General features: G+C 61.8%; 50 protein-coding genes and 2 tRNA genes (1 of these 52 only partly in view). 14 read left to right on the top strand and 38 right to left on the bottom strand.

Going from position 1 to position 57671, the window contains the following annotated elements; genetic code table 11:
- Positions 1–57: 57 nt before the first annotated feature.
- The 5 genes from ACWPW0_RS08420 to ACWPW0_RS08400 are packed head-to-tail and all read left to right on the top strand — an operon-like array spanning position 58 to position 6211.
- Positions 58–1965: a DUF1302 domain-containing protein gene (locus ACWPW0_RS08420; protein ID WP_454256712.1), complete on the top strand. Its 1908-nt coding sequence runs from the start codon at positions 58–60 to the stop codon at positions 1963–1965.
- A gap of 12 nt (positions 1966–1977) precedes the next feature.
- Complete coding sequence (locus tag ACWPW0_RS08415; protein ID WP_454255026.1) at positions 1978–3342, top strand: DUF1329 domain-containing protein; 1365 nt, start codon at positions 1978–1980, stop codon at positions 3340–3342.
- 51 nt (positions 3343–3393) lie between these two features.
- Positions 3394–4653, top strand: a complete 1260-nt coding sequence (locus ACWPW0_RS08410) for an MFS transporter (protein WP_454255025.1) — start codon at positions 3394–3396, stop codon at positions 4651–4653.
- The gene (locus tag ACWPW0_RS08405; protein WP_447595596.1) at positions 4653–5855 is read left to right on the top strand and encodes a M24 family metallopeptidase; all 1203 of its coding nucleotides are present in this window, start codon (positions 4653–4655) and stop codon (positions 5853–5855) included. Before ACWPW0_RS08410 ends, ACWPW0_RS08405 begins: the two co-directional genes overlap by 1 nt.
- Before the next feature lie 2 nt (positions 5856–5857).
- Positions 5858–6211, top strand: a complete 354-nt coding sequence (locus ACWPW0_RS08400; protein WP_454255024.1) for a hypothetical protein — start codon at positions 5858–5860, stop codon at positions 6209–6211.
- 29 nt (positions 6212–6240) lie between these two features.
- Here ACWPW0_RS08400 and ACWPW0_RS08395 read toward each other — a convergent pair whose 3' ends face one another.
- A complete protein-coding gene (locus ACWPW0_RS08395) occupies positions 6241–7458 on the bottom strand; it encodes a GGDEF domain-containing protein (RefSeq protein ID WP_454255023.1) in 1218 nt (405 codons plus the stop codon).
- Positions 7459–7709: 251 nt separating this feature from the next.
- Here ACWPW0_RS08395 and ACWPW0_RS08390 point away from each other — a divergent pair, with 251 nt between their 5' ends.
- The 3 genes from ACWPW0_RS08390 (at position 7710) to ACWPW0_RS08380 (ending at position 11410) form a co-directional block, all read left to right on the top strand.
- Complete coding sequence (locus ACWPW0_RS08390; protein ID WP_447590846.1) at positions 7710–9233, top strand: CoA-acylating methylmalonate-semialdehyde dehydrogenase; 1524 nt, start codon at positions 7710–7712, stop codon at positions 9231–9233.
- 61 nt (positions 9234–9294) lie between these two features.
- Positions 9295–10197: a 3-hydroxyisobutyrate dehydrogenase gene (gene mmsB, locus ACWPW0_RS08385; protein WP_454255022.1), complete on the top strand. Its 903-nt coding sequence runs from the start codon at positions 9295–9297 to the stop codon at positions 10195–10197.
- A 61-nt stretch (positions 10198–10258) separates the two neighbouring features.
- Complete coding sequence (locus ACWPW0_RS08380; protein WP_454255021.1) at positions 10259–11410, top strand: acyl-CoA dehydrogenase family protein; 1152 nt, start codon at positions 10259–10261, stop codon at positions 11408–11410.
- 198 nt (positions 11411–11608) lie between these two features.
- Here the strand turns inward: ACWPW0_RS08380 and ACWPW0_RS08375 are convergent, their stop codons facing one another.
- The 17 genes from ACWPW0_RS08375 to gspE form a co-directional block, all read right to left on the bottom strand.
- Complete coding sequence (locus tag ACWPW0_RS08375) at positions 11609–12511, bottom strand: hydroxymethylglutaryl-CoA lyase (RefSeq protein ID WP_447590843.1); 903 nt, start codon at positions 12509–12511, stop codon at positions 11609–11611.
- A 332-nt stretch (positions 12512–12843) separates the two neighbouring features.
- Positions 12844–14784, bottom strand: coding sequence for an acetyl/propionyl/methylcrotonyl-CoA carboxylase subunit alpha (locus tag ACWPW0_RS08370; RefSeq protein ID WP_454255020.1), 1941 nt, complete (start codon positions 14782–14784; stop codon positions 12844–12846).
- 70 nt (positions 14785–14854) lie between these two features.
- Complete coding sequence (locus ACWPW0_RS08365; protein ID WP_454255019.1) at positions 14855–15643, bottom strand: gamma-carboxygeranoyl-CoA hydratase; 789 nt, start codon at positions 15641–15643, stop codon at positions 14855–14857.
- Positions 15644–15764: 121 nt separating this feature from the next.
- Positions 15765–17372 (bottom strand): carboxyl transferase domain-containing protein, encoded by a 1608-nt coding sequence (locus tag ACWPW0_RS08360; protein WP_454255018.1) that lies wholly within the window; start codon positions 17370–17372, stop codon positions 15765–15767.
- A 146-nt stretch (positions 17373–17518) separates the two neighbouring features.
- The gene (locus tag ACWPW0_RS08355) at positions 17519–18706 is read right to left on the bottom strand and encodes an isovaleryl-CoA dehydrogenase (RefSeq protein WP_454255017.1); all 1188 of its coding nucleotides are present in this window, start codon (positions 18704–18706) and stop codon (positions 17519–17521) included.
- A 32-nt stretch (positions 18707–18738) separates the two neighbouring features.
- Complete coding sequence (locus ACWPW0_RS08350; RefSeq protein ID WP_447590838.1) at positions 18739–19146, bottom strand: MerR family transcriptional regulator; 408 nt, start codon at positions 19144–19146, stop codon at positions 18739–18741.
- A gap of 207 nt (positions 19147–19353) precedes the next feature.
- A tRNA-Asp gene (locus ACWPW0_RS08345) sits at positions 19354–19430 on the bottom strand.
- Between the two features lie 21 nt (positions 19431–19451).
- Positions 19452–19527, bottom strand: a tRNA-Val gene (locus tag ACWPW0_RS08340).
- Between the two features lie 126 nt (positions 19528–19653).
- The gene (locus tag ACWPW0_RS08335) at positions 19654–20169 is read right to left on the bottom strand and encodes a type II secretion system protein M (protein WP_454255016.1); all 516 of its coding nucleotides are present in this window, start codon (positions 20167–20169) and stop codon (positions 19654–19656) included.
- Positions 20166–21308, bottom strand: coding sequence for a type II secretion system protein GspL (gene gspL, locus ACWPW0_RS08330; protein WP_454255015.1), 1143 nt, complete (start codon positions 21306–21308; stop codon positions 20166–20168). Before gspL ends, ACWPW0_RS08335 begins: the two co-directional genes overlap by 4 nt.
- A complete protein-coding gene (gspK, locus tag ACWPW0_RS08325; protein WP_454255014.1) occupies positions 21305–22273 on the bottom strand; it encodes a type II secretion system minor pseudopilin GspK in 969 nt (322 codons plus the stop codon). Before gspK ends, gspL begins: the two co-directional genes overlap by 4 nt.
- A complete protein-coding gene (gene gspJ, locus ACWPW0_RS08320) occupies positions 22270–22947 on the bottom strand; it encodes a type II secretion system minor pseudopilin GspJ (protein ID WP_454255013.1) in 678 nt (225 codons plus the stop codon). Before gspJ ends, gspK begins: the two co-directional genes overlap by 4 nt.
- Positions 22944–23333, bottom strand: a complete 390-nt coding sequence (gspI, locus tag ACWPW0_RS08315; RefSeq protein ID WP_454255012.1) for a type II secretion system minor pseudopilin GspI — start codon at positions 23331–23333, stop codon at positions 22944–22946. Before gspI ends, gspJ begins: the two co-directional genes overlap by 4 nt.
- The gene (gspH, locus tag ACWPW0_RS08310) at positions 23330–23869 is read right to left on the bottom strand and encodes a type II secretion system minor pseudopilin GspH (RefSeq protein ID WP_454255011.1); all 540 of its coding nucleotides are present in this window, start codon (positions 23867–23869) and stop codon (positions 23330–23332) included. The genes gspI and gspH overlap by 4 nt, the downstream gene beginning before the upstream one ends.
- 6 nt (positions 23870–23875) lie before the next feature.
- On the bottom strand, positions 23876–24298 hold the full coding sequence (gspG, locus tag ACWPW0_RS08305) for a type II secretion system major pseudopilin GspG (RefSeq protein WP_454255010.1): 423 nt from the start codon (positions 24296–24298) through the stop codon (positions 23876–23878).
- 4 nt (positions 24299–24302) lie between these two features.
- The gene (xcpS, locus tag ACWPW0_RS08300) at positions 24303–25517 is read right to left on the bottom strand and encodes a GspF family T2SS innner membrane protein variant XcpS (protein ID WP_454255009.1); all 1215 of its coding nucleotides are present in this window, start codon (positions 25515–25517) and stop codon (positions 24303–24305) included.
- Entirely contained in the window at positions 25517–27028 is a 1512-nt protein-coding gene (gene gspE, locus ACWPW0_RS08295; RefSeq protein WP_454255008.1) for a type II secretion system ATPase GspE, read from the bottom strand. The genes xcpS and gspE overlap by 1 nt, the downstream gene beginning before the upstream one ends.
- A 277-nt stretch (positions 27029–27305) precedes the next feature.
- Here gspE and ACWPW0_RS08290 point away from each other — a divergent pair, with 277 nt between their 5' ends.
- Positions 27306–28058: a type II secretion system protein N gene (locus tag ACWPW0_RS08290; RefSeq protein ID WP_454255007.1), complete on the top strand. Its 753-nt coding sequence runs from the start codon at positions 27306–27308 to the stop codon at positions 28056–28058.
- The gene (gspD, locus tag ACWPW0_RS08285) at positions 28055–30007 is read left to right on the top strand and encodes a type II secretion system secretin GspD (protein WP_454255006.1); all 1953 of its coding nucleotides are present in this window, start codon (positions 28055–28057) and stop codon (positions 30005–30007) included. The genes ACWPW0_RS08290 and gspD overlap by 4 nt, the downstream gene beginning before the upstream one ends.
- Positions 30008–30061: 54 nt before the next feature.
- Here the strand turns inward: gspD and ACWPW0_RS08280 are convergent, their stop codons facing one another.
- The 15 genes from ACWPW0_RS08280 to leuC form a co-directional block, all read right to left on the bottom strand.
- Positions 30062–31273 carry an O-succinylhomoserine sulfhydrylase gene (locus tag ACWPW0_RS08280; protein ID WP_454255005.1) on the bottom strand — a complete coding sequence of 404 codons (1212 nt, stop codon included), beginning with the start codon at positions 31271–31273 and terminating at the stop codon, positions 30062–30064.
- Between the two features lie 22 nt (positions 31274–31295).
- Positions 31296–32801, bottom strand: a complete 1506-nt coding sequence (gene purF / locus ACWPW0_RS08275) for an amidophosphoribosyltransferase (protein ID WP_447590824.1) — start codon at positions 32799–32801, stop codon at positions 31296–31298.
- Between the two features lie 30 nt (positions 32802–32831).
- Positions 32832–33401: a CvpA family protein gene (locus tag ACWPW0_RS08270; protein WP_447590823.1), complete on the bottom strand. Its 570-nt coding sequence runs from the start codon at positions 33399–33401 to the stop codon at positions 32832–32834.
- Positions 33402–33479: 78 nt separating this feature from the next.
- Positions 33480–34100 (bottom strand): SPOR domain-containing protein, encoded by a 621-nt coding sequence (locus ACWPW0_RS08265; protein WP_447590822.1) that lies wholly within the window; start codon positions 34098–34100, stop codon positions 33480–33482.
- Complete coding sequence (folC, locus tag ACWPW0_RS08260; RefSeq protein WP_454255004.1) at positions 34084–35385, bottom strand: bifunctional tetrahydrofolate synthase/dihydrofolate synthase; 1302 nt, start codon at positions 35383–35385, stop codon at positions 34084–34086. The genes ACWPW0_RS08265 and folC overlap by 17 nt, the downstream gene beginning before the upstream one ends.
- Positions 35382–36266 carry an acetyl-CoA carboxylase, carboxyltransferase subunit beta gene (accD, locus tag ACWPW0_RS08255; protein WP_447590820.1) on the bottom strand — a complete coding sequence of 295 codons (885 nt, stop codon included), beginning with the start codon at positions 36264–36266 and terminating at the stop codon, positions 35382–35384. Before accD ends, folC begins: the two co-directional genes overlap by 4 nt.
- Positions 36267–36403: 137 nt before the next feature.
- Positions 36404–37024: a phosphoribosylanthranilate isomerase gene (locus ACWPW0_RS08250; RefSeq protein WP_454255003.1), complete on the bottom strand. Its 621-nt coding sequence runs from the start codon at positions 37022–37024 to the stop codon at positions 36404–36406.
- A 90-nt stretch (positions 37025–37114) separates the two neighbouring features.
- Entirely contained in the window at positions 37115–37981 is an 867-nt protein-coding gene (gene truA / locus ACWPW0_RS08245; RefSeq protein ID WP_447590818.1) for a tRNA pseudouridine(38-40) synthase TruA, read from the bottom strand.
- A 3-nt stretch (positions 37982–37984) separates the two neighbouring features.
- Positions 37985–40837 (bottom strand): FimV/HubP family polar landmark protein, encoded by a 2853-nt coding sequence (locus ACWPW0_RS08240; protein WP_454255002.1) that lies wholly within the window; start codon positions 40835–40837, stop codon positions 37985–37987.
- Positions 40838–40990: 153 nt separating this feature from the next.
- The gene (locus tag ACWPW0_RS08235; protein ID WP_454255001.1) at positions 40991–42001 is read right to left on the bottom strand and encodes an aspartate-semialdehyde dehydrogenase; all 1011 of its coding nucleotides are present in this window, start codon (positions 41999–42001) and stop codon (positions 40991–40993) included.
- Positions 42002–42099: 98 nt separating this feature from the next.
- Positions 42100–43212, bottom strand: a complete 1113-nt coding sequence (gene asd, locus ACWPW0_RS08230; RefSeq protein ID WP_454255000.1) for an aspartate-semialdehyde dehydrogenase — start codon at positions 43210–43212, stop codon at positions 42100–42102.
- A 54-nt stretch (positions 43213–43266) separates the two neighbouring features.
- Complete coding sequence (leuB, locus tag ACWPW0_RS08225; RefSeq protein WP_454254999.1) at positions 43267–44349, bottom strand: 3-isopropylmalate dehydrogenase; 1083 nt, start codon at positions 44347–44349, stop codon at positions 43267–43269.
- A gap of 75 nt (positions 44350–44424) precedes the next feature.
- Positions 44425–45189 (bottom strand): class I SAM-dependent methyltransferase, encoded by a 765-nt coding sequence (locus tag ACWPW0_RS08220; RefSeq protein ID WP_454254998.1) that lies wholly within the window; start codon positions 45187–45189, stop codon positions 44425–44427.
- 33 nt (positions 45190–45222) lie between these two features.
- Positions 45223–45870 carry a 3-isopropylmalate dehydratase small subunit gene (leuD, locus tag ACWPW0_RS08215; protein WP_447590812.1) on the bottom strand — a complete coding sequence of 216 codons (648 nt, stop codon included), beginning with the start codon at positions 45868–45870 and terminating at the stop codon, positions 45223–45225.
- Positions 45871–45881: 11 nt separating this feature from the next.
- Positions 45882–47309, bottom strand: a complete 1428-nt coding sequence (gene leuC, locus ACWPW0_RS08210) for a 3-isopropylmalate dehydratase large subunit (protein ID WP_447590811.1) — start codon at positions 47307–47309, stop codon at positions 45882–45884.
- A 135-nt stretch (positions 47310–47444) separates the two neighbouring features.
- Here leuC and ACWPW0_RS08205 point away from each other — a divergent pair, with 135 nt between their 5' ends.
- Both ACWPW0_RS08205 and ACWPW0_RS08200 read left to right on the top strand, forming a co-directional pair.
- Positions 47445–48350: a LysR family transcriptional regulator gene (locus tag ACWPW0_RS08205; RefSeq protein WP_447590810.1), complete on the top strand. Its 906-nt coding sequence runs from the start codon at positions 47445–47447 to the stop codon at positions 48348–48350.
- A gap of 95 nt (positions 48351–48445) precedes the next feature.
- On the top strand, positions 48446–52126 hold the full coding sequence (locus ACWPW0_RS08200; protein WP_454254997.1) for a PAS domain S-box protein: 3681 nt from the start codon (positions 48446–48448) through the stop codon (positions 52124–52126).
- Between the two features lie 3 nt (positions 52127–52129).
- Here the strand turns inward: ACWPW0_RS08200 and ACWPW0_RS08195 are convergent, their stop codons facing one another.
- Positions 52130–52936 carry a sulfite exporter TauE/SafE family protein gene (locus ACWPW0_RS08195; protein WP_454254996.1) on the bottom strand — a complete coding sequence of 269 codons (807 nt, stop codon included), beginning with the start codon at positions 52934–52936 and terminating at the stop codon, positions 52130–52132.
- A gap of 107 nt (positions 52937–53043) precedes the next feature.
- Here ACWPW0_RS08195 and ACWPW0_RS08190 point away from each other — a divergent pair, with 107 nt between their 5' ends.
- Positions 53044–53823, top strand: a complete 780-nt coding sequence (locus ACWPW0_RS08190) for an AraC family transcriptional regulator (RefSeq protein ID WP_454254995.1) — start codon at positions 53044–53046, stop codon at positions 53821–53823.
- Positions 53824–53884: 61 nt separating this feature from the next.
- Complete coding sequence (locus ACWPW0_RS08185; RefSeq protein ID WP_454254994.1) at positions 53885–54958, top strand: NAD(P)/FAD-dependent oxidoreductase; 1074 nt, start codon at positions 53885–53887, stop codon at positions 54956–54958.
- A gap of 86 nt (positions 54959–55044) precedes the next feature.
- Here ACWPW0_RS08185 and map read toward each other — a convergent pair whose 3' ends face one another.
- The 4 genes from map to ACWPW0_RS08165 form a co-directional block, all read right to left on the bottom strand.
- Entirely contained in the window at positions 55045–55809 is a 765-nt protein-coding gene (gene map / locus ACWPW0_RS08180; protein ID WP_454254993.1) for a type I methionyl aminopeptidase, read from the bottom strand.
- A complete protein-coding gene (locus tag ACWPW0_RS08175; protein ID WP_447590804.1) occupies positions 55806–56015 on the bottom strand; it encodes a ParD-like family protein in 210 nt (69 codons plus the stop codon). The genes map and ACWPW0_RS08175 overlap by 4 nt, the downstream gene beginning before the upstream one ends.
- Before the next feature lie 161 nt (positions 56016–56176).
- Positions 56177–56623, bottom strand: a complete 447-nt coding sequence (locus ACWPW0_RS08170) for an Hsp20 family protein (protein ID WP_447590803.1) — start codon at positions 56621–56623, stop codon at positions 56177–56179.
- Positions 56624–56772: 149 nt separating this feature from the next.
- Positions 56773–57671 carry the 3' portion of a tRNA dihydrouridine synthase gene (locus ACWPW0_RS08165; protein ID WP_454254992.1) on the bottom strand. It continues 79 nt past the right edge of the window, so only the last 899 of its 978 coding nucleotides appear in the window; its start codon lies beyond the right edge, outside the window — the gene reads right to left on this strand; the stop codon is at positions 56773–56775.

Here is a 57671-nt window from a genome sequence, read left to right as displayed (position 1 = left end):
AAAGTCTTTGAAACAGGATCCTGCCCCAAGAATCCTGATTACGCCTGGCCTTTAGCAATGGCCATGGCGGGCTCACTGCTCAGCAGTGCAAGTGCATGGGCCCTAGACCTGTCGCCTCCAAATAGCGAAATAACTGCCAGCCTCGATACAACTCTTTCGTATGGGCGCCTCTGGCGGGTACAGGCACAAGATCCAAACAATGACAACACCAACCAAAACGACGGAAATCGTAACTTTGAAACCGGCCTTGTCTCTGAAGTTTTCAAAATAACTTCAGACGCCTCCATCAGTTATAAAAACTATGGCGCCTTTCTTCGCGCCACCGCGTTCTATGACACGCAGATCATGGATAAGCGAAACGACTTTAATAAAAGCAACCTGCCAGAGCAGCCCAGCGGCAATTACCCTAAAAACGATCACTTCTCCAAGAGAACCCGCCAGGAAGCGGGCAGTAGTGTGGACTTGCTGGATGCTTACATATACGGGAGTTGGGATGTCGGTGATCGCATGCTCTCAGCCCGCGTAGGACGTCAGGTATTCAACTGGGGAGAGGGGCTGTTTTATCGGGGTGGCGTCAACACCACCAACCCGGTCAATGTCGCAAAATTCCGGCTACCTGGCTCTGAGGTTAAAGAAGTCCTGATTCCAGTCGAAGCGTTTTCCGTTGCCTTCGATTTGACTGAGAGCCTCAGCACCGAGTGGTTCTACCAGTGGAAATGGCAGGAGTCCTCCTTCGATCCACTGGGCACTTTTTTCTCCGAGTCCGACCTTTTCGTACCGGGTAGTCGAACCGCCTATACCAAGGTTGCCAGCTTTGCCAACCCGGCATTCCAAAACACCTATAACACCTTGACCAGCATGGGCATTGGCGGGCTTCAGGGCACCGATTACCTAGACAAGGCCGGTAACTTCAAGGTCGCCAGTGTAGGGCGCGATATCAACGCCAGGAATGATGGTCAGTATGGGATTTCCTTCCGCTATCTGGCCCAGGAACTAAACGCCACAGAGTTCGGCTTCTACTTCGTCAACTACCACGCCAAAGAACCGGTGATCGCCTCATCCACAGGTGATACGAACCTCGACCTGAACACCCTCACAAGCGCTGTTACCGGTGGTGCGTTCACCTCCTACCAAGCACTTGCGGCTGCGGCCTCGGCAGACCCTGCACTGGCTCAGCCGCTGGGGCTTGTTAACGGCGCCTCGATCATCGAACTGGGCAATCTAACCACTGCTCGCCGAGAGTTTCCGGAAGACATCCGCATGTACGGCGTGAGTTTCAATACCTCCATCGCTGACGCTTCAGTCTTTGGTGAGCTGTCCTATCGCCCCAACCTGCCAATCGGTAAGGCAGCACTCAATGACTCGGTTGCCGATAGTTTCGCCCAGGCCAGTCAGTTCTTTGCCGGTAGGAACGTGAATATTGGCGGCACGCAAACCAACATGAACTCGACGCTGCACAACTACGAACGGGTAGAGGCGTTCAACCTCTCTCTGGGCTCGATCTATAACTTCGGTCCGAGGCTATCTTTCGACAGCGTTATCGGCACTGCCGAGATTACCTCCGAGATGATCCGCGGAAGTTCTCTGAAGTACACCGCCTATGACGGTACAACCCGCTACTACGCCGGGCGTGCGAACAAGGAGTACGCCGCTGGATTCGGCCGCGACGAACAGATCAACCGTAATGCATACGGCGCCACGGTTCTGTTCATGGGGACATGGAACGACGCCTTTGCCGGTGTAAACCTGTCGCCCTATGCCATCTACAAGGACGACTTCAAAGGCAACTCCCACTCGGGCGGTAACTTCATCGAAGGGCGTAAGGCTTACACCTTGGGCATAAAAGCCAGCTACCTCTCTTCGTTTGAGCTAGAGCTCCAGTACACAAACTTCTACGGCGCTGGCCAGAGCAATGTGTCTCGTGACCGGGACAACATTGGCATGAACGCCAAATACTCTTTCTAATCGAGGTACGTTATGAAGACCTTTAAAAAGGCTTTTGTTGCCTTGGCAATGATGGCACTGACGAACGTTAGTAATGCCGCCGTGTCCGAAGCTGAAGCGGCAAAACTAGGCAACTCGCTCACCCCCCTGGGCGGTGAGGCCATCGGTAATGCGGCCGGTACAATCCCGAGCTGGACTGGTGGCCTGACTCAAGGCCCCGCAGGCTACACACCCGGCCAGCCGTACCTGAATCCTTTCGAAGGCGAACAGCCGCTGTTTGTCATCGACAAGTCCAACCTGGAAACCTACCGGGCCAACCTCACCGAAGGCCAGATCGCGCTGATTAATAGCTATCCGGAAACCTTCCGTATTCCGGTATACAAAACCCACCGCAGCGCAGCATCCCCGAACTGGATCTACCGCAATGTTCGGCAAAACGCCGTAACCGCCAAGCTGCTCGAGGGTGGTGTCGGTCTTGAGGGTGCCTATGGTGGCGTGCCATTCCCGATTCCGCAGTCGGGTCTCGAAGCCATCTGGAACCACATGCTCCGCTACATTGGCACCCATATCACCCGAACCACCGCCGATATCGCAGCGCAAAAGAACGGCAACTACATGCCAACCATCATCGATACCAATGTCTTCTCGGCCTACAACGTGGAAGGCAAGGACGCTAGTAGCATGGGAAGCATCCTCTACTACTACATTGGTATTGCGAAGAGCCCGGCGCGTATGGCCGGTGAAGCCTATCTGATCCATGAGCCGATCAACCAGATTGCAGAGCCCCGGCTGGCCTGGATCTACAACCCTGGCCAGCGTCGTGTACGCCGCGCTCCGACCGTCGCTTACGACACCCCCATCGGCAGCTCGGATGGCCTGCGCACCTCTGACGATACGGATATGTTCAACGGTTCACCGGATCGCTACGAATGGAAGTTGATAGGTAAAAGGGAAGTCTACATACCGTACAACAGCTATCAGCTTCTGGATAAAAACCTGAAGTACAAGGACATCATCAAGCCGGGTCATATCAACCCAGAGTTCACCCGCTATGAGCTGCACAGGGTCTGGGAGGTGGAGGCGACCCTAAAACCAACGGCACGTCACCTCTACTCCAAACGCAAGTTCTACCTGGACGAGGACAGCTGGAGCATTGCCAGCGCAGACCTGTACGACAGCCGCGGGGACCTGTGGCGCACCTCAGTGGCCCACTTGGTGAACTACTACAACGTGCCCGCCACCCTGAGCAGTGTGGATGTATTCCATGACCTCCAGTCGCGCCGTTACCAAGCACAGGGACTGGCCAATGAGCAGCAGGATGTCATCCGCTTCTCAACCGTTGCACCTGATATTGGAATTTACAAACCTTCCAACCTGAAGCGTGCCAGCGGCCGTTGATCACCCTATCCCTGCCATACGCTCGCTTGGCGGGGTTTCCCCGAGGTACCTATGAAACGCAGCAATGCTTCTACGTTGCTCGGCACTGCCGTGGGCAATTTTTTCGAATGGTTGGATTTCACCATCTATGGTTTTTTTACAACGGCCATTTCCCTGACCTTCTTCCCTAAAGGTGATGAAGTTCTGGCCTTGGTGGCCACCATCAGTGCGTTTGCCATCGGCTTTGTCACTCGTCCGCTGGGCGCTTATGTGATGGGGCGATACGCCGACAATGTTGGCCGTAAAAACGCCCTGTTGCTGACGTTCGCATTAATGGGGATTGGCACGGTACTGATAGTGATCGCCCCAAGCCATGCAACTGCTGGCATGGTCGGCGCGGGCTGCGTGCTACTCGGCAGGCTGCTCCAGGGTTTTGCCGCATCAGGCGAGTATGGTGCGGCGGCGGCCATGTTCCTCGAGGTCGCTCCAGAGGGCAAGAAAGGACAGTACGGTAGCCTTCTGGCTGTCTCGACCTACCTCGCTCTGGCCAGTGGCGCCCTGCTTGCCGTGGCAATCTACTACGGCTTCGGTACGCAAGCCGCCGAAACCTATGCCTGGAGATACGCCTTCATCGTAGGCCTATGCATCATCCCGGCCGGGATCTGGATCCGCATGAAAATGTCCGAATCCGATGAGTTCAAGCACGAGAAATCCAGCCAGTCGACAAGCCGAGAGAAGATTGACTGGAAATCAGTGTTCATCGTTATCGGTCTCACATCGCTGGGGACTTCATCGCTCTATCTATCGATGATCTTCATGCCCAGCTTCGCCAAGGCTGCCTTCGATATTCCCGTCATCGAAACATCGATCGCCACCGGTCTGTCGTGCCTGATTGTCGCCCTGAGCGCATTTGCAGGAGGCTGCCTAAGTGATCGCGTGGGCGGTGCCGTACCTATGTTCACCGGCCTGGCCATTACCATCTTGGGCGGTTTGCCAAGCTACTTCTTCCTGCTTTCCACACCCAGCATTTTGAGCATCCTGCTCTTCCAGTCCATGAGTGGCATCGGTCTTGGGCTATTCGTCGGCGGTAGCTTCAGTACCGTTTGCGCCCTTTTCCTTACCTCGGGGCGAGCCCTTGGCCTTGGCCTTGGCTACAACCTCGGCGTCGCATTCTTCGGGGCATTTGCGCCCATCGTATCGACGGCCGCACTCAAGTACGGAGTCAATTACGCACCGGTGATCTACCTCGCCGTGACAGCGGTCACCAGCATCGTTGCCACAACTGCCCTCCTGACCCAGTCGGTACGCAACAACACCAAGAGAGTCGCGTGATGATTCAAGACAAGGAATACATTTCCCGCCGGGAAAAGATAAAAACAAAGCTCGCCGAACTGGGTGCAGATCAGTTCGTTGCCACCAGCTCAGAAAGTATCTACTACCTCTGTGGTGCCAGTTACGAGGCCCTGGAACGCCCCTTTTTTCTGATAATTCCACGCGAAGGCGCAGAGCGCCTGGTCGTTCCCTATCTGGAAAAAGACCACCTCAAAAAAGCGCGGGCGTTGAGCAGCGAGAGCATCCACACGTACTGGGATTTTCCGGCCCCACCCGGAAAATGCTGGAAGTCCGTCATGCAAGAGCACGGCAAACTGGATAAGGGTTTCATCTACGAGTCCTCCTGCCCCATGACCATAGCCGAGCAACTCATCAAGCTTGGCGGTCAGCACATGGACCTTATCGAGCAGTTGCGGATGGTGAAGTCCCCAGCCGAGATCGAAATGATCCGAGTAGCAGCGCACTATGCCGACATGGGTGTCCAGCAGCTGTTCGACTGGTCCTACTATGGATCGACAGTGGCTGAGGGTTTCGCCAGGAGCAACAAGGTCACACAGTCGATCATTCGCAACACACCGGACTGGGACGCGCTATCCACCAAAGTAATCATGGCGACGTTCCCGGCGCCCATAAGCTCCCAGCCGCATTCCATCCCGGCAGTCGACGACCTTCTACTTGAAGGCCCGCACGTCACACTAGTACTGACCCGAGTCAATGGTTACTCGGCGGAAAGCGAACGGACCTACTTCACTGCACCGCCCTCGAAGCAGGAGTTGGAGTACTTCAAACTTATGGTCGAGGCCAGAAACTGCGGCCTCACTATGCTTCGCCCCGGCACGCCCTGCTCGGACATAGATGCGCAAGTGAATCATTTCCTCAACAGGGAAGGCATCGATAAACCAGAACAGCGGCTGCATCGGATTGGTCACGGTTTCGGCCTTGGAAACCACGAAGGACCATGGCTTTCCGAAGGGTCCACAGACATTCTTCAGGCTGGCATGGTGATATCGATAGAGCCAGGCATCTACATACCCGGCACGGGCGGTTATCGCCACTCGGACACCATTCTCATCACTGACACAGGCTACGAACTGCTGACCAAAGCACCCGGTATCGAGGAGCCATTGGTGTTGCAGAACAAGAAGCTCAAGCACCGAGTCTTCCGCCACTTCGTCAGTAAAGCGTTGAGCCTGAAGGTGTAGCCATGTCGCTGATGTTGCTACAGCTCTCCTACGCAGTGCTCGGAGGGATCATGAACATCATGAGCCTTCTGCACTACCGTAATACTGCTCGTTACTACACACCGACTGGCCCCGTTTCCGGTCTGATGATGATGGCCATGTATGCGTTGTGCGTACCACTGCAACGTCTGGAATGGCAGCTACCTTTCCAGGTGATGATGGTTACATTCGTGGTGCTGCTTGGCGCTGGTGGCGTGCTGAAACACCTCGTGCATCGCCCCACCACCGACTACGCCTCTGCCACCGCGCGCTGGGCCGCAATCATGATCAACGGCTATGGCGTGGCTCTGTCTGTCTACGCGCTGGCAGGTAACTAGTATCAGAGGCGACTGCGCCAGCAGGTCTTTCAGTCCTTGGCACAGGCAGATACAACTCGGGTTGCAACAGGTGGATCTTCAGCCATCTGCACGCGATTGCGCCCCGCCCCTTTCGCCGCGTACAACGCCCGGTCGGCCTGGTCGATCGCGGCCGCGACGTGGCCCGGGGCGAAGCGTGGGGACACGGTTGCCACACCGACGCTGCAGGTCAGCGGCACGGGTTTCCCCTCCGCCTCCAGCTTCAGATCGGCCACCGCAGTACGCAGGCGCTCGGCGACCAGCAGGGCGTCCGCAGGTCCGATACCGGGAAGCGCCACGACAAACTCCTCTCCGCCATAACGAGCCAGGATATCGACGTCGCGGTACAGGTTGCTGCGCAACACAGCTGCTACCGACACCAGGCATTGGTCACCAAACGGATGCCCGTAGGTGTCGTTGATCGACTTGAAATGATCGATATCGATCAGCATGAACGCGATGCTTTCACTCTCCCGAAAAGACCGTGACCACTCGTCCGCCAGGCGCTGCTCGAAATACAGGCGGTTGGGAATCTGGGTCAGCGGGTCCGTCAGGCTCAAGCGCTCGAACTCCGCAGCCTGTTCCTGCAACAGGCTCTTGGCCTGGATCGCGTCCCAGTAGTCCTGGTGCAGGTTGGTCGACGAGACATACAGGTAGATCATGAATACGCCGAGCAACACCACCAGCAGAAGGTTGCCCGAACCGGGTTCCAGCAGCAGAGCCAGCGTAAACGGCAGGAACATGACCGCAGGCATGCCCACCCTGACAATCGGGTCGATGGACATGGCCAATGTGGCTGAGGCACATAGCACACTGGTCACCAGCATCAGCGGAATAAGCGCAGGCTCCAGCGGAGGCCAATACAGGGAAAAGGTCGTGATCAACCCCAGATATGCCCCGCCGCAGAACAATAGCGAGAGGAACAACGCCCGCGCGAGGCGTTCGTTGAAGCCCACCAGTGCGGGGAAATGACGGTGCAGGAAGAAGCGTGCAGTCGCCAGCACCAGCCACCCCAATGACAAGCCCAGCACCAATCGGCTTTGCGTCAGGATCAGTCCGGTCGATACCGTTATTCCGAGCCAACAGGCGAGATAGATGTAAATACCGCTGGTAGCGCGTCGACCGATCTCGATCAGTGCCTGCTTGCGCAGCGCCGCAGAAGGGGCAGGAAAAACGCCTACACGGCGCGCTCCGGAGAGGACTCGCCTTAACAATCCCAGATACTGCATTCGCTTCCCGGCATCCTGAAATGGCACCGTGGAGTGTAGCGTCCCGCTCCTCCGATACCACCCCCTCTCTGTGCCTTCATTGTGCAATCAACCGCCTTCATGCCTTCAAACAGCACGGCACGGTGCATAGCCAACATCACTTACTTTGATCGTGGTTTTACGAGTTGATACCCACCATGGCTCGCCCTACGATGGGAGCAGGCGCGCGAATGCTGCGCCTGGGCACACCTCCCCTTCACCAGGCCGGAGTCATGACAACAATGAACAGCCCTACCCCCACTGTCGCCACGGTCAAACTGCTGATCAATGGCGAATTCGTCGAGTCGCGCACCAGCCAGTGGCGCGATGTGGTCAACCCCGCGACGCAGGAAGTACTGGCGCGCGTCCCCTTCGCCACGCCGGAGGAAATGGAAGCTGCCGTCGCCAGCGCCCGGGAAGCCTTCAAGGCCTGGCGCAAGACGCCCATCGGCACCCGTGCACGCATCTTCCTCAAGTACCAGCAACTGATCCGCGAGCACCTCAAGGAGCTGGCTGCAATCCTCACCGCCGAACAGGGCAAGACCCTGCCCGATGCCGAGGGTGATGTGTTCCGTGGCCTGGAAGTGGTCGAGCACGCGGCGAACATCGGCAACCTGCAACTGGGCGAGTTGGCCAACAACGTGGCGGCAGGCGTGGACACCTACACGCTGATGCAACCACTGGGCGTCTGCGCCGGCATCACCCCGTTCAACTTTCCGGCGATGATCCCGCTGTGGATGTTTCCGATGGCCATTGCCTGCGGCAATACCTTCGTCCTCAAGCCTTCGGAACAGGACCCGATGGTCACCATGCGCCTGGCGGAACTGGCGCTGGAGGCCGGTGTGCCACCCGGTGTATTGAATGTCATCCATGGCGGCGCCGATGCGGTGAACCTGCTGTGTGATCACCCCGACATCAAGGCTGTGTCGTTCGTCGGCTCGACCCGCGTCGGCACCCACGTCTACAACCGCGCCACCGCCAACGGCAAGCGCGCGCAATGCATGATGGGTGCGAAAAACCACGCCATCGTGCTGCCCGATGCGCATCGTCAGCAGACCCTCAACAACCTGATCGGCGCTGCCTTCGGTGCGGCCGGCCAGCGCTGCATGGCGCTGTCGGTGGTGATCCTGGTCGGTGAAGCCCAGAACTGGCTGGATGAACTGGTCGACAAGGCCAAGGGCCTGACCCTCAATGCCGGCAACGAAGCCGGTACCGATATCGGCCCGGTGGTGTCCTGCACCGCGCTGGCACGCATCAACGAGCTGATCGCCAGCGGCATCGACGAAGGCGCTACCCTGGTCCTTGACGGCCGCAACGTGAACGTCGCCGGCTACCCCAAGGGCAACTTCATCGGGCCGAGTATTTTCAGCGACGTGAGCCCGACCATGGCCATTTACCGCGAGGAGATTTTCGGGCCGGTGCTCTGCGTGCTGCACGCCGACACCCTGGATGAGGCCATCGCGCTGATCAACGCCAACCCCAACGGCAACGGCACGGCGCTGTTCACCCGTTCCGGTGCGGCAGCGCGGCACTTCCAGGAAGAGATCGACGTGGGCCAGGTCGGGATCAACGTGCCGATTCCGGTCCCGGTACCGCTGTTCTCCTTCTCCGGCTCGCGCGGCTCCAAGCTCGGCGACCTCGGTCCCTACGGCAAGCAGGTGGTGCTGTTCTACACCCAGACCAAGACAGTGACCCAACGCTGGTTCGACGAGGATGAAGTCGGTACAGGCGTGAATACCACCATCACCCTCAAGTGAACCGGTTGGCAGCCCTGACGGGCTGCATCCGCTCAGCCAACGACAAGAAGAGGTATTCGTCATGCACATCGGCTTCCTCGGACTCGGCAACATGGGCGCGCCGATGGCGCACAACCTGCTCAAGGCCGGGCATCACCTGAGTGTCTTCGATCTCCATACCGCCGCCGTCGACGATCTGGTCCAGGCCGGTGCCACCGCTGCCACTTCGCCAGCCACGCTGGCCGGCAGCGGTGCGGCCATCATCATCACCATGCTGCCGGCATCGGCCCATGTGAAGGCCGTCTACCTGGGCGACGACGGCCTGCTCGCCCATGTCCAGCCCGGCGTCCTGCTGATCGACTCCTCGACCATCGACCCACTGTGCGCACGGGAAGTCGCCGCCCTCGCCCAGAGCCAGGGCAACCCGATGCTCGACGCCCCGGTTTCCGGCGGCACCAGCGGCGCGGCAGCCGGCACGTTGACCTTCATGGTCGGTGGCGAACGGGCAGACTTCGAGCGCGCCCGTCCGTTGCTGGACGTCATGGGCAAGAACGTCGTGCACTGTGGCGGTAGCGGCAATGGCCAGGTGGCCAAGGTCGCCAACAACATGCTGCTGGGCATCTCCATGATCGGTGTCGCCGAGGCCATGAGCCTGGGCGTCGCGCTGGGCATGGACCCGCAGGTACTGGCTGGTGTGATCAACACCTCGAGTGGCCGTTGCTGGAGTTCGGACACCTACAACCCCTTCCCCGGCGTGATGGACAACGTACCCGCCGCACGTGGCTACAGTGGCGGCTTCGGCAGCGACCTGATGCTCAAGGACCTGGGCCTGGCCACCGAGGCAGCCCGCCAGACGCGCCAGCCCGTGCTCCTTGGCGCCGCCGCACAGCAGCTCTACCAGCAGTTCAGCCAACAAGGCCATGGCGGCCTGGATTTCTCCGCCATCATCAACCTCTATCGTCAGCCCCCTGCGGCCGACGAATGATTCGCCAGGCGGCGTGCAGAGCATGCAGCCGCGTCCGCACTACCCTGGAAGAGAGGCAACAATGCACGACCTCGAACTGAGCGAAGAACAACGCATGATCCGCGACATGGCCCGCGAGTTCGCCCGCCGTGAAATCGCCCCGCGCTCGCGTGACATGGAAAAGGCCGGCTGGCTCGACGATGCCCTGGTGGCGCAGATGGGCGAGCTCGGCCTGCTCGGCATGGTGGTGCCGGAAGAATGGAATGGCAGCTATATCGACTATGTCGCCTACGCCCTGGCTGTAGAGGAGATCGCCGCCGCAGATGCCGCCACCGCCACCCTGATGAGTGTGCACAACTCGGTAGGCTGCGGCCCCATCCTCCAGTACGGCAGCCAGACGCAGAAACAAACCTGGCTGCCGGCCCTGGCCAGCGGCGAGGCCATCGGCTGCTTCTGCCTGACCGAGCCGCATGCCGGCTCCGAGGCCCATAACCTGCGCACCCGTGCCGAGTTGCGCGAAGGCCAGTGGGTGCTAAATGGCGCCAAGCAGTTCGTCAGCAACGGCAAGCGCGCCAAACTGGCCATCGTCTTCGCCGTCACCGATCCAGAGCTGGGCAAGAAAGGCCTCTCCGCCTTCCTGGTGCCTACCTCGACCCCTGGTTTCGTGGTCGATCGCAGCGAGCACAAGATGGGGATCAAGGCCTCCGACACCTGCGCGATCACCCTGAGCGACTGCCGCATTCCCCAGGCCAACCTGCTCGGCGAACGCGGCAAGGGCCTGGCCATCGCACTGTCCAACCTGGAAGGCGGCCGCATCGGCATCGCCGCCCAGGCGCTGGGTATCGCCCGCGCTGCCTTCGAAGCGGCGCTGGCCTATTCGCGTGAACGCATCCAGTTCGGCAAGCCCATCGGCGAACACCAGAGCATCGCCAACCTGCTCGCCGACATGCACACGCGGATCAATGCCACGCGCCTGCTGATCCTGCATGCGGCGCGCCTGCGCAGCGCCGGCCAGCCATGCCTGTCGGAGGCGTCACAGGCCAAGCTGTTCGCCTCGGAGATGGCCGAGCAGGTGTGCTCCAGCGCCGTGCAGATCCACGGCGGCTACGGCTACCTGGAAGACTACCCGGTGGAGAAGTACTACAGGGATGCGCGCATCACCCAGATCTACGAAGGCTCCAGCGAGATCCAGCGCCTGCTGATCGCCCGTGAGCTGGGCCGCTATCCGCTCTAAGAGCCTGTTTACGATCTTCTGGATTAGAGCCAGACAAGGCAAAAACGCCCGAGGAAGCGGACTGGGCTCGCACTCGAGTTTACAAGTGGTAAATGAGCATTCCGAGGGCGTTTTTAACACCGTATGGCCGCGAGCCAGGAGATCGTAAACAGGCTCTAAGTAGCCCGAGGTGCAAAGCCGCAATCTGCAGATGCGGCTTCAGGCTCCAGCCAGCAAGGCCCGCGCCACCCGCGAACCGTTGGCCCGTCCCAGCACGTCACTGATGCGTTGCCCTGCGGCAGACAGGGCCGCCAGGTCGATACCCGTTTCGATTCCCAGGCCATTGAGCAGGTAGAGCACGTCCTCGGTGGCGATGTTGCCGGTCGCGCCCTTGGCATACGGGCATCCGCCCAGGCCCGCGACCGAGGCATCGAACACGCTGATGCCTTCCAGCAGGCTGGCGTAGATATTGGCCAGTGCCTGGCCGTAGGTGTCGTGGAAGTGCCCGGCCAGTTTCTCGCGCGGGACCTCGCGCCCCACCACCTCGAACAGCGTGCGAGTCTTGCCCGCGGTACCGACGCCGATGGTGTCGCCCAGCGACACCTCATAACAGCCCATTGCTGCCAGCTCGCGGGCCACGCCGGCCACTTGCTGCGGGGCGATCTCGCCGTCATACGGGCAGCCCAGCACGCAGGACACATAGCCGCGCACGCTGATGCCCTGCTCGCGCGCCAACTGCATCACCGGCACGAAACGCTCCAGGCTCTCGCTGATCGAGCAATTGATATTGCGCTGGGAAAACGCCTCGGAGGCCGCCGCAAATACGGCGACCTCGCGCACGCCGGCGTCGATGGCCGCTTCCAGGCCCTTGAGGTTGGGTGCCAGCGCCGCATAGACCACCCCCGGCCGCTGCTCGATACCGGCGAACACCTCGGCGCTACCGGCCATCTGCGGCACCCACTTGGGCGAAACGAAGCTGCCGACCTCAATATAGCCAAGGCCGGCACTGGACAGGTCATCGACCAGGCGGACCTTGTCGGCCACGCTGATCGGCTGTTTCTCGTTCTGCAAACCGTCACGCGGGCCGACTTCGACCAGGCGGACGTGTTGGGGCAGGTTCATCGCGTTCCCCTTGGCTGGCCCCGGCTGCAAGCCGGGGAATGTATTACGGGTTCGTCCCGGATGTTATCCAGGTGAAATGATCATGTGTATGAGCGAGCCGCGCACAAGGTCAGCGTCGTGTCACACATCAAATGCCGGTTTCCACGAGCGCTGGGAATGCACATCACTCGTCGCGGGAGCGGGCGGGAACGCCTCGCTCGTGTTCGCGAAAATCAAGAGTACAAAGGCTTCGCAGACGTGGCCCACTCCCACTAAGACCCGGAGCTGGGCCGGTATTGGACTCGTGTCGTGACACCAGGGGCTGTTGCCGTTTTGCCACAACCCCGGGTGCGTCATGCCGAACTTTCCTCCAGCTCCACCAGCGCAGTGCCTTCGCTGATCAGCTCGCCTTCGCCACAGTATATCGCCTTGACCGTGCCGGCCTGGGGCGCGCGGATGCTGTGCTCCATCTTCATCGCCTCGAGCACCACCAGCGCGGTGCCTGCCTCGACCTGCTGGCCAACCTCGACCAGCACGCGAACGATGCTGCCATTCATGGGCGCGGTCAGGCCGCCGGCATGCCCTGCCAGCCCGGCCTCGGCTTCGGCGATCGGATCGACGCGCGTCACCTCGTACAACGTGCCCTGCCATTCGATGAACAGCGTGTCGCCCTGGCGAATGCTGCGCACATGCAGCTTTGTGCCATTGGCGATCAGCGTGCCCGCCGACACGGAGCCACCCAGGTTGACCACTTGCGTCGCCTCGCCACAGCGCAGGGTCAGCACCGTTTCCGGGGCCAGGCCAGAGCGCCAGCCAGCACGTGCGGACCAGGGCGAATGGCGGTCATCCTCACGGCGCCGTTCGACCTCACTGGCGACGAACGCTTCGCCGGCCAGTTGCCAGAAGTCCTCGGTCAAAGGCTGAGGCGCTGGCAGCAGTTGCGCTTCGTAACGGGAAATGAAGCCGGTATCCAGTTGCGCCTCGGCAAACGCCGGATGGGCAAGAATCCGCGTGAGGAAGGCCAGGTTGGTCTTGAAGCCACCGACCAGGGTTTCCTTGAGCATGGCCAGCAAACGCTGGCGGGCTTCCTCGCGGCTCTCACCCCAGGCAATCAGCTTGGCCACCATGGGGTCGTAGAACGGCGACACCTCGTCGCCCTCTTCCACTCCGCTGTCGACACGCCGTCCCGGCCCTGCCGCCGGCTCTCGGTACAGCTTGAGCGGACCACTGGCCGGCAGGAAGCCACCGTCCGGGTCCTCGGCATACAGGCGCACCTCGATGGCGTGCCCATTCAACGGCACCTGCGCCTGGGTCATCGGCAGCGCCTCGCCACGGGCCACGCGGATCTGCCAGGCCACCAGGTCGAGGCCGGTGATGGCTTCGGTCACCGGGTGCTCGACCTGCAGGCGGGTGTTCATCTCCATGAAGAAGAACTCGCCACGCGCATCAAGCAGGAATTCCACGGTGCCGGCGCCGACATAGCCGATGGCTTGCGCCGCCCGCACGGCGGACTCGCCCATGGCCTGGCGCAGCGCCGGTGACAACCCGGGAGCCGGCGCTTCTTCGACGACCTTCTGGTGGCGACGCTGGATCGAGCAGTCGCGCTCGTTGAGGTACAGGCAATTGCCGTGCTGGTCAGCGAAGACCTGGATCTCCACGTGGCGCGGCTTGAGCACGTACTTCTCGACCAGCATGCGCGCATCGCCGAAGGACGACAGCGCCTCGCGCTGGGCGGAACTCAGCGCCTCGGCCAGCTCGCTCTCCTGCTCCACCACCTTCATGCCCTTGCCGCCACCACCCGCGGTGGCCTTGAGCAGCACCGGGTAGCCGATACGTTCGGCCGCCACACGGAAGGTTTCCAGGTCCTGGGCCTCGCCGTGGTAGCCGGGCACCAGCGGCACGCCGGCCTGTTCCATCAGCGCCTTGGCTGCGGACTTGCTGCCCATGGCATCGATGGCGCTGGCCGGCGGGCCGAGGAAGATCAGCCCGGCCTCGTGCAGCTTGCGGGCGAAACTGGCGTTCTCCGACAGGAAGCCGTAACCGGGGTGCACGGCCTGGGCACCGCTGGCCTTCGCCGCGGCGATGATCTTGTCCATCAGCAGGTAGCTGTCGGCGGGTTTGGCGCCGCCCAGGCTGACACTGATGTCGGCCTCGCGCACATGCCGGGCGTTGTGGTCGATATCGCTGTGCACCGCCACGGTGGTCAGGCCCAGGGCCTTGGCCGTGCGCATCACACGGCAGGCGATCTCACCGCGGTTGGCGACGAGAATCGTGGTGATCGGGGTGTTTTTCATGTCGTCTGCTCTGTTGAATGCATGTCTGCTGCGCGTCGGTCCAGCTCGCGAGACAGTGAAAAGTCGCTGTTCATTGCCACGCCGGCGGGCGCTTTTCCAGGAAGGCATTCAGCCCTTCCTGGCCCTCGGCGCTGACGCGAATACCGGCAATTACGCTTTCGGTGCGTTGGCGCAGGGCTTCGCTCAACACGCCGCTGCCGACGTCCTGCAGCAGCGCCTTGCTCGCGCGCATCGCCTGCGGGCTGTTCTGCAGCAGGTTGGCGACCCACTGCTGCACGGCATCGTCCAGTTGCTCGACCGGGTAGCATTCGGCAAGCAGCCCAAGCTCACGGGCACGCTCGCCATCGAAACGCTCGGCGCTGATGGCGTAGCGACGGCTGGCCCGCTCGCCGATGGCCTGCACCACGTAGGGGCTGATCACCGCCGGGGCCAGGCCAATGCGCACCTCGGACAGGCTGAACAGCGCATCACAGGCACCGATGGCAATGTCACAGCAGGCCGTCAGGCCCACCGCGCCACCAAAGGCCGCGCCCTGAACCACGGCGAGCGTCGGACATGGCAGGTGGTACAGCAGGCTCATCAGTTCGCCCAGCTCGTGGGCATCACGCAGGTTGGCTGCGTAGTCGAGCCTGGCCGACGCCTGCATCCAGGCCAGGTCGGCGCCGGCAGAGAAATGCTTGCCGCGTCCGCGCAGGATCAGGAAACGCACGCTGTCGTCCGCGCTGACCTGACGCAGGGCGACGATCAACTCGGCGATCATCTCGGCGTTGAAGGCGTTGTTCTTGTCCGGACGGCTCAACCACAGGGTGGCGATGCCGCGCGGATCGGTTTGCAATTCGATGGTCGTGAAGTCGCTCATCACTCTTTCCCCTGTCGGGCGGAAGAGGTTTTCTCTTCCACCATGGGTGCTCATTACAGGATCGTTCGAACCACGCAGGTGAAGCCTCGGCAACACGCCTCGGCCCACCCGGCGTCTCTCGTCACATCCGAAACACGCCGAAGCGGGTCGGCTCGATGGGCGCGTTGAGGCTGGCGGACAGGGCCAGGGCCAGCACCTCGCGGGTCTGCGCCGGGTCGATCACACCGTCGTCCCACAGCCGCGCGCTGGAGTAGTAGGCATGGGCCTGGCGCTCGTACTGCTCGACGATCGGTTGCTTGAGCTGCTGCTCGTCCTCGGCGGAAAACACCTGACCGGCGCGCTGCGCCTGCTCGTGCTTGACCTGTACCAGCACACCGGCAGCCTGTTGCGCGCCCATCACGCCGATCTTGGCGTTCGGCCACATCCACAGGAAGCGTGGGTCGTAGGCGCGGCCACACATGCCGTAGTTGCCCGCCCCGAAGCTGCCACCGATGATCACGGTGAACTTCGGCACCTGGGCACAGGCCACGGCGGTGACCAGCTTGGCGCCATGCTTGGCGATGCCACCGGCCTCGTACTTCTGCCCGACCATGAAGCCGGTGATGTTCTGCAGAAACAGCAGCGGAATGCCACGCTGGCAAGCCAGCTCGATAAAGTGCGCGCCCTTCTGTGCCGACTCGGCGAAGAGGATGCCGTTGTTCGCCAGGATCGCCACCGGATAGCCATTGATCCGCGCGAAGCCGCAGACCAGGGTGGTGCCGAACAGCGCCTTGAATTCATCCAGTTGCGAGTCGTCGACGATCCGCGCGATCACCTCGTGTACGTCGAACGGCTGCTTGGCATCTGCCGGAATCACGCCGTACAGCTCGTCCGCCGCGTAGCGCGGGGCAATCGATGCCTGGGTCTCCAGGCGGCCGAGCTTGCGCCAGTTGAGGTTGGCCACGCAGCGCCGCGCCAGCGCCAGGGCATGGGCGTCGTTCTCGGCATAGTGGTCGGCGACGCCGGAGGTCTTGCAGTGCACGTCGGCGCCACCGAGTTCCTCGGCGGTCACCACCTCACCGGTGGCGGCCTTCACCAGCGGCGGGCCGGCAAGGAAGATGGTGGCCTGCTCGCGGACCATGATGGTCTCGTCGCTCATCGCCGGCACATAGGCGCCGCCGGCGGTGCACGAGCCCATGACCACCGCGATCTGCGGGATGCCCTGGGCGCTCATGTTGGCCTGGTTGAAGAAGATCCGCCCGAAGTGCTCACGGTCCGGAAACACCTCGTCCTGGCGTGGCAGGTTGGCGCCGCCGGAGTCGACCAGGTAGATGCAGGGCAGGCGATTCTGCTGGGCGATGGTCTGCGCACGCAGGTGCTTCTTCACCGTCAGCGGGTAATAGCTACCGCCCTTCACCGTGGCGTCGTTGGCGATGATCATGCACTCGACACCTTCGACGCGACCGATACCGGCGATCACGCCAGCGGCGGGCACGTCCTCGCCATACACCTCGTACGCCGCCAACTGGCCGACTTCGAGAAAGGGCGAACCGGGATCGAGCAGGCGATTGATGCGCTCACGCGGCAACAACTTGCCGCGTGACACGTGCCGCTCCTGCGCCTTGGCGCCGCCGCCTTCATGGGTGCGGGCGAGCAAGGCGCGCAGGTCGTCGACCTGGAGCAGCATCGCCTCGCGGTTGGCGGCGTACTCGGGGGAGCGGGTATTGATTTGCGTGTGCAGGATGGCCATCTACGGCGCTCCGTTTTCTGCCCGAAGTGCATCCGGGCTACCGTCTTTAGGATGCGCGGCGCCATCAGACGGAAGCTACGCGCACCATGCTTGGCGAGGATGCGCATGGCCTTTGCGGCCCTGTGCATCCTGCGGCTACTTGCGGATCAGCGGGTCTCGTTGAACAGCTCGCGACCGATCAGCATGCGGCGGATTTCGCTGGTGCCGGCACCGATCTCGTAGAGCTTGGCATCGCGCCACAGGCGGCCCACCGGGAACTCGTTGATGTAACCGTTACCGCCAAGAATCTGGATCGCCTCGCCCGCCAGCCAGGTAGCCTTCTCGGCAGCATAGAGAATCACCCCGGCGCAATCCTTGCGCACCTGGCGTACATGCCCGCTGCCCAGGTCGTCCAGGTGCTTGCCCACGGCATACAGATAGGCGCGGCAGGCCTGGTGCGTGGTGTACATGTCGGCGATCTTGCCCTGGATCAGCTGGAATTCGCCGATGCTCTGGCCGAACTGCTTGCGGTCATGGATGTAGGGCACCACCACGTCCATCGCCGCCTGCATCAGGCCCAGCGGCCCGCCGGAAAGCACCGCACGCTCGTAGTCGAGGCCGCTCATCAGCACCTTGACGCCTTCGCCCACGCCACCGAGGACGTTTTCCTCGGGAATTTCCACATCCTGGAACACCAGTTCACCGGTGTGCGAACCGCGCATGCCGAGCTTGTCCAGCTTCTGCGCCACGGAAAAACCGGGCGTGCCTTTCTCCAGGATGAACGCGGTCATGCCCTTCGGGCCGGCGGCCAGGTCGGTCTTGGCGTAGACCACCAGCACGTCGCAATCCGGACCATTGGTGATCCACATCTTGGTGCCGTTAAGCACGTAGCGGTCGCCCTTCTTGTCGGCGCGCAGCTTCATCGACACCACGTCGGAACCGGCATTCGGCTCGCTCATGGCCAGCGCACCGATGTGCTCGCCGCTGATCAGTTTCGGCAAGAAGCGGCGTTTCTGCGCGTCGCTGCCGTTGCGGTTGATCTGGTTGACGCAGAGGTTGGAGTGCGCGCCGTAGGACAAACCGATGCCACCCGCCGCCCGGGAGATTTCTTCCATGGCGATCATGTGCGCCAGGTAACCCATGCCGGCACCGCCGTATTCCTCGCTGACGGTCAGGCCGAGCAGGCCCATGTCACCGAACTTGCGCCACAGGTCCATGGGGAACTGGTCGGTGCGGTCGGCCTCTTCGGCGCGCGGGGCGATTTCCTTCGCGGCGAAACCGGCGACCGAGTCGCGCAGCATGTCGATTTCCTCGCCGAGGAAGAAATTCAGTCCGGGCAAATTGCTCATGGTCATTCTCCGTTCTTATGTTTATTCGCTGAATGTGTTTATTCGGTGGATTCGCTGGTCGCTTTACGCTTCGGGCTGGCTGCCAGGGCGGCGCGGCAGCGCTCCTCGGCGGTGTCCAGCTCCAGTTGCATCTGTTGGATATCGAGTACCTGCTGTTCGAGCTGGCGCCGACGTTCCTCGATCTTTTCCAGGAAGCGCTGCAGCTGCTTCTGGTTGCCCCCACGGGGGTCGTACATGCCGATCAGTTCCTTGCACTCGGCAAGCGAGAAGCCGATGCGCTTGCCGCGCAGGATCAGCTTCAGCGTGACCCGGTCGCGCGCGGTGTAGATGCGCTCCTGCCCACGCCGCGTTGGCGCCAGCATGCCCTGCTCCTCGTAGAAGCGAATCGTGCGGGTGGTCACATCCAGCTCACGGGCCAGATCGGAAATGCTGTAGGTAGTGCTCATGCCGGCTTCCAGTTATTACCTTTACGTTAACGTAAAGCAACGACCGCACGCTGTCAAACCGTCTGACACGCTCAAACGCTGCCAACAGGCGCGACAAAGCCGCCATTCAAGGACTGGCAAGTGATGGAGAAAATAGCGGGAATAAAAAAAGCGACCTGAAGGTCGCTCTTTTTGTAGCTTTCAAGGACATGCCAGCGAAAGCAAATATGGCGCAGCGGACGGGACTCGAACCCGCGACCCCCGGCGTGACAGGCCGGTATTCTAACCGACTGAACTACCGCTGCGCGTCGGTCTCGCAAGAGACATGGTGGGTGATGACGGGATCGAACCGCCGACCCTCTGCTTGTAAGGCAGATGCTCTCCCGGCTGAGCTAATCACCCGAGTAGCCTTGCGAGGTGGCGCAATTTACGCAGACGGCTCCGCTAAGTCAACACCCTGCTTGAAGTTTTTCCGGACAATGCGTTTTTTCGCGAGTTTTCCCTATGCCTGGCACCGCAGAAATCCGTTCAGGTGCCGCTGCGCAGTAACAGGCGACTGCTGACCAAGCCTTTGTCGGCGCGCTCCAGCCCGGCTTCATCGACACGCACGCCCTGCCCCTGCAACTCGATCAACCAGCGCAACAACCGGGCGAACTCGGCAGGCTGCAAGCTGACCTGCACCGCACCATCGCCCTGGCTGTCGAGCCGTTCGACCGTCAGTCCCTGGCTGCCGGCACTGGCCGTGATGAAGCCCTGCAAGCGCGCCGGCTCGATATTGGCCGGCTGTGGCTTACTCTGCGCTTCACGGGCCTGGGCGGTATTGGCCTGCAAATACAGGTGCAGCTCGCGTTGCTGCTCCAGATAAGCGCGCGCCTGCTGCACCTGCTGCGCCGCCGGGCGCCAGAGCAGCATATACAGCAGCACCAGCAACAGGAACAGGCTGAGCAGCACCAGCGCCAGTTGATCGCGTGGCGCAAGCCCACGCCAGTAGACAGCCAGGCCCGTTGCCTCCAGGCTGGCCTGCAAGGGTTTGAGCAACCTCATCCGTTACCTCCAATGACCAAACGCGCACTCACACCCGCTTCCGCCCGACTGGCCGAGCCCATTTCCACAGGCACGCCAGCCTCTTGCAGGTGCGTACGCAAACGCTCCAGAGCGGCGAAATCCTGCGCCTGGATATTCAGCGCCAGGTCACCGCGCAGGGCACTGAAGTCGAGCTGATCGATACGCACCTGGGCACCCTCGGCATTGATCGCCGTGGCGGCCTGATCGAGCAAACCAAGCAGCATGTCCTGTCGGCCGCCGCCCTCGCTCAAATGCTGATCGAACTGCGCACGCAGGTTGATCAGCTTGTTGTCATCAGGAAACAGATCGCGGTACAGCGCCTCGCTGGCACGGGCATAGCGCTCTGCTTCGCTGCGCAGCAGCCAGCCCTGCGCCAGGTTGAAGCCCCACTGCACCACCAGGCACAGGACGAGCAGCACCAGCAGCGGTCGCCAGCGCGCAATACCGGCAGACGCCTCGCGCCGCTCGAAAGCCCCCTGCGCCAGATTGCCAGCACTGGGCTGACGCGCCAGCCAGACATAGGGCTGATCGACCCCATACACCTCGTCCACGCCTTCAGGGGCGACCTCACCAGCCAGTACATGAGCGACACAAGGCGTGGGCACCTGCCCGCGCAGCGACGGCCAATCCTCCGGTCGCAACGCCATACGTGCCTCGCCACGCCCCCCCAGCAACCAGCGCGCCCCCAGGCACAGAACCTGGCTGCCCTCGCCGCTCAGCAGATCGGCGTCGACCTCGATTCGCTGCGGCGGGCAATCGCCGCACAGCGCCAGCCAGCTGGCCAGCCAGTCACGGCGTACGGCATACACCCGATAGCGCCCGGCACCCAGCGCCTCGCCGATGCACAAGTGAAACAGCTCGACATCCTCGGCCAGCTGTTCCTCGACCGCGAACGGCAGCGCCTTGGCCAGCCAGCGCGCCTTGGTGGTGGGCAACTGGGCGACACAGATGGTCACCGCTTCCACCGGCAGCACCAGGCGCCAGGCCTGCCCAGCCGACGGCAGCGCTTCAGCGAACACCAGGTGCTCGGATACACCCGCCACCACCCGCCATACCGGCAATTGAGGATCGCTGGCCGCACAGGCAGCCGGCGGAAGAAAGACACACGACGCACTCATTGCTCGGACTCCTTGTTGGGCGGCACCGGCTCCTCGCCGGACTGCCCCAGATCGCGTGCCAGCACCCGCACGCGCCCATCATTGCCACGTTGCAACACACTCACCAGCACCTGCCTGCGCTCGCCCAGGTGTACCTCGCTGGTGACCTGAAAGTAGGCGCTGCCAACCTGCAACCCCTGCGCGCTGACACCACCATTGCCGAACTGCTGGATGAAGCTGCCGACATCACGAAAGCCAGTGCGCGAGCGCGCAGCAATCACGCCTTCGACGGATCGCGGCGACACGCCATCGGCCAATGCCGCCAGCACCTGGGCGCTGGCCGTATTCACGTTCAAGCCGACCTCGGCCGGCAAGGCGCTGACGAAGGGCACCAGCCGACGGTAATCCGCCTCGCCCACCCCCAGCAGCAGGCGTAACTCGGAAACGGACTCGATACGCCCGGGGCCGGTGCGGTACGCAGGCTGTAGCAACAGGTACTGAGCATCCTCGGCACCCTGTGAGCCGGACAGTTCCTGATCGGTATCCAGCCAGTCACGCAGGCGCTCGGCTATCGCCGGCTCGATCCCCAGCAGCCGCAGCAGGCGGCGAAAACGCAGCATCGCCAGTTCACCTTGCTCCCCTTCGGCAGCCAGGCTGTTGAGGTTGAAGCGGCCGCTCAGGTCGGTAATGCGCAGGGTCAGCTCGCCGCCTTCATCCAGGGGAAAGCTCAAGCGTGGATGGGCCCAGGCTTCACCTAGGTGATCGACCGGCATGCGTGGATCACCCTCGCGCAGATCGCGCAGGAGAATGGCCTTGGCCAGCAGCTCGCCACCCTCGGCGTAGTAATGCGCCTGACGCACCAGCAACTGGTTTCCGGTACTGCGAATCGCCAGTTGCTGGCGCAGCACCAGCCCCGTGCAAACCACGCTGACCAGCGCCACCACCAGCAGCACCGTGATCAGGGCCACGCCTGCCTGACGCTTCAAGGGCTTTCCCCCTGCTCCGGCGCCGGGATCTCACCCTCGCCGCCCTCAGGCGGCTGTTTGCGCTCTGCCGCTTCTGGCAAGCGCCAGAGCCGCCGCAGCTCACCGTAGTGACGGTGTTCGATGACCAGCTCCACGGCCTTGGGCAATTGAGTCAAGGCGGCCTCACGGTCACTGTTGGCGGGTGGCCAGGTCTGCAACCAGCGGTCCTCATCATCAAGAAAGCGCAATTCGAAACGCGTCACGCCACGCAGTGCCCGCTGCACCTGGGGCTGGCTGTCCTGCGCCTGGTCGAGCACCGTCCAGTAGGCTCGCTGCCACTCCTCGCCCTGCAACTGCCAGCGCACCCGCTGCAAGGTCGAACGCGGTTGCCCCAGCGGGTTACGCCAGCCATTGCGGGTCAGTTCCAGGCGCGTCGTACTGCCACTGTCACCCTGCAGGGCAGGGATCGGATCACCCAGTTGATCGCGCACGGGGCGCGGCAGCACTTGCAACACGTCACGTTCGAACGCCGCCATCGCCCGGGTCAGTTCACGCAGGCGCTGCTCTTGCACACGCTGGCCACGGTCGACCTGCATCACGCTGTCGAACATGCGATAGGTGGCCAGGCCGAGCAAGGCGAAGATGGCAATTGCGATCAGCAGCTCGAGCAGGGTGAAACCTGCCGCACGCTTCATGGCTCCACTCCGACGAAGCCGCTAAGGGTCGTCAGCGCCTGGTCCTCGATGCGACCACGCAAGCCGCTTTCGGGACGCAGCGCCACCCACAAGGTGACCCGGCGCATACCTGGCTCGCTGGTCGCCTTGACTTCGCTTTGCCACAGCCAGCGGCGCCCGGCATAGGTTTCCTCACCCTGTTCGCGGCCTTCGCTCAGTGGGTCGCTGGACAGTTGCAGGGTCTGCAGGCGATTGTCCGCCAGCCACAGGGAAAAGGTCTTGTCCTCCAGGCGCGCCGCAGTCTTCAGCGACTGCGAACTGGCCGTCAGCATGCTGGCCGCGACCAGGGCGAAAATCGCCAGGGCCACCAATACTTCCAGCAGGGTAAAGCCACGCGCCCGGTTCATCGACGCACGCCCACAGCAGCTTCTGTTTCGATCTGCGGGTCACTGAAACCATCGCTGGACAACGACAACGCCGGGCCACCGCGCTCGCGTCCGGCCATACGCAGACGGAACGGCGTCAACTCACCGCTGGAAAGAACCAGCAACTGTGGCACAGGCATGGCCGCCGCGTCAGCGTCCTTGTCGCTTGCGGCAGGCAAGGCCACTGCGCGCTTATCCAGTTCGATGGTCACCTCTATCCACTGCGGCAAGGTGTAGACCGATGCATCGGGTTGTGGCGTCCAGCGTGCCTGCCTCGGCTCATAGCGCAGCACCTGGTACGACTGACGTTCGAAGCGCACCCCGTATTCGCGATTGTCCAGCACGGCCTCGTCGAGCAGCACCCGCAGCAGGCCGCTGAGGCGTTCGGCTTCGTCGTTGAGCTGGCGCGCCGGGCTGGCTGCCATGCCACTGCTGAGCACGGCCATCCCGGTCAGCGCGCCGAGGATCACCAGCACGACCAGCAGCTCGATCAGGGTGAAGCCTCGCGCACGGCGCATGCAGGGTCAGAGGTTCCAGTTGCCGATATCGGCGTTATTGCCCTCACCGCCTTCACGGCCATCGGCGCCCAGCGAATAGAGGTCGATCTTGCCGCGCGTGCCTGGCGACAGATAGAGATAAGGATTGCCCCATGGGTCGACTGGCAGCTTCTTCAGGTAGCCCTCGGTGTTCCAGTTCTTCGCCGGCGGATTGCCGGTCGGCTTTTTCACCAGGGCTTCCAGGCCTTGCTGGGTGCTCGGGTAGTTCTGGTTATCCAGCTTGTACATGTCCAGGGCTGCGCCGATGGCGCGGATATCGTTCTGCGCCACGGTCACCTTGGCCTGGTCGGGACGCCCCATCACCTGCGGCACCACCAGCGCGGCGAGGATGCCGAGGATTACCACCACGACCATGATTTCAATGAGCGTGAAGCCCTTCTGCTTGTACATCGTTTCACCCCACCAGTTGGTTCAAAGACAGAATCGGCAGGAGGATGGCCAGTACGATCACCAGCACCACCGCTCCCATGAAGACCAGCATGAATGGCTCGAACAACCCCACCAGCAGGCCGATGGTCGCGGCCAGGTCGTTCTCCTGATTGCGCGCCGTGCGCGCCAGCATCTGATCCAGTTCGCCAGAACGCTCGCCACTGGCGATCATGTGCAGCATCATCGGCGGAAACTGCTGACTGGCCTCCAGCGCTCGCGACAGGCTGCCGCCCTCGCGCACCCGCTGGGTGGCCTGGATCACGTCATGACGGATCACCCGGTTGACCACCACCTCGGTGCCGATGGCCAGCGCTTCCAGCAATGGCACACCACTGCGCACGAGGATGGCCAGGGTCGAGGCGAAGCGTGCCGTTTCGGTCGCCCGGATCAGCCCGCCGATCAGCGGCATCCGCAGCAGAAACCGGTGCCAATGCCGGCGCATTCCTTCTTCGCGCACGGCACGGCGAAAACCCAGCACCAACAGCACACCGAGAATCAGCACCAGCCAGCCCCAGCTCTTGACCAGCTCACTGAGCGTGATCATCACCCGGGTCAGTGTCGGCAGCGTTTGTCCGGAATCGACGAATACGCGCACCACATCCGGCACTACATAACCGAGCAGAAAGCCGACGATGATCAGCGAGGTGACCATCAGGATCGTGGGATACAACAGCGCAAGCTGTACCTTCTGCCGCGACTGCTGGCGTTGCTCGGTATAGTCGGCCAGTTGTTCCAGCACCGGCCCCAGGTGCCCGGCGTGCTCACCGGCCGACACCGTGGCCCGGTACAGCTCGGGGAATGCGGCCGGAAATGCGGCCAGCGCAGCCGCCAGGCCATGGCCTTCGAGTACCCGCGCGCGCACGGCGAGCAGCATCGACTGGATACGCGGCTGACGCGACTGCGCAGCGGCGGCACGCAACGCTTCCTCGATAGGCAGCGCGGCGCTGATCAAGGTCGCCAGTTGCCGGGTCACCAATGCCAGGTCACGTGTGGACAACCCACGGCGCAGGCTGAAACCACCGGCCTGGGGCGCTTCACGGCTGCGCATGGCATCCACCTGCAAGGGCGCCAGCTGTTTCTCACGCAATAGCTGACGAACCTGACGGGCACTGTCGGCCTCCAGCACCCCCTTCTGTTGGCGTCCCTTGTTGTCGAGCGCGATGTAGCTGAACGCCGCCATCAGTCCTCCCGCGTTACGCGCAGGACTTCCTCGAGCGTGGTCACACCTTCCAGCACCTTGCGTCGACCATCTTCGCGAATGCCCGGGCCGAGGCTGCGCGCATGCCGGGTCAGTTCCTGCTCACCGGCGCCGTTGTGTACCAGGGTGCGCATCTGCTCGTCGAACACCACCAGTTCGTAGATCCCGGTTCGCCCTCGATAACCCTGCTGATGGCAGTCCGTGCAGCCCTGGGCGTGGTAGATCGTCGGTGCGCTCCGCACCTCCAGCCCGAGTAACGCGCACTCGGCCTCGTCGGCCGGGCGTGCCTCGCGGCAATGCGGACACAGCACACGGACCAGGCGCTGGGCCAATACGCCAAGCAGGGACGACGACAGCAGGAAAGGCTCAACGCCCATGTCGACCAGTCGAGTCACCGCGCCCACGGCACTGTTGGTGTGCAGGGTGGAGAGCACCAGGTGGCCGGTCAGCGAGGCCTGTACGGCGATGTCGGCGGTCTCCTGGTCGCGGATCTCGCCGACCATCACTACATCCGGGTCCTGCCGCAGGATGGCGCGCAGGCCACGGGCAAACGTCATGTCGACTCGCGGGTTGACCTGGGTCTGGCCGATGCCTTCCAGGTAGTACTCGATCGGGTCTTCGACGGTGAGGATATTGCGCGTGCGGTCATTGAGGGTGACCAGGCCGGCATACAGGGTCGTGGTCTTGCCAGAACCGGTCGGCCCAGTGACCAGGATGATGCCGTGGGGTTTGCGCAGGTTCTCGTCGAGCAAACGGCGATCACGCTCACTCATGCCCAGGTGTGGCAGCGACAGGCGCCCGGCCTGCTTGTCGAGCAGGCGCAGCACCACGCGCTCGCCATTGGCCGAGGGCAGCGTCGACACACGGATGTCCACCTCGCGCCCGCCCACCTTGAGCGAGATACGGCCGTCCTGCGGCACCCGCTTCTCGGCGATGTCCAGGCGCGCCATGACCTTGACCCGCGACACCAGCAGCGCGGCCAGTTCGCGACGCGGCTCGATCACCTCGCGCAGGATGCCGTCGACGCGGAAGCGCACGACCAGACGTTTCTCAAAGGTCTCCAGGTGAATATCGGAGGCACCGGCCTTGATCGCTTCGCTGAGGATGGCGTTGATCAGACGGATGATCGGCGCGTCATCTTCCTGCTCCAGCAGATCGCTGGATTCCGGCGTGAGTTCGGCGAGACTGGCCAGGTCCATCTCTGCACCCAGCCCCTCGGCCATCTGCCGGACTTCCGAGGAATCACGCTGGTAGGCATCGCTCAAGGCCTGTTCGAAGGCCTCCGGCGTCAGCCATTGCAATGCCAATGGCTGACGGGCAAAACGCTGGGCCTCCTGGATCGCGAACAACGGCGCCCCTTCGCGCACATACAGCAACGGTTGGGCGCTGCTGTCACGCAGCAGCACACCATGGCGCTTGGCAAAGGCGAATGGCAGAGAACGAAAAGGCAAAACTGCCGGAGCCGCTGATGCGGCATACGGATCGATGGACATGCGCGGGCCCGTTCCTGAAGTTCTGTTCTTGTTGTTAGGAGGCGCGACAGAGCCGCCAAGTTAACGGATTCGGCAGAAAAATAAAGAGCCAGGCCCGGCTTTGTCGTGACAGCCCACGCAATCACATGCGAGAAGCTGGCTGCACACCTCGAAAAACGCCGCCTTGCGCGGAAAATCCACAATCTCAGGCGATTAATGCAATTAACTGCCGATATTTGCATTATTGCTCGCTGCACATGCGGCATCCTTGAGGTAAGGTTGGCGGCGCGTCGACGTAGTGCCAGAATCGGCCCCACTCCACAGGAGTGAACGGGGGCCTGATTCCAGACCGCGTAAGGATGCGACACATAATAAGAATAATGTTGGGGGTAAGGCTTTGACCGCACCGAGCAACCGCCTGCATGGCTGGCTGCAGCGCCATGGCGTGTCCGTGCTTTTTCTAGCGGGGGTATGCGCCATGAGCATGGCACTCTCCTGGCAGATCATCGATCTGGTGCGCCAGCTCCGTGGCGCGACACCAACGACTGCAGATGCGACCGCCACCGCCCAGCACCCACCGCTTTCGGTCGATGCCCTGCAAGGTCTGTTCGGCATCCCTCTCCAGCAACGCAGCGACCAGCAGGCACCGCCCACCACGCTGCAACTGAGTCTGCTTGGCAGCTTCGTCAACCCGGACAACGCCCGCTCGACAGCCATCCTCCTCGTCGCTGGCGGCAAACCCAAGCGCTTGGCCATCGGCGATGAAATCAGCGCCGGCGTACGTCTGCATGCCGTGCATCAGGACCATGTGGTACTCACTCGTAATGGCCGCGAAGAAAGCCTGCACTTCACACGTCAGCGTGCGACTGCGCCGCAGCCTCGAAGTGTCGCGCCAATCGCCCAGCAATCCACCACCGAACAGCTCGAGCAACTGCAAGACGAAAACAACCAGTCCCTGCAGCAACGCCTGGAAGTTCTCCGTCAACAAATGGATGGCGACGGCACCCCACCGCCGCCGGTCGAAGAGCCTGAAGCAGAAACCACTCCATGACCCGCTCGAAATCCCTGCCGTCGAAACACCTGCCCCTGGCTCTGCTATTGGCCATGACCTGCATCGGCCTGACACCAACACTGACTCATGCCGCTCCAGCTGCAGGCGTCACGGCGCAACAGGACGAAAGCTGGACCATCAACATGAAGGACGCGGATATCCGTGACTTCATCGAACAGGTGTCGAGCATCAGCGGGCAGACCTTCGTCGTCGATCCTCGGGTGAAAGGCCAGGTCACGGTGGTGTCCCAGGCGCCCCTGAGCCTGAGCGAGGTCTACCAACTGTTCCTCTCGGTGATGAGCACCCACGGGTTCTCGGTCGTCTCACAGGGTGACCAGGCGCGGATCGTGCCGAATACCGATGCCCGCGCCGATGGCTCGGTCGCCAGCGCTGACAGGCCAAACAGCCTGGAGACCCGGGTCATTCAGGTGCAGCAAAACTCGGTGAACGAACTGATTCCGCTGATCCGCCCCCTGGTGCCGCAATACGGACACCTGGCAGCCGTGGCCTCGGCCAACGCCCTGATCATCAGTGACCGGCCTGCCAACATCACCCGCATCGAGCAACTGATTCGCCAACTGGACCAGGCCAACGCGCAGGACTACACCGTCTACGACATGCGCAACGCCTGGGTGATGGATGCCGCCGAAGTGCTCAACAACACCCTGAACCGCGGCCAGGCCAAGGGCACAGGCGCCACCCAGGTGGTCGCCGATGCGCGTACCAATCGGCTGATCCTGCTGGGCCCAGCCGAAGCACGCGCAAAAATGCTGGCACTGGCCCGCTCTATCGATACGCCCTCTTCGCGCTCGGCCAATACCCGCGTCATCCGCCTGCGCCACAACGACGCCAAGGCCCTGGCGCAGACCCTCGGCGAGATTACCGACACGCTCAAGACTGGCGAAGGGGGTGGCGCTGAAGCTGGGGGCGGCAAACCCAAACAGATGCTCATTCGCGCCGATGAAAGCCTTAACGCACTGGTGATTCTGGCCGACCCGGATACCGTGACCATGCTCGAAGACATCGTGCGGCAGCTCGACGTTCCCCGCGCCCAGGTACTGGTCGAAGCCGCCATCGTGGAAATTTCCGGCGATATTCGCGACGCCCTCGGCGTGCAATGGGCGGCCAAGGGCGGCAATGGCATCGGTGGCGTGAATTTCAGCAATACCGGCCTGTCCATCGGCACCGTGCTGGGCGCCCTGCAGGAGAAGGAAATTCCTGCCGCCCTTCCCAATGGCGCCATCATCGGCCTGGGTAATGGCAGCTTCGGTGCGCTGATCACCGCCATCTCGTCCAACAGCAAGAGCAACCTGCTGTCCACGCCTACCCTGCTGACCCTGGACAACCAGGCGGCAGAGATTCTGGTCGGCCAGAACGTACCTTTCCAGACCGGCTCCTACACCACCGCCACCGATGGCGCGAGCAACCCGTTCACTACCATCGAACGCCAGGACATCGGTGTGACCCTCAAGGTCACCCCACATATCAACGAAGGCGCGACCCTGCGCCTGGAGATCGAGCAGGAAATCTCCTCCCTGGTGCCGGCGCCGGCCAACGTCACCGTCTCCGACGTGATCACCAACAAACGCTCGATCAAGAGCACCATCCTGGCCGGCGATGGCCAGGTCATCGTGCTTGGCGGCCTGATTCAGGACGACGTCACCCGCAGCGACTCGAAGGTTCCCCTCCTCGGCGATATTCCGCTGCTGGGGCGGCTGTTCCGCTCGACCGAGAACACCCACGTCAAGCGCAACCTGATGGTCTTCCTGCGCCCGGCGATCGTGCGCGACGACAACGGGCTGGCCAGCCTGAGCGGCAGGAAGTACAGCGATATTCGCGTACTCAACCAGCCTGACAAGGGACCGAACATCCTGCCGGTCAACCCGAATCGCCTGTTCGACCATCAGGACTCATATCCGCCAGCCGTTGACCTGCGTCCGGCACCATGAAAAACGGCGCGGGGGCCATGAGCCCCCGCGCCGTCGATAGCACGCGACAACAATCTAGAGCGCCGCCAACCCCCGAGCCAGATCGGTTTTCAGGTCGGCAAGATCTTCCAGCCCCACGGCAACCCGGATCAGGTTATCGCCAATCCCTGCACTGGCACGCTCCTGCGGCGACAAACGCCCGTGGGAGGTGGTGGCCGGATGGGCAATGGTGGTCTTGGTATCACCCAGGTTGGTGGTGATGGAAATCACCCGCGTGGCATCGATGAAACGCCAGGCCGCTTCCTTGCCCCCAGCCACTTCGAAGCTCACCACCGCACCGAAGGCGTTCTGCTGCCGCTTGGCCAGCTCGTGCTGCGGGTGGCTCGGCAGGCCAGCGTAGTAGACACGCTCGATCCCCGCCTGCTGTTCCAGCCACAGCGCCAGCTCCAGCGCACTGGCGCAATGCGCCTGCATACGGATACGCAGGGTTTCCAAACCTTTGAGGAACACCCAGGCGTTGAACGGGCTCAAGGTGGGCCCCGCGGTACGCAGGAAGCCAACCACAGCCTCCATCAGGCTGCTCTTGCCAGCCACCACGCCGCCCATGCTACGGCCCTGGCCGTCGATGTACTTGGTGGCCGAGTGCATGACGATATCGGCACCCAGCTTCAGCGGCTGTTGCAGCGCGGGGGTGCAGAAGCAGTTATCCACCACCAGCAGCGCACCGCGTGCGTGGGCAATGTCAGCCAGCGCGGCGATATCCACCAGCTCGGCCAGGGGGTTGGACGGCGACTCGACGAACAGCAACCGGGTATTGGTCTTGAACGCTGCCTTCCAACCATCCAGATCAGCCAACGGCACGTAGTCGACCTGCACGCCAAAGCGCTTGAGGTACTTTTCGAACAGGCTGATGGTCGAGCCGAACACACTGCGCGAAACCAGGACGTGGTCGCCGGCGCTGCACTGGCTCATGACGATGGCCAGGATAGCCGCCATGCCGGACGCCGTAGCCACGGCCTGCTCCGCGCCCTCCAGCGCCGCAATACGTTCTTCGAACGCGCGCACGGTGGGGTTGGTGTAGCGTGAATAGACATTCCCCGGCTGCTCGCCAGCGAAACGCGCCGCGGCATCGGCAGCGGTGCGGAAGACATAGCTCGAGGTCAGGAACATGGCCTCGCCATGCTCGCCCTCCGGTGTGCGGTGCTGCCCTGCCCTCACGGCCAGGGTGTCGAACCCCACGCCTTCCAGGTCGCTGTCCAGTCGCCCTGCATCCCAATCCTGACTCATCGACGGTTCCTCGCTAAATCGGTCAATCGTTGTGCAGGTCGATGATTGCGCTGACTGCTTCGCTCTTGGCCTTGCTCGAGTCGTTGCGGGCCTGCTCGATCTTGTTCAGGTAGGCCTCGTTGACATCGCCGGTGACGTACTCGCCATCGAACACCGCGCAATCGAAGTGCTCGATCTTCACCTTGCCGCCGCCAACCGCCTCTTTAAGATCCGCCAGGTCCTGGTAGATCAGCCAGTCGGCGCCGATCAGCTCGGCCACTTCGTCCGTGCTGCGGCCATGGGCGATCAACTCGTGCGGGCTGGGCATGTCGATGCCGTAGACGTTCGGGTAACGCACAGCCGGCGCCGCCGAGCAGAAATACACCTTCTTCGCGCCGGCTTCGCGGGCCATCTGGATGATCTGCTTGCAGGTGGTGCCACGCACGATGGAATCGTCCACCAGCATCACGTTCTTGCCGCGGAACTCCAGCTCGATGGCATTGAGCTTCTGGCGTACCGATTTCTTGCGTGCCGCCTGGCCAGGCATGATGAAGGTACGGCCGATATAACGGTTCTTGACGAAGCCTTCGCGGAACTTGACGCCCAGGTGGTTGGCCAACTCCAGCGCCGAGGTACGGCTGGTATCCGGAATCGGGATGACCACGTCGATATCGTGATCCGGACGCTCGCGCAGGATTTTCTCGGCCAGCTTCTCGCCCATGCGCAGGCGCGCCTTGTACACCGAGATGCCATCCATCAACGAATCCGGACGGGCCAGGTAGACGTGCTCGAAGATGCACGGCGAATACTGTGGGTTCTGTGCGCACTGACGGGTGAACAGGCGGCCGTCTTCGGTGATATACACCGCTTCGCCCGGAGCCAGGTCACGAATCAGGGTGAAGCCGAGCACGTCGAGGGCAACGCTTTCGGAGGCGATCATGTACTCGACGCCATTGTCGGTGTGGCGCTGACCGAAGACGATCGGACGGATCGCATGGGGATCGCGGAAGCCGACCACGCCGTAACCGGTGATCATCGCGACTACCGCGTAACCACCCCGGCAACGCGCATGCACGCCAGCGACCGCGGCGAACACGTCCTCTTCGGTCGGCTGCAGCTTGCCGCGCACGGCCAGCTCATGGGCGAATACATTGAGCAGCACTTCCGAGTCGGAGTTGGTGTTGACGTGGCGCAGGTCCGACTCGTAGATCTCCTTGGCCAACTGTTCAACGTTGGTCAGGTTGCCGTTGTGCGCCAGGGTGATGCCGTAGGGCGAGTTGACGTAGAACGGCTGTGCCTCGGCAGAACTGGAGCTGCCAGCGGTCGGGTAGCGCACGTGACCGATACCGGTATGGCCAATCAGACGCTGCATGTGGCGCTGCTGGAAAACATCCCTGACCAGGCCATTGTCCTTGCGCAGATACAACCGGCCGTCATGGCTGGTCACGATGCCGGCAGCGTCCTGGCCGCGATGCTGGAGAACGGTGAGTGCGTCGTACAACGACTGGTTGACGTTCGACTTACCGACAATACCGACAATGCCACACATGTGACGCAACCCCTACGTTGGTGAAACAGGCTAATTGCTTGGCTCTTGCGGCAGTTTAGGCTGCAAGAAAGCTTCTTTAAACGGCAGCTCGGCAGGCTCGCTGACGGCGCCCGCCAGCCACTGACTGGAAAGGCTGAGAATCAGATTCTTCGACCAGTCCGCCACCATCAGAAAATGCGGCATCAGCGTCGACTGCTGCCACCACTTGTCCTGTTGCACGGGTGCCAGGCTGACCAACCCAGCCAGCACCACCACCAGCAAAGCCCCGCGCGCCGCGCCGAAGACCATGCCGAGAAAGCGATCGGTTCCTGACAAGCCGGTTACCCGGATCAGTTCGCCGATAAGAAAATTGACCAGCGCCCCCACCAGCAAGGTGGCGATGAACAGAATGGCGCACGCGGCGATGACGCGCATCGACGGAGTTTCAATGAATTCGCTGAGGTGCTGCGAAAGCGCGCCACCAAACATCCAGGCCACGACACCTGCGACTATCCAGGTCAGCAGCGACAGGGCTTCCTTGAAGAAACCGCGCTTGAGGCTGATCAAACTGGAAATGGCGATGACGGCGATGATCGCCCAATCGACCCAAGTGAATGCCACGATGCTGCCTGCAGACGGGAAAGGCGGCGGATTTTAACAGAGCGAGCCCGGTCGGGTAAGCCGGGCGTTCAACCTGCGTCAGCTGTTTTCCGGCTGGAAACGCACCACGAAGCCTTTGAGCTTGTGCTGACGATTGAGCTGATCACGCAGGCGGTCCGCTTCTGCGCGCTCGATCAGGGGGCCGACGAAAACCCGGTTCATGCCGTCGACACTACGGATATAGGCGTTGTAACCCTGGCTACGCAGTTTTCTCTGCAACTCTTCCGCACCCGGACGACTGGACAGGCTGGCCAACTGGATCGACCAGCTCACCGGCAGGTTGTTGGCATCCAGACGCTTGGTTTCCACAGGTTTCGCCTCCACTGGCTTGGCCGGTGGCGTGACAGCAACAGCGGTTGGTGGCGCGGTGACGGGAGCCGTAACCGGAGGTGTGGCCGGAGCAGTCGCAACGTCGGTGCCATCCACAGGCTCGACTGGCGGCATATGCTCATCCGCGACAGGTTGCTGGGTAGGCACCGAAACAGGGTCAAGCACGATATCGGGAACCACGGGGGCCGACGGCATGGCAGGCGCCTCTACCACGACATGGCGCTGTTCATCTTCACGAGAGAACAGCATCGGCAGGAAGATCACTGCCAGTGCGACCAGCACCAACGCACCGACAATGCGCTGTTTGAGCCCTCTATCCAGTACTGCCATCCCCCGCCTCCTTCTGCCGCGCCAGCCACTCGATGGCCTCGGCTACACAATAAAAAGATCCGAACACGAGGATTTCGTCGCCCTCCTGTGCTCGTTCGCATTGTGCCTGTAATGCGTCCGGGATGCTGGCATAAGAGCGCGCTGACGCCCCAAGATTGCTCAACGCCGCCTGAAGTTCTGTAGCAGGCCGGCTACGCGGTGTCGGCAGCGGCGCCACTGCCCAATCCGCGATTTCTCCCAGCAAGGGCTGCACCACTCCATCAAGATCCTTGTCGACCAGCAGCCCGAATACCGCCAGGCGCGGCCTTTGCAGCGGGCGAGCAGCCAGCCTGGAGGCCAGGTAATCGGCAGCATGCGGGTTATGCCCCACATCCAGCAGCAACTGTAGCGACTTGCCCTGCCAGCGCAGCACCCTGCGATCCAGTCGCCCATCGACTCGCGTGTGCAACAAGGCATTACGGATAGATGCGACATCCCAAGGCAAGTCGAGCAAGGCGTAAGCCTGTAAGGCCAGCGCAGCGTTTTCCATCGGCAGGTCGAGTAGCGGCAAGCCGTGCAATTGCAGAACGGCGCCCTCTTGCGTCAAACCATGCCAATCCCAACTCTCTGCATTCAGTATGAGGTTATAGGCGCTGCCGCGCAGGAAGAACGGGCAGTCGAGGGCTACCACCTGATCCAGCAAGGTATGCGGCGGATCGAAGTCGCCACACAATGCCGGCCGCCCCTGGCGCAGGATGCCGGCCTTCTCGAAAGCAACGGATTCGCGGGTATCGCCCAGCCAGTCAGCGTGATCCAGGCCAATACTGGTTATCAGCGCCAGATCGGCGTCGACCAGATTCACCGCATCCAGGCGCCCGCCCAGGCCGACCTCCAGCACTACGGCATCCAGCGCTGCACGCTCGAACAGCCAGAAGGCGGCCAGAGTACCCATTTCAAAATAGGTCAGGGATATCTCGCCACGCGCCGCCTCGACGGCCGCAAAGGCCTGACACAGCGCCTCATCACTCGCCAACCGGCCATCGAGCGCAACCCGCTCGTTGTAACGCACCAGATGCGGTGAGCTGTAGACCCCGACACGCAACCCCTGCGCCTGCAGCAACGAAGCCAGAAAGGCACAGGTAGAGCCCTTGCCATTGGTACCGGTGACCGTGATCACCCGCTCCGCGGGGCGCCCCAGGCCGAGCCGCGCAGCTACTTCCCGACTGCGCTCCAGGCCCATATCGATGGCACTGGGGTGCAGCTGTTCAAGGTAGGCGAGCCATTCGGCGAGGGTGCGTTCGGTCATGCAGTAGCCGGAACCTGTACGGGAGTGGGAAGGTGCTGCAACTGAGCGAGCAGGCGCGACAGACGCGGACGCAGTTCCTGGCGATGAATGATCATGTCGATGGCGCCGTGCTCAAGCAGGAACTCGCTGCGCTGGAAGCCTTCCGGCAACTTCTCACGCACGGTCTGCTCGATCACACGTGGCCCGGCGAAACCGATCAGCGCACGCGGTTCGGCGACGATCACATCACCGAGCATCGCCAGGCTTGCCGAAACGCCACCGTAAACCGGGTCGGTCAACACCGATACGAAGGGAATACCCTCTTCACGCAGACGTGCCAGCACAGCGGAGGTCTTGGCCATCTGCATCAGGGAGATCAGCGCTTCCTGCATGCGAGCACCACCGGACGCAGCGAAGCACACCAGCGGGCAGCGCTTCTCCAGCGCCACATTGGCTGCCCGAACGAAGCGCTCACCAACTACCGCGCCCATCGAGCCACCCATGAAGCTGAACTCGAAGGCACAGGTGACGATCGGCATGCCCAGCAGCGTACCGCTCATCGACACCAGCGCATCCTTCTCGCCAGTGTCCTTCTGCGCCGCGCTCAGGCGGTCCTTGTACTTCTTGCTATCACGAAACTTGAGGCGGTCCACCGGCTCCAGATCGGCACCGATCTCTTCACGACCTTCGGCATCGAGAAAGATATCCAGGCGGCTGCGCGCACCGATACGCATGTGGTGATTGCACTTGGGACAGACATCCTGGGTCTTTTCCAACTCGGGGCGATACAGTACGGCATCACAGGATGGGCACTTGTGCCACAACCCCTCGGGCACCGAACTCTTCTTGACCTCGGAACGCATGATCGAAGGGATCAGCTTGTCTCTCAACCAGTTGCTCATGCTCACTCTCCGTAGCTGACCCGGGCGTTTGGCAACACCCGGCAAACTCAAATTCGCGCCTCGGGCAGCCTTATCAAAAGGAACTGCGGGCATTCAAAGGACTGGTTATGGACGGCAGGCATGACCGCCCCGTCACATCAGAAACCTCGTACCTCACGAATGAATAACCGGATCTTGTCTGCGTCCTTGATCCCTTTCGAGGCCTCTACACCGCCACTGACATCAACCGCATAGGGACGAACACGAGCGATCGCGGCACGCACATTTTCAGGACTCAAGCCCCCCGCGAGAATCACCGGCTTGGGCAGATCATGCGGCACCAACGCCCAGTCGAACGCCTCCCCCGTACCACCGGGCACACCCTCGACGAACGTATCGAGCAGAATCCCCGACGCACTGGGGTACTGCGCCATCTGCGCGGCGATATCGTCGCCGGCGCGCACTCTCAAGGCTTTGATATAAGGCCGATTGTGGCCTTCGCAGTCGGCTTGGCTTTCATCGCCATGAAACTGCAGCAGATCCAACGGCACTGATGCGAGCACCTCGCACAGCGCGTCACGTCCCGCGTTGACGAACAAACCGACGGTCGTTACGAATGGCGGTAATGCCGCTACGATCCGCTGCGCCTGCCCGATGGTGACCGCACGCGGGCTTTTTTCGTAGAACACAAAGCCAATGGCGTCCGCGCCCGCCGCGGCTGCGGCCAGCGCATCCTCGACCCGGGTTATTCCACAGATTTTGCTGCGAACGGCTGACACGTGCAGGCACCTTGGAGTGAAAAAGCGGATGTTAGCAAAAGGCTGCAAAAACAGGCGATGGAATTCCCACGCCCTTTTGCGAAGAATTATTTACCCGGCAACCATGACATCCGGCAGCCCGGAGAGAAAGTGAGGGCCTAGATAGCGCTGCGGCAGATCGAACTGCTCCGGGTACTCGACTTGCACCAGGTACAAGCCATAAGGATGCGCAGTGACCCCACCGGTTCGCCGAATACGGGTTTCCAGCACCTCGCGCGCCCACTCCACCGGCCGCTCACCTGCGCCAATCGTCATCAGCACACCGGCAATGTTGCGCACCATGTGGTGCAGAAAGGCATTGGCCCGGATATCCAGCACGATGAAACGGCCATGTTCCAGCAATTGAAGATGGTGCACCGTCTTGATCGGTGACTTGGCCTGGCACTGGCGAGCCCGGAAAGCGCTGAAGTCGTGGGTACCGACGAAATGCCGTGCGGCCTCCCGCATGCGCTGGACATCGAGAGGTCGATGATTCCACGTCACCTCTTCCGCCATATGCGCCGGGCGGATCTGGTCGTTATAGATCACATAGCGATAACGTCGGGCCATGGCACTGAAGCGCGCATCAAACTCTACCGGCATGGCACGCGCCCAGGTGACGCTGATATCCGACGGCAGGTTCATGTTCGCACCCATGACCCAAGAGTGCATGGTGCGCTCGACGCGCGTATCGAAGTGCACCACCTGACCACTGGCATGCACCAGCGCATCGGTGCGACCGGCGCAGCTCAGCGTTACCGCTTCGCCACCGGCAACCTTGGATAAAGCCTTTTCCAGGCTTTCCTGAACGGAGGGCACACCAGCACGCTGGCGCTGGAAGCCGCGATAGCGGGAGCCACGGTATTCGACACCCAGGGCTATCCTGGAAAAACCAACGGCAGCCGATTCGGCTGCCGTTGTGAGTACTGCATCAGACATGTATCAAACCAGTTTGGCGATCAGCTCACGTGCTTCCTGCTGCTGACCTTCGCTGCCCTCGGAAACCACTTCATCGAGGATGTCACGGGCACCTTCCGTATCGCCCATGTCGATATAGGCGCGAGCCAGATCGAGCTTGGTGGCGGTTTCGTCGGTTCCTGAAAGGAAATCAAATTCGTCGTCCATATCCAGATCCGCCACGCTTGCAGGCTGGCTAGCAGGGATAGAGGCCAGCTCATCGCCCCCAAGGTCGCTATCAAGGCCACTGCTCAGTTGCTCAAGCTCGGCGTTCACTTCATCCAGCTGGGCGGCGAAGCTGTCAGCAGCCGGCACGGCAGCTACTGGCTCATCGTCCAGGGACAGATCGAAATCGGCTGACAGGTCAAAGTCTGCAGACGGCTGCGGGCTCGAAGCGGCAGGCTCATCATCCAGACTGAGCATGAATTCATCTTCCAGAGCGGCGGCAGGCTTGATGTCTGCATCCAGATCCAGGCTGAAATCGGCCAGATCATCACCCAACTCCAGCGTATCGGCGCTATTGCCCGACTCCAACCCGAGATTGAAGTCCAGATCACTGGTATTTGTCGGCTCAATGCTGTCCGGCAGGGCAAAATCGCCACCCAGCTCCAGACCAACCAGCGGATCGCTATCAGCAACGGCCTTGGGCGCGTCGGCATTCAGATCGACGTCCAGATCATCCAGGCTCAAGTCGAAAGCGTCATCCAGCTCATCCAGCGCGCTCTCGACAGGGGCCGGGCTTTGCTGGCTCGGCTCGTCATCCAGCGTCAGGTCATCCAGATTGAAGCTGTCGAGGTCATCCAGCGCAGCGACACCAGCGGCAGCGCCCAAGGCGACCATGGCCGGGTATTTGGCTTTCAGCTGGTCGACACCGGCAGCAGCAGCACCGATCTCACGCAGCTCTTGTTCCTGACGGGCAAAGCCATCGCGATCACCCAACTCAGCATAAACCTCCATCAATTTCAGACGAAGGTCACTGCGCTGCGGCTCATCATTGATGGCGTTCTGCAGCAGCTCGGCTGCCTGGCTGAACTTGCCATAGGCTATGTAGATATCGGCCTCGCCAAGGGCATCAGCCGTTTGCGGTGCAATGCGCTCCTGACTTGCCTCGGTGATCGAATCATCGAGACCGGAAAAACTGTCGTCTTGAAGATCCAGGTCAGACTCAAAGACAGGTGCGTCCTGCCCTGCATCAGAAAGGCTGTTGTGCAACTCAGCCTCTTTCAGCGCGTTACGGCGCGACAGAGCCATCAGAGCGATCAGCAGTACCAACAAGGCACCACCGCCGACGATTCCGAGCAACATCGGGTTGCTCAGCACGTCATCAATCAAACTGGTCGGCTGAGGCTCTTCAGCTACCGGCGCTGGCTGCTCAGCAGGTGTGGCCGCCTCCGCAGGTTGTGCCGGCTCGCTTGGTGTTGCCTCAGCAGCAGGCGCAACTGCAGCCGGCGCTTCCTCGGCAGGAGTCGCCTCGGCAGCAGGCTCTTCGCTGTAGTTGAAATCAGGTGTTTCTGTTTCGGTCTTGGTATCTACCGGTGCAACAGCCTCCGCCACCGGTGCAACAGGGGCTTCCTCGGCTGGAGCTGCTGCGGGTTCAGCAGGAGCAGCAGCCGGTGCCTCTGTGGCAGTTGGAGCAGGCTGAGCATCCGCCAGAGCCTGAGGCGCAGACGATGCAGCAGCGGCAGCGGCTGCCTTCTGCCCCTGAGCTGCCAGGTCGGACTGCAGCTTGGCCAGCTGGTTATCCTTGAGTTCGATCAGCTTCTGCAGTTTCTCGACCTGGCTCTGCAGGTCAGTCATGCGGCTGCCCAGTTCCTGATTCTCACGACGCGTGGAATCCAGGCTTTCCTTGGTCACGGCCAACTGATCGCCAAGCGCCTTGTTGTCGCTGGCAGCTTTATCCGAAGCAGGAGAAACCAGCTTCAGGCTGTCCTTGACCTCACTCTTGGCCGGTGCCTCTCCCGCCGCGGTACGCGTGGTGGCATCCAACTGACGGACACCAGTACCGGCGGCCAGGCTACGACCTTCACGCCACGCAGTGTTCTGTTCGGCCACCTGGGCGATGGCTTCGGCCTGACTGCGACTCTTGATCTGCTGCTCATCCGGCAGGCGCAGGACCTGACCGCTTTTCAGGCGATTGATGTTGCCATCGACGAAGGCATTCGGGTTGAGCGCCTGAATGGCCAGCATGGTCTGATGCACAGAGCCGCCCTGACGCGTGCGCTGAGCGATGTCCCACAGGGTATCGCGCGAGGTGGTTTTGTATTCGTCGCTCGCGATGGGCTTGGCGGCAGGTGCTGGCGGGGTACGTGGGGCAGCAGCAGGCGCAACAGATGGCGACGGCGTAACGGGACGTGGTGCAGGCGCAGTGGTTTGCGGACGTGGTGCAGGCGCGGCCACAGGCAGTTTGGGTGCTGTAGCGAGAACCGCCTGCGGCGAATACATCGGCGGGTCCAGCAGCAGGGTGTACTCACGCAGCAAACGGCCATTGGGCCAGAGTACTTCCACCAGGAAATTCAGATAGGGCTCACGTACGGGCTTGTTTGAAGTGACCCGGATAACGCTTTTGCCGTTGGCATTGATTACCGGGGTGAACTTCAGATCGGTCAGAAAATACTGCCGGTCCACACCTGCTTTGCTGAACTCTTCGGGGGAAGCGAGTGCGGGAATGACCTCGGTGGTGCCAAGATCGCGCACCTCGAGCAACTCGATCTCTGCCACCAGCGGTTGGCTCAGCGATGACTTGAGGGTCACTTCCCCCAGCCCTAGTGCATACGCTGTACCGGAGGTAAACGCCGAAGCAGCCGCGATTGCCAGCACCAGTTTGCGAACCTGAACCATAGCGTAATCCCTTGTTTTATCTTTTTTTCTCGGTAACCGAGAGGATTTTGAAGGTCACTGCCTACCCCCGCTTAACGCGGCGCCCCGTCAGCGAACAGCCAAACCAGTATTGCCAAGCTAGAAAAATTCTTCAAATTTGGTGGTAAGTATCTTTTACAGATAGTGTTTTATCAACAACTCCGCTATTTGCACAGCATTTAGCGCAGAGCCTTTTCGCACATTATCAGACGCAATCCACAAATTGAGTTCTGCCGGGTCATCCAGCCCTGTGCGCAAACGCCCTACATAGACCTCGCCCTGACCTACTGCATCTCCCACTACCGTGGGATAGTCGGAGTTCTCTACCCGCTCGATACCGGCCTGCCCATCCAGCAACGCAGCCACAGCCGTTATATCAACGGCCTGCGCCGTTTGCAGGGATACACAAAGGCTGTCGCCAAAAAATACCGGAACTTGAGTACAGGCAGCCGCCACCTTCAAGCCCTGTATACCCATTACCTGTTTCAATTCATCGGTAATGCGCCGCTCCATATGCGCATGACCGCTCTCCTCCATACCGCCAACCTGGGCCAGTACGTTAAAGGCCACCTGACGATCAAACACTTTCGGCTCAAGCGGACGCATATTGAGCAATTCGGCAGTCTGCCTCGCCAACTCGGTAATACCCTTGCGCCCCAGACTGGAAACCGACAAGGCAGCAGTCAGCGACACCTTATGCATTTCCAGCTCGTCACGTAGCGGAGCCAGTACAGTCGCCAATGCGACCACTGCCGGGGCTGGACTGCATAGCAGGAATGGCGGCCTGGCCTCAATCAGCGAATCGCCATTGGCCTCAGGCACCAGCCGCATGGCGCGCTCCAATGGCAGCGCACCACTCAGATCGATAACCGAACACCCAGCCGCAACCGCTGCTTCGATGTGTGGCCGGGCCACATCCTCGGCTACAGCGCAGAAAACCAGTTGCACCTGAGCAAAGGAAAAATCGGTCAGCTCCCGTACACGTAGGTTCTTGCCACGAAACGACAGGGACTGCCCTGCCGACGCATTGCCAGCCAACAGATGCAGGTTACCTATAGGGAAATCGCGCTCTTCGAGCAGTTGCACGATGGTTTCACCAATGGTGCCACTGGCACCGACCACCGCAATATCGAGAGACTTGGACATCAGAACGCCTTACGCAGATAACCGAATGGGCGGCACTGTAACCGCCCCACGGCACGCAGGCAATTTGGCGCCAGCCAGGACGGCCGGCGCCAGAAGGATCAACGCTCCAGCAGGATACGCAGCATACGCCGCAGCGGCTCGGCCGCGCCCCACAGCAGCTGGTCACCAACGGTGAACGCGCCCAGGTACTGAGAGCCCATGTTGAGCTTGCGCAGACGCCCAACCGGTACGCTCAGGGTGCCGGTCACAGCTGTAGGACCCAGCTCCTGAATGCTGGCTTCGCGCTGGTTCGGCACCAGTTTGACCCAAGGGTTGTGCTGGCTGATCAGGCCTTCGATATCGCTCAGCGGCACATCCTTGTTCAGCTTGATGGTCAACGCCTGGCTGTGACACCGCATGGCACCGATACGCACGCAGAGACCGTCAACCGGGATCGGGTTCTTGTTGCGACCCAGAATCTTGTTGGTCTCGGCCTGCCCTTTCCACTCTTCACGGCTCTGGCCGTTAGGCAGCTCCTTGTCGATGTAGGGAATCAGGCTGCCGGCCAGCGGCACACCGAAGTTGTCCACCGGGAACGCATCGCCACGCATGGCTTCAGCCACCTTGCGGTCGATATCGAGAATGGCGCTGGCCGGGTTGGTCAGGTCATCGGCGACCGCCCCGTGGATGGCACCCATCTGCTTGATCAGCTCGCGCATGTTCTGCGCACCGGCACCCGAGGCTGCCTGGTAGGTCATGGCACTCATCCACTCGACCAGGCCAGCTTCGTACAGACCGCCCAGCGCCATCAGCATCAGGCTGACGGTGCAGTTGCCGCCGATGTAGTTCTTCACGCCACCGTCCAGCGACTGATCGATGACCTTGCGGTTGACCGGATCGAGCACGATGACCGCGTCATCGGCCATGCGCAGGCTGGAAGCCGCGTCGATCCAGTAGCCCGCCCAGCCGGCCTCACGCAGCTTGGGGAAGACTTCGCTGGTGTAATCGCCGCCCTGACAGGTCAGGATCACATCGAGACCTTTCAGCTCGTCGATGTTGTAAGCATCCTTCAGCGGAGCAACGTCTTTGCCCACGGCCGGGCCTTGACCACCAACGTTGGAGGTAGTGAAAAACACCGGCTCGATCAGGTCGAAGTCGCGCTCTTCCAGCATGCGCTGCATGAGCACGGAACCAACCATACCGCGCCAACCGATCAGACCTACGCGTTTCATAACAACTACACCCTAATAAAGAAGTGGACCGCTGCCAGGCGGCGGGCCGATAGATTACAGATTACGCAGGGCCTCGACCACTGCATCGCCCATCGCGACGGTTCCGACTTTGGTGTTGCCTTCCGACCAGATGTCACCGGTACGCAATCCCTGGTCCAGCACCTTGCTCACAGCCTGCTCGATGGCATCGGCCGCAGCAACGAGGGAGAAGGTGTAACGCAGCATCATCGATACCGACAGAATAGTCGCCAGCGGGTTGGCAATACCTTGTCCGGCGATGTCCGGCGCCGAGCCGTGGCAAGGCTCGTACATGCCCTTGTTGTTGGCGTCCAGCGAAGCGGACGGCAGCATGCCGATGGAACCGGTGAGCATGGACGCTTCATCCGAGAGGATGTCGCCAAACATGTTGTCGGTCACCATCACATCGAACTGCTTGGGTGCGCGCACCAGTTGCATGGCAGCGTTATCGACGTACATGTGCGACAGCTCGATGTCCGGGTAATCCTTGGCCACTTCCTCGACCACGGCGCGCCACAACTGGCTGGACGCCAGCACGTTGGCCTTGTCTACCGAGCACAGTTTCTTGCCGCGCACACGGGCCATGTCGAAGCCGACCTTGGCGATACGGCGGATTTCACTCTCGCTGTACGGCAAGGTGTCGTAAGCCATGCGCTCGCCGTTTTCCAGCACCTTGGACTCGCGCGGCTGGCCGAAGTAGATGCCACCGGTGAGTTCGCGCACGATGAGGATATCCAGGCCCGCAACCACTTCCGGCTTGAGGCTGGATGCCGCAGCCAGTTGCGGATAGAGCAGCGCCGGACGCAGGTTGCCGAACAGGCCCAGCTGCGAACGGATCTTCAGCAGACCGCGCTCCGGACGAATGGCAGGGTCGATCTTGTCCCACTTCGGACCACCCACGGCCCCCAGCAGGATGGCATCCGCCGCACGGGCACGCTCCAGGGTTTCATCGGCCAGCGGCACGCCATAGCGATCCACCGCCGCGCCGCCCAGGTCGTCATAGCTCAGCTCGAAGCCGAGGTCGAACTTGCTGTTGGCCAGCTCCAGGACCTTGACCGCCTCGGCCACGATTTCCGGGCCGATACCGTCACCGGGAAGAATCAGAATCTGCTTGCTCATACATCGTTCCTTCAACAATTCATGCCCAAGTCGCGCACCTCACACCATTAATGAGGCTTGCCACTTGCAGCTCGGTTATCTATCGGCCCACAGCACCAGCACATCGGTACTGAAAGAGCCGTCAGCGGCTATTTCGTAATACGCACGCACCTCTTCGCCGGCGGCCAGCTGCAATGCCCGAATGGCATCGCGCAGCACCTCGGGCGTCCGCATGCGCTCAACCCAGGAGCGGTATTCCAGACGCAGACGCTGACGCGCATGGCTACGCACCTGCAATCCTGCCTCGCCCACCAGGCGCAGCCACTCGCCGGCCGAATAATCACGCACATGGCTGGTGTCACGCAGCAGCTCGACAGCCTGCAGATGCGTATCGAGCAGCGGCAGGCCCGGGGCGATCACATCGACGAAGGCGGCCACGCCACCCGGTTTGAGGACGCGCCGGACCTCACGCAACGCCTGGCCGACATCACTCCAGTGGTGCGCGGAGTAACGACTGAAAACGAAGTCGAAACTCGCATCCGCGAACGGTAGATGTTCCGCCGCCCCCTGCTCCGTGCGGATGTTACCCAGGCCACGCTCGCGTGCGGCAGTCGCCACCACATCAAGCATCTGCGTCGACAGGTCATAGGCAACGACTTCGGCAACCAGCGGGGCCAGGTGAAAACTGACATGCCCGGCGCCACAGCCCAGGTCGAGCAAGCGCGCATCGCTGCGCCCGGCAACCTCGGCCTGCAGCAGGGCGAACTCGGTGCCCTGGGCATGCACGGCACTGCTCAGGTAGGCATTGGCCTGCTCGCCGAACTGCGTCGTTACCACCTGCGCATGAGACTTGTCAGTCATCTCGCCACTCCCGACTGGCCAGGCCAGCCTGCGTTACTTGATCGCGCCAAACAGCCAGGGGTTGTTCTGCTGATGACGGCCTTCGAACACTTTGATCGCATCGGCGTCCTGCAATGTCAGGCCGATATCGTCCAAGCCATTGAGCAGGCAGTGCTTGCGGAACGCATCGACGTCGAAGCGGTACTGCACGCCATCCGGACGGGTCACAGTCTGCGCGACCAGATCGACGGTCAGTTGATAGCCCTCGCTCGCCTCGGCCTGCTGGAACAGTGCATCCACCTCATCCTCCTTGAGGATGATCGGCAGCAGACCGTTCTTGAAGCTGTTGTTGAAGAAGATGTCGGCAAAGCTCGGCGCGATGATGGTGCGGAAGCCGTACTCCTCCAGCGCCCAGGGCGCATGCTCACGGGATGAGCCGCAGCCGAAGTTCTCGCGCGCCAGGAGCACGCTGGCACCTTGGTAGCGCGGGAAATTGAGCACGAAATCCTGGTTGAGCGGGCGTCCGGAGCTGTCCTGGTTCGGTTGCCCGACATCCAGGTAACGCCACTCGTCGAACAGGTTCGGGCCGAAGCCGGTACGCTTGATCGACTTGAGGAACTGCTTGGGAATGATCTGATCGGTGTCGACGTTGGCACGATCGAGCGGCGCGACGAGACCGGTGTGTTGAGTAAAGGCTTTCATGTCGGGTCTCCTCAGGCCTGCATCAGTTCACGAACATCGATGAAACGACCGGTCACCGCCGCTGCGGCAGCCATGGCCGGGCTGACCAGATGGGTGCGACCACCGGCGCCCTGACGCCCCTCGAAGTTGCGGTTGGAGGTCGAGGCACAATGCTCGCCGCTGCCCAGCTTGTCGGGGTTCATCGCCAGGCACATGGAGCAGCCTGGCTCACGCCATTCGAAACCGGCCTCGATAAAAATTTTGTCCAGCCCTTCCTGCTCGGCCTGCTGCTTGACCAGCCCCGAGCCCGGTACGACCATCGCCTGCTTGACCGTGGCGGCGACCTTGCGGCCCTTGGCCACCTCAGCCGCGGCGCGCAGGTCTTCGATGCGCGAGTTGGTGCACGAGCCGATGAACACGCGATCCAGCTGGATATCGGTGATCGGCTGATTGGCCGTCAGGCCCATGTACTTGAGCGCGCGCTCGATGGAATCACGCTTGACCGGATCGGCTTCGACCGCCGGGTCCGGCACACGTTGATCGACAGCCAGGACCATTTCCGGCGAGGTGCCCCAGCTGACCTGTGGCTTGATGTCTTCGGCGCGCAGCTCGACCACGGTGTCGAACACCGCATCGGCGTCGGATACCAGATCGGCCCAGGCCGCGACAGCCTTGTCCCAATCCTCGCCCTTGGGCGAATACGGACGACCCTTGACGTAGGCGATGGTCTTTTCATCCACCGCCACCAGGCCCACGCGCGCACCGGCTTCGATGGACATGTTGCAGATGGTCATGCGCCCTTCCAGCGACAGCTCGCGAATCGCGCTGCCGGCGAATTCCAGGGCATGGCCGTTGCCGCCGGCAGTACCGATCTTACCGATCACGGCGAGGACGATGTCCTTGGCCGTCACGCCAACCGGCAAGGTGCCTTCGACACGCACCTGCATGTTCTTCATCTTTTTGGCCACCAGGCACTGGGTCGCGAGCACGTGCTCGACCTCCGACGTACCGATGCCATGGGCCAGCGCACCGAATGCACCGTGGGTCGAGGTGTGCGAATCACCGCAGACCACGGTCATGCCCGGCAGGGTCGCGCCCTGCTCGGGACCGACCACGTGAACGATGCCCTGACGCACGTCGTTCATCTTGAATTCGAGAATGCCGAAGTCATCGCAGTTCTCGTCCAGGGTCTGCACCTGAATGCGTGACACTTCGTCGGCGATCGCTTCATTCCCGCCCTGGCGCTCTGCCTTGGTGGTCGGTACGTTGTGATCCGGCGTGGCAATGTTGGCGTCGATGCGCCAAGGTTTGCGCGCGGCCAGGCGCAGTCCCTCGAAGGCCTGCGGCGAAGTCACTTCGTGAAGGATCTGCCGGTCGATGTAGATCAGCGACGAACCGTCGTCGCGACGTTTCACCTCGTGCATGTCCCAGAGCTTGTCGTAGAGGGTCTTGCCGGCCATCTGCTATGTCCTCATCAGGTCGTTTCTATGCAAAGGGTCAATAGCCCTTCTGCTTATGGGGCCATCCTAGGGGCTTGCAATTAATAACTCCAATTCATATTTTTCATCCATTGGATAACCGACAGGAATCTAGAAATGGATCTGGCCAACCTCAATGCCTTTATTGCCATCGCCGAAGTGGGCAGCTTTTCCGAGGCAGCCGAGCGCCTGCATCTGACCCAGCCCGCCGTCAGCAAACGCATCGCCGGCCTCGAGCAGCAATTGAACATGCGCCTGTTCGACCGCCTGGGTCGCGAGGTAAGCCTGACCGAAGCCGGGCGCGCCCTGCTGCCCCGTGCCTACCAGATTCTCAATGTCCTGGACGACACGCGCCGCGCCCTGAGCAACCTGCGCGGCGAAATCAGCGGGCGCCTGACCCTGGCCACCAGTCACCACATCGGCCTGCATCGCCTACCGCCGCTACTGCGTGCCTTCACCCGTGCGCACCCGCAGGTGGCCCTGGATATCCAGTTCCTCGACTCGGAAGTGGCCTACGAGGAAATCCTCCATGGCCGCGCAGAGCTGGCAGTCATTACCCTCGCCCCGGAAACCCGTGAACCGGTACGTGCCGTGTCCGTGTGGGATGACCCGCTGGATTTCGTCGCCGCCCCGGAACATCCACTGGTGCGCATGGGCCCGGTCACCCTGGCCGATGTGGCGCTGCATCCGGCGGTATTTCCCGGCGACAACACCTTCACCCATCACATCGTGCGCCGGTTATTCGAAGGCGAAGGCCTGACCCCCAACATCGGCATGAGCACCAATTACCTGGAGACCATCAAGATGATGGTTTCCATCGGCCTGGCCTGGAGCGTGCTACCCCGCACCATGCTCGACGAACAGGTTACGCGCCTGGCGCTGGCCGATATTCAGCTGCGCCGCGAGCTGGGCTACATCGTGCACACCGAACGCACCCTGTCCAACGCAGCCAAGGCATTCATGGCCCTGCTCGACGAGCAACGAACAGGCCTTGCTTACGCAGCACGGACAAGGCTAACTTGAGGCCATAACGATAAGAAAAAGGCCCCAGGCATGCCTGCACGCCACGCTGTAAATATCTATTCCCATTCTCATGCAGAACGCGCACAGGATCATTCATGAGCCGTTCCAATGAGCACATTCCGCCCCTGCCCTTCATCCCGGCACTGGACCCTGTCGAATTCGAACAGGCCTGGCAGGATGCACCTCATCTGCTGGCGGCCCTCAACGGCGCCAAGCTTGGCGCGTGGTACTGGGATATCGAAAGCGGCGTGGTCAACTGGTCACGCGGCGCCCAGGCGCTGTTCGGCATCGACCCCCGACACCCGCTGCGGGAAAAAATCGACTACATCGAACTGATCCCCGAAGAAGACCGTGCCGACATCCTGAGCCTGTTCCGCCAGGTATTGGCTGGCAACCCCAGTAACCGCCCCTTCCGTCATCGTATTCGCTGGCCCGATGGCAGCCTGCATTGGCTCGAGGTCAGTGGCAGCCTGCAAAGAGATCAGGACGGCAAAGCCCGCGTCTTTGGCGTCATTCGCGATTTCACCCATCAGCGTTTGCACGAAGAGGCCCTGGCCAGCTCCGAACAACGCTTTTCCAGCCTGTTCCAGATGAGCCCGGAAGTGGTCCTTCTGGTGCGTTACGCCGACGGTGTCATCACCGAGGCCAACCAGCATTTCGAAGCCCTGTTCGGCTGGAAAAGCACCGAAGCCATCGGCCGCTCCCCCAGTGACCTCAATATCTGGGTGAGTTCGCAGGATCGCCTCTTCATGCGTGAACAGGCGCCACAGTTGGAAGGCCCGCTGACGCAAGAGGTCCAGCTGCGCACCCGCACCGGTCATATGCTGGAAGGCCTGCTCAGCAGCCAGCACATCGACCTCGACGGCCAGGCCTTCCTGCTCTGCACTTTCGTCGACAACACCGAACGCAAACGCGCCGAAGCGACCCTGCGCGCCAGCGAGGAGAAGTTCGCCAACGCATTCCGCCAAACGCCGGATGCCATGGTCATCACCGACAAGGCCAGTGGACGCTTCCTCGAAATCAACCCGGCCTTCGAGCGCCGCTTTGGCTGGAACAAGGCCGAGGCCCTTGGCCGTACATCGCTGGAGCTGGGTATCTGGAGCTCGCCGGATGATCGGCAACGGCTGATCGATGCCATGCAGCAAGGCGGCAGCTGCAGCAACCTGGAGGTCAAGCTCTTCAGCCGTGACAGGACCCTGAGCTCCAACCTGCTGTTCGGCAGCCAGATCGAAATCGACGGTACGCCCTGCCTGGTTCTGACCGTTCGCGACATCAGCCGCGAACGCGAGCAGGAACAGGCCCTGCGCGACAGCAAGGAACGCCTGACCCTGGCCCTGGACTCGGCCAACCTGGGCACCTGGGACTGGCACATTCCCAGCGCCATGCTGTACGGCTCGGAACGGGCCGCTACCCTGCATGGCCTGGAGCCCGAGCCCTACCATGGCGACTTCGGCGCGTTCTTCCGCCTGGTGCCCGAGGACGACCAACAGGCCATGCGCCACGCCTACAGCGAGCTGGTGCATGGCAAGCGCGACAACTACCAGCTGACCTATCGCATCGCCCTGGGCAGCGGTGAAATGCGCAGCCTGGAAAGCACCGCCAAACTCTACCGTGACGAACAAGGCCAGCCGCTGCGCATGTCCGGCATCATCATGGACATCACCGAGCGCATGCACCGCGAACAGCGCCTGGCGGCTTCCGAGGAAAAGTTCGTCACACTGTTCCAGGCCAGCCCGGAGCCCATCTGCGTCTCGCGGATTCGCGATGGTGTCTTCATCGAGATCAACCCCAGCTTCACCCAGACCTTCGGCTGGCAACCCGAACAGATCGTCGGCCAGAGCGCGCCCGCTATCGGCTTCTGGTGCGACGAAGCCCAACGTGTGGCCCTGCTCGCCAAGCTCACCAGCAGCCATGGCCTGAACAACGAGATCGCGCGCTTCAATACCCAGGACGGTCGGGAGCTGAGCTGCGTGCTCTCCAGCCGCTTCATTCGCGTGGAGCGCCAGCTGTGCATCACCACCACCTTCCGCGATATCACCGAACGCCAGCAGGCTGAAGCAGCCCTGAAGGCCAGCCAGGAGAAATTCGCCAAGGCATTTCACTCCAGCCCTGACGCCATCACCATCACCGAACGCGACAGCGGGCGCTTCATTGAAGTCAACGAAGGTTTCTGTCGCCTCACCGGCTACCAGAGCGACGAGGTCATTGGCCGCAGCTCCTACGAACTCAATGTCTGGGCCGACCTGCAGGAACGCGACAAGCTGCTGGACAAGATCACCCGCGGCGAACGCATCCATCACCTGGACATGCATGGCCGGCACCGCGACGGCAGCTCTCGGCTGGTCGAGGTCTCGGTCGAACCCATCGAGCTGAATGGCATCCCCTGCCTGCTGCTCACCGCCCGCGATGTCAGCGACCTGAAACATGCGCAAGCCCAGGTACAGCACCTGGCCTACCACGACTCGCTGACCAACCTGCCGAACCGCGCCCTGCTGATGGACCGACTGGTCCAGCAGATCGCCCTGCTCAAGCGCCACGACCTGCATGGTGCCTTGCTGTTCATCGACCTCGACCACTTCAAGCACATCAACGACTCGCTCGGCCATCCGGTGGGCGATGCGGTGCTGAAGATGGTGACCGCGCGCCTGGAAGCCAGTGTGCGCCAGGAAGACACCGTGGCCCGCCTGGGCGGCGACGAGTTCGTCGTGCTGGTTTCCGGGCTCGAAGGCAAGCGCTCGGAAATCACCCGCCAGGTGCGGATGATCGCCGAGAAACTGCGCAATCTGCTGGCCGACCCCATGCACCTCGACGGCCATCGCCTGCAAGTCACGCCGAGTATCGGCATCGCTCTGATACCCGATCACGGCGACAACCCGACCGACCTGCTCAAGCGGGCCGATATCGCGCTGTATCGCGCCAAGGACTCGGGCCGCAACACCATCCAGCTGTTCCGCACCACCATGCAGGCTGCTGCCAGCGAACGCCTGCGCCTGGAAAATGACCTGCGCCAGGCGCTGACACGCGGCGAGTTCGAGCTGCACTTCCAGCCCCAGGTGGACGCGCGCGACGGCCGAGTAATCGGTGCCGAAGCGCTGCTGCGCTGGTGCCACCCGACCCTCGGCCCGCAGTCCCCCGCCCAATTCATCCAGGTGCTGGAAGAAAGCGGCCTGATCCTCGAGGCCGGCGCCTGGGTACTCAACGAGGCCTGCCATGCCGGCGCGCAATTGCTCGCCGATGGCCTGGCCAGTCGCAACGAGTTTCGCCTGTGCGTGAACATCAGCCCGCGCCAGTTCCGCCAGAACAACTTCGTCGACCTGGTGGAACGCTGCCTGAAGGCCAGCGGCCTGCCAAGCAACCTGCTCAAGCTGGAAATTACCGAAGGCATCGTCATCCAGAACATCGATGACACCATCGCCAAGATGCACAAGCTCAAGCGAATCGGCGTGACCTTCGCCATGGATGACTTCGGCACCGGCTATTCGTCGCTGACCTACCTCAAGCGCTTGCCAGTGGACGTTCTGAAGATCGACCAGTCGTTCGTCCGCGACGCCACCAGCGACCCCAACGATGCCGAGATCATTCGCGCCATCGTCGCCATGGCGCGCAGCCTTAACCTGGAAATCATTGCCGAAGGCGTCGAACAGCCGGAGCAACTGGCATTCCTGCTGCAACAGGGATGTCACCTGTACCAGGGCTATCTGTTCAGCAAGCCGATTCCCTTGAACGACTTCCGCGCCCTGGTGCAGCACAACCGGGAGCAGCACGGCGCACCATAAGGCCTAGACCATCACCATCGTGATCAGCACCGTACTCAACAGCAGCAGATAAACCTGCGCGTGAAGGCGGTCGGGGATGCGTCCTATCCACGGCGCTGCCAGGCGGATGCCCAGCCACGAGCCGAGGGCCAGAACCAGAAAAGCCCACAGGTCGACATAGCCGGCATACCCTGCCCCCAACGGGGTTGCATGCCAGGAGAGCAGCACATAGGTAGCCGTCCCGGCGAGCGCCATGGGCAGCGACAGGGGATTGGCCATCGCCGTGGCCGCGCTCATGCTCGCCCCTCTTCTACGCATCAACGGCACTGTCATCACGCTACCACCTACCCCCAGCAACGCCGCGACAGCACCAATACCCACACCCACTGCGGCAGTCGTCCAGCGTCCCATCGGGCGAATCGGTGCGTTTGCCTCCCCCATGAAGCCAGGGCGCAGCACCGCATCGAGAATCGTGATAGCGAGATAAACGACAAACGCCCAGCGCATCCAGTCACCGCTCAAGGAAATTGCAGCGGCAGCCCCCAGCATGGCGCCCAGGGCAACGTAGATCAGTAGCGGGCGGACCTCCTGCCATATCTCCGTACCGGCACGCTGGTGACGCAACGTGGCCAGCGACGCGCCGAAGATCATCACGCAGGTCGAGGTGGCGACGGCGACATGCATGGCATTCTGGCCAACCACAGTGTCCGCACCATGGGCGGCCATCAGCATCACGTAAAGCAGTGGAACGACGACGAAGCCGCCACCAAAGCCAAACAACACGGTGGTAACCCCTGCCAGGCAGCCAAACAACAGCAAGAGAAGGTACATATCAGTTCATCTATCGAGAGCAAGAGCGCCTACGCTAGTTCGTGCCCAACTGGCTCGCCCTCGACAAATGGACAACAATCATCTTTTTCCGGCCAAGGCCGCTTGCCATGCTCAACGTCCCACTGAACACCGTCGACCACACGGACCGAGCCGTCCTGGCCATCGGCACGGATTACCCGCCAGGCACGCTACTCGACACGCACCAGCATCGCCGCGCGCAATTTCTCTATGGCATGACCGGCCTGATGGAGGTGGAAACCGACGACGGCGCCTGGGTCGTACCGCCTTACAGCGGGGTATGGATTCCGCCGGGCAAACCCCATCGCGTCCATATGCAGGGCGTCAGCACTCGCAGCCTGTATATCGAACCGACTGCGGTGCCACGCGACAGCTGCTATTGCGAAGTCCTGAGCGTCACGCCACTGCTCCACCAGTTGCTGCTGGCCTCGGCCACCGTACCGGCGCACTACGATCTGGATGGGCGTGACGGTGCGCTCGTGCACCTGCTGCTGCACGAACTTCAGCTCGCCCAGCCCCTGCAACTCTTTGCACCGCTCCCACAGGACGAATGGCTGGCCGCACTGTGCAAGGAATTCCTGCGCCAACCCAGCATTCGCACAACGCCACACGCCTGGGCGCAGCGTCTGAATAAAAGCCCGCGCACTTTTAGCCGCCTGTTCCGCCAACAGACCGGCCTTTCCTTTGGCGCCTGGCGCCAGCAGGCGTGTCTGCTGGCCGCGCTTTCCAGATTGTCGGCAGGCGACTCCGTCACGCAGGTAGCACTGGACCTGGGCTATGACAGCCCCAGTGCGTTCTCCAACATGTTTCGCAAAGTCGTGGGGCAGTCACCCTCGGGCTTTGCCCGCACCGCACATGCGCCTCACTGAACGCCAGCCAGCGTGTAGCAGGATGCCGTACCATTGTCCGTTCGGAAAACCGGGGTTCGAAATGGGACGTGATGCAGGTAAACGAGTCGTTGTCATTGGTGCAGGCATTGTGGGTGCATCCCTGGCGTACCACCTGGCCCGCAAAGGCGCGGAGGTCATCGTGGTCGAGGCAGGAGCAATCGCCTCCGGCGTGACCGCGACCCCCTTCGCCTGGATCAATACCGCGCACAGCGGCCCTGACCCCATTCCACACCTGCGCAGTTTGGCCATCGACGCGTACCACCGCCTGGAAACAGAGCTGCCTGATCTGCAGATATGCTGGACCGGAGCCCTGTCCTACAGCACGAGCGTGAGCGCAACACAGCAGGTATCAGGCAGCCAGCCCCCGGGCACCCTGATGTCTCGCGACCAGATTCGCAGCCTTGAGCCAAACCTCAAGAATCCGCCTCAGCATGCCGTGTATAAAGCCGAAGAAGGTGCCCTGGACGCGGTGCAAGCGACACATACCTTGATCGCCGGGGCGCAAGCTCACGGGGCGAAGGTTCTCACCCAGACCCGCATGCTCGGTTTTACAGCACAGGACGACCAGGTAATAGGAGTCGAAACAACAGCAGGCAGCATTGATGCCGACGTTGTCGTACTGGCCGCCGGGACGGGGACCTCCACGCTGACAGAGATGCTCGGCGTGTCTCTGCCCATAGAGGCCTCACCCTCAATCTTCATCCGTTACAGATCGCCGCCCGGCCTCGTTAACACCATCATTTCCAGCCCCGCAATGGAAGTGAGGCAAAACGCCGAGAGCCGATTAATCGCGGCGGAGGATTACCTGGACAACACGCCGGAAAACCAAGCAGACGCCATAGCAATCCGAGCCGCCAAGGCCATCCAGAAGGAACTACACGGGGTGACCTTCATCGAGCCGGAACTGGCATGTGTCGGGCTCAGACCAATGCCTGCCGATGGCATTCCCATCGTCGGCCCTCTCCCCAACATCCGTGGTGTATACATCTGTGCGATGCATCCTGGCGTTATTCTGGCAGCAATCGTGGGTCGCCTTGCCAGTGAGGAGATACTGGGCGACCAGCCAGCGGCGGCCCTGAGCTCATGCCGTCCTCAGCGTTTTATCCAGGATTAGGTAACACAGCCCCACAGATTTGCGGCAGCCATATCTTCACCAACTGAGCCATCCCCAGTCTGCTGACCCAAGAGTGTCCGCTGTTATCAGAGCCCCTGCTCTTCAGCCCTCAGTGTCAGCACCTCAACCCCATCCCGCGTTACCGCAACGGTATGCTCGAACTGCGCGGAAAGCCTTCCATCACAGGTCACGACACTCCAGCCATCCGCCAAGGTTTCGACGCCGGCCTTTCCCTGGTTGAGCATTGGCTCGATGGTAAACACCATGCCTTCCTCAAGCACCAACCCTCTCCCCGGCTTGCCGAAATGGAGAACTTGCGGCGCTTCGTGCATTTTTCTACCAATGCCATGCCCGCAGTATTCCCTTACGACCGCATAGCCGTTCTGCTTGGCGTGGCGTTCGATTGCATGACCGATATCGCCCAGGGTGGCACCCGGTTTCACAGTGCGGATGCCTTGCCACATGGCCTCGTAGGTCACCTGAACCAGGCGCTTGGCTGCCGGCTCGACATCACCAATCAGGTAAGTCTTGCTCGAATCGGCAATGAAGCCGTTTTTCTCGAGGGTAATGTCGAAATTGACGATGTCGCCATCGTGAAGCGTCTCGGTGGCAGAAGGCACGCCATGACACACGACCTGGTTCCGTGAGGAATTGAGTACGTAGGCAAACCCGTACTGACCCTTGCTCGCAGGTCGGGCCTGCAACTCCTGAGTAATGAACCGCTCCACGAGGTCATTCACCTGCAAGGTCGACATTCCCATCAGAGACAATGAATCCACATAGGCGAACACGCGGGCGAGCAGCTTGCCGGACGCCGCCATAAGGGCCAGTTCCTCCGGCCGCTTGATCAACTCACCACCTCATGGCTGGCAGCTCTCACACCGGCAACCTGCAGCTCGCGGGTGACAATTTCATTGAAACTCATGGTGGGGTTGAGCTCGCACAGCATGCCGATCTTCATCCAGAAAGAAGCTTGCGCATTGATGGAGCGACATGAAACGGAACTGGCACGACGGACCTGATCGTGCAGCTCATCGTCGAGGTTGATAATGCCCACGGCTAATCCTAAAAAATATAAAACATTACAAATAATATACGAATCATATCGTCAGTATCTGAATGGCTCAACAGCGGCACAGCCTGAACAGCCCGCCCCCTGCTCTTTTCCGCAAGAATGAAAAAGGGCGCCCTAGGCGCCCTTTTCTACCGCAGCGAGACTCAGCCCTGCAGCACAGGTTGCTGGCCATTGATCGGGATGCGCTTGGCTTTGGCCTCTTCAGGCACGATGCGCACCAGCTCGATGCTGAGCAGACCGTTGGCCAGATTGGCATCCTTGACCTCGATGTGATCCGCCAGGCGGAACGACAGCTTGAAGCCGCGCTGGGCGATGCCCTGATGCAGGTAGGTCACGGTCTCGGCACTGCGCTCACGCTTGCCACCACTCACGGTGAGCACACCACGCTCGACCTGCAGCTCGAGGTCCTGATCCTGGAAGCCGGCAGCTGCAACGACGATACGGTACTGGTCGTCGCCGTATTTCTCGACGTTGTAGGGCGGGTAGGAACTGCCGGTCTCGTTGCGCAACGCCGACTCGAACAGATCATTGAAGCGGTCAAAACCCACGGAATGACGGAACAGCGGGGCCAGGGAAAGTACGTTACTCATGGAAAATCTCCTGAATTGATCAGCAAGTTTCAAAGGCGGGACCCGACTTCGGCATCCCGTATTCCCTAGATAGGGACACCCTGAAAAATTTCAAGCGCTGCTGCTCTTCTGGAAAAATCCATGCGGTCGATTACGGCGCACACACCCAGTCAGGCCGGTACCACCCCATCCACCTGGCGGGCTGGCTCAGCCCGCAGCATGGCGTCGATCTGCTCGCAGTCATTCTCACGGCGCATGGCATTGAACAGCTGGGTGGCCTGCGGATAACTGCGCGTGAGCATGGCCAGCCATTGCTTGAGACGTCCCGGCGCATAACGTGGCGCGATCTTGCCGCGCGCCTGCTGCCAGAAGTCCCGCAACAAGGGCAGAAACTCCTCCCAGGTCATGGCTACGACCGGCTGGCCAGCGCGTGCGGCGGCGATCTGCCGCGCCAGGTCCGGACGCGCAACCAGCCCACGGCCGAGCATGACGTCGTCCACGCCGCTGATTTCGCGACAGCGCCGCCAATCCTCCAGACTCCAAACCTCGCCGTTGGCATACACCGGCACTGCCACGACCTCCTGGACGCGCGCCACCCATTCCCAATGGGCGGGCGGCTTGTAACCGTCGACCTTGGTCCGTGCGTGCACGACGAGTTGCCCAGCACCGCCATCGGCCAGCGCTCGTGCACAATCGAGCGCGCCATCCGGCGAGTCGAAGCCCAGGCGCATTTTCGCCGTTACTGGAATCGAGCGCGGCACTGCACGTCGCACCTCGCAGAGAATGGCGTGCAACAGCTCAGGCTCCTTGAGCAGCACAGCACCGCCGCGGGACTTGTTCACCGTTTTCGCCGGGCAGCCGAAGTTGAGGTCGATCACCGGCGCCCCCAGTTCACAGGCATAAGCGGCATTTTCCGCCAGGCAGACCGGATCGGACCCGAGCAACTGCAGACGCACCGGCGTGCCGCTGCGAGTCTGCGAAGCACTCGCCAGCTCAGGCGCCAGCTTGCGGTAATGCGCAGCCGGTAGCAGCCGATCGCTGACACGGATGAACTCGGTCACGCACCAAT

The sequence above is a fragment of the Pseudomonas sp. Marseille-Q8238 genome, assembly GCF_965111915.1.
The sequence above is the reverse complement of the archived record's forward strand: the minus strand, read 5'-3'. Positions and strand labels throughout refer to the sequence as shown.

What these genes read in the sequence shown, in the direction of transcription:
- leuD (WP_447590812.1), bottom strand. Translation starts at nt 45,870, where the DNA reads ATGAAAGCCTTTACTCAACACACCGGTCTCGTCGCGCCGCTCGATCGT.
- ACWPW0_RS08360 (WP_454255018.1), bottom strand. Translation starts at nt 17,372, where the DNA reads ATGGCCATCCTGCACACGCAAATCAATACCCGCTCCCCCGAGTACGCC.
- ACWPW0_RS08420 (WP_454256712.1), top strand. Translation starts at nt 58, where the DNA reads ATGGCCATGGCGGGCTCACTGCTCAGCAGTGCAAGTGCATGGGCCCTA.
- gspG (WP_454255010.1), bottom strand. Translation starts at nt 24,298, where the DNA reads ATGTACAAGCAGAAGGGCTTCACGCTCATTGAAATCATGGTCGTGGTG.
- purF (WP_447590824.1), bottom strand. Translation starts at nt 32,801, where the DNA reads ATGTGTGGCATTGTCGGTATTGTCGGTAAGTCGAACGTCAACCAGTCG.
- gspL (WP_454255015.1), bottom strand. Translation starts at nt 21,308, where the DNA reads ATGAGTGCGTCGTGTGTCTTTCTTCCGCCGGCTGCCTGTGCGGCCAGC.
- ACWPW0_RS08240 (WP_454255002.1), bottom strand. Translation starts at nt 40,837, where the DNA reads ATGGTTCAGGTTCGCAAACTGGTGCTGGCAATCGCGGCTGCTTCGGCG.
- ACWPW0_RS08170 (WP_447590803.1), bottom strand. Translation starts at nt 56,623, where the DNA reads ATGAGTAACGTACTTTCCCTGGCCCCGCTGTTCCGTCATTCCGTGGGT.
- gspJ (WP_454255013.1), bottom strand. Translation starts at nt 22,947, where the DNA reads ATGAAGCGTGCGGCAGGTTTCACCCTGCTCGAGCTGCTGATCGCAATT.
- ACWPW0_RS08365 (WP_454255019.1), bottom strand. Translation starts at nt 15,643, where the DNA reads ATGAGCGACTTCACGACCATCGAATTGCAAACCGATCCGCGCGGCATC.
- ACWPW0_RS08370 (WP_454255020.1), bottom strand. Translation starts at nt 14,784, where the DNA reads ATGAAAAACACCCCGATCACCACGATTCTCGTCGCCAACCGCGGTGAG.
- ACWPW0_RS08400 (WP_454255024.1), top strand. Translation starts at nt 5,858, where the DNA reads ATGTCGCTGATGTTGCTACAGCTCTCCTACGCAGTGCTCGGAGGGATC.
- leuB (WP_454254999.1), bottom strand. Translation starts at nt 44,349, where the DNA reads ATGAGCAAGCAGATTCTGATTCTTCCCGGTGACGGTATCGGCCCGGAA.
- ACWPW0_RS08265 (WP_447590822.1), bottom strand. Translation starts at nt 34,100, where the DNA reads ATGGCAGTACTGGATAGAGGGCTCAAACAGCGCATTGTCGGTGCGTTG.
- ACWPW0_RS08390 (WP_447590846.1), top strand. Translation starts at nt 7,710, where the DNA reads ATGACAACAATGAACAGCCCTACCCCCACTGTCGCCACGGTCAAACTG.
- gspE (WP_454255008.1), bottom strand. Translation starts at nt 27,028, where the DNA reads ATGTCCATCGATCCGTATGCCGCATCAGCGGCTCCGGCAGTTTTGCCT.
- ACWPW0_RS08380 (WP_454255021.1), top strand. Translation starts at nt 10,259, where the DNA reads ATGCACGACCTCGAACTGAGCGAAGAACAACGCATGATCCGCGACATG.
- ACWPW0_RS08335 (WP_454255016.1), bottom strand. Translation starts at nt 20,169, where the DNA reads ATGAGGTTGCTCAAACCCTTGCAGGCCAGCCTGGAGGCAACGGGCCTG.
- ACWPW0_RS08205 (WP_447590810.1), top strand. Translation starts at nt 47,445, where the DNA reads ATGGATCTGGCCAACCTCAATGCCTTTATTGCCATCGCCGAAGTGGGC.
- ACWPW0_RS08395 (WP_454255023.1), bottom strand. Translation starts at nt 7,458, where the DNA reads ATGCAGTATCTGGGATTGTTAAGGCGAGTCCTCTCCGGAGCGCGCCGT.
- ACWPW0_RS08415 (WP_454255026.1), top strand. Translation starts at nt 1,978, where the DNA reads ATGAAGACCTTTAAAAAGGCTTTTGTTGCCTTGGCAATGATGGCACTG.
- ACWPW0_RS08195 (WP_454254996.1), bottom strand. Translation starts at nt 52,936, where the DNA reads ATGTACCTTCTCTTGCTGTTGTTTGGCTGCCTGGCAGGGGTTACCACC.
- mmsB (WP_454255022.1), top strand. Translation starts at nt 9,295, where the DNA reads ATGCACATCGGCTTCCTCGGACTCGGCAACATGGGCGCGCCGATGGCG.
- ACWPW0_RS08405 (WP_447595596.1), top strand. Translation starts at nt 4,653, where the DNA reads ATGATTCAAGACAAGGAATACATTTCCCGCCGGGAAAAGATAAAAACA.
- ACWPW0_RS08280 (WP_454255005.1), bottom strand. Translation starts at nt 31,273, where the DNA reads ATGAGTCAGGATTGGGATGCAGGGCGACTGGACAGCGACCTGGAAGGC.
- ACWPW0_RS08410 (WP_454255025.1), top strand. Translation starts at nt 3,394, where the DNA reads ATGAAACGCAGCAATGCTTCTACGTTGCTCGGCACTGCCGTGGGCAAT.
- accD (WP_447590820.1), bottom strand. Translation starts at nt 36,266, where the DNA reads ATGAGCAACTGGTTGAGAGACAAGCTGATCCCTTCGATCATGCGTTCC.
- xcpS (WP_454255009.1), bottom strand. Translation starts at nt 25,517, where the DNA reads ATGGCGGCGTTCAGCTACATCGCGCTCGACAACAAGGGACGCCAACAG.
- ACWPW0_RS08220 (WP_454254998.1), bottom strand. Translation starts at nt 45,189, where the DNA reads ATGACTGACAAGTCTCATGCGCAGGTGGTAACGACGCAGTTCGGCGAG.
- ACWPW0_RS08350 (WP_447590838.1), bottom strand. Translation starts at nt 19,146, where the DNA reads ATGAGCACTACCTACAGCATTTCCGATCTGGCCCGTGAGCTGGATGTG.
- gspI (WP_454255012.1), bottom strand. Translation starts at nt 23,333, where the DNA reads ATGAACCGGGCGCGTGGCTTTACCCTGCTGGAAGTATTGGTGGCCCTG.
- ACWPW0_RS08355 (WP_454255017.1), bottom strand. Translation starts at nt 18,706, where the DNA reads ATGACCATGAGCAATTTGCCCGGACTGAATTTCTTCCTCGGCGAGGAA.
- asd (WP_454255000.1), bottom strand. Translation starts at nt 43,212, where the DNA reads ATGAAACGCGTAGGTCTGATCGGTTGGCGCGGTATGGTTGGTTCCGTG.
- ACWPW0_RS08235 (WP_454255001.1), bottom strand. Translation starts at nt 42,001, where the DNA reads ATGTCCAAGTCTCTCGATATTGCGGTGGTCGGTGCCAGTGGCACCATT.
- truA (WP_447590818.1), bottom strand. Translation starts at nt 37,981, where the DNA reads ATGTCTGATGCAGTACTCACAACGGCAGCCGAATCGGCTGCCGTTGGT.
- leuC (WP_447590811.1), bottom strand. Translation starts at nt 47,309, where the DNA reads ATGGCCGGCAAGACCCTCTACGACAAGCTCTGGGACATGCACGAGGTG.
- ACWPW0_RS08190 (WP_454254995.1), top strand. Translation starts at nt 53,044, where the DNA reads ATGCTCAACGTCCCACTGAACACCGTCGACCACACGGACCGAGCCGTC.
- ACWPW0_RS08375 (WP_447590843.1), bottom strand. Translation starts at nt 12,511, where the DNA reads ATGAACCTGCCCCAACACGTCCGCCTGGTCGAAGTCGGCCCGCGTGAC.
- ACWPW0_RS08200 (WP_454254997.1), top strand. Translation starts at nt 48,446, where the DNA reads ATGAGCCGTTCCAATGAGCACATTCCGCCCCTGCCCTTCATCCCGGCA.
- folC (WP_454255004.1), bottom strand. Translation starts at nt 35,385, where the DNA reads ATGACCGAACGCACCCTCGCCGAATGGCTCGCCTACCTTGAACAGCTG.
- gspD (WP_454255006.1), top strand. Translation starts at nt 28,055, where the DNA reads ATGACCCGCTCGAAATCCCTGCCGTCGAAACACCTGCCCCTGGCTCTG.
- ACWPW0_RS08185 (WP_454254994.1), top strand. Translation starts at nt 53,885, where the DNA reads ATGGGACGTGATGCAGGTAAACGAGTCGTTGTCATTGGTGCAGGCATT.
- gspH (WP_454255011.1), bottom strand. Translation starts at nt 23,869, where the DNA reads ATGCGCCGTGCGCGAGGCTTCACCCTGATCGAGCTGCTGGTCGTGCTG.